The following is a 57,671-nucleotide window of genomic DNA, read 5'->3' as shown; positions in this document are numbered from 1 at the left end:
GCCGCCGCGGCCGGCGGCACGCCGCACGATTTCCCCCAGCCGTTCCTCGGAACCGGCAATCGACTCGTGATCCCGGTTGCCGTAGGTGCTCTCGATGATGAGCGTGTCGATGGCGCCGGACGGGGGCACCGGGTCGCGGATGATGGGGAGATCGTTCCGGCCGATGTCACCCGAAAAGACCAGCCGATGCCCGGGGCCTTCGGTGATCCGGATGTCCACCGACGCCGAGCCGAGGATGTGGCCGGCGTCCATGAACGTGGTGACGAGGTGCTTCCGGATGTGGTGCGGCCGGTTGTAGGGGACGGCCTCGATGAGGTCCTGCACGGCGATCGCATCGGCCATGTTGTAGAGCGGCTCGGCCTCGGGACCGACACGGTTGTGCCGCTTGAGGAAATCGAAGTCGCTCTCCTGGATATGCGCCGAGTCCGGCAGCATGACGGCGGAGAGGTCGCGCGTGGCCGGCGTGGCGATGATCGGGTTGTGGTACCCCTCCTTGACCAGCAGGGGGAGGCGGCCCGTGTGATCAATGTGGGCGTGGCTCACCACCACGGCATCGATGAGGCGTGCGTCGAATGGCAGCCTGGCGTTGAGCTCCCGGGTTTCGGCGCGCCGGCCCTGGAAGAGTCCAGCGTCGAGGAGCACCCGCGCGCCGGCCGCCTCGAGGAGGTGCATCGAGCCGGTGACCTGGCCGCCGGCGGCGCCGTGAAAGGTGATTCTCATTGGGTGCCGAACAGCCGATCACCGGCGTCGCCGAGGCCGGGCAGGATGTAGCCATGCTCGTTCAGCTCGCGGTCGAGCGCGGCGACGAAGACCGGTACGTCGGGGTGATCCTCCATCATTCGTTCCACTCCGGCCGGGGCGGCCACAAGGGAGATGAGCCGGACATATTTCGCGCCCGACTCCTTCAGCTTGGCGATGGCCGCGGAGGCGCTGCCGCCGGTGGCGAGCATCGGATCGAGCACCAGGTACACCTTGTCGGCGCCGAGCGGCGGAATCTTGAAGTAGTAGCTGACCGGCTCGAGCGTCTCCTCGTTGCGGTAGAGGCCGATGTGGCCGACGCCGGCGTTGGGGAAGAGGGCGGCCACGGCGTCCACCATGCCGAGGCCGGCGCGGAGGATCGGGACGAGCACAATCCGGTCACCGGGGAGGCGGCGCCCTTCCATGGTCTCGAGCGGTGTACGCACGGGGATCGGTTCGGTCTCGAGCGTGCGGGTCGCTTCGTAGGCCAGAAGGGTGGCGATTTCGCCGACCAGTTGGCGGAACTCCCGGGTGGGCGTCTCGACGTTCCGGAGCAGCGCCATTTTGTGCTGCACCAGCGGGTGGGAGACGACAGTCAGGTGGGAGGGAGGCATCCGGGGAATGTACGGTCGGGCGGGGGAGGGGGAAAGGACCGGGCTGTGATCGTCGCATTTCACCTCACCCCATGTCCCCCTCTCCATGCTGCCCCCCTTCTCCACATGGTGGAGAGGGGGTTGGGGTGAGGTAAGAGGAACGAGGCGATCAGCCTATCTGTCGACGCGCGATTGTTCGAGTTCCTCAATCAACACATCCAGATCCTTCGGCTCCGTCTCGTAACTGGTGATGCACGCGCGGAGCGCACGGGTGTGACCGCCGAGGATGACCGGACTGATCCAGGCCTGTCGACTGGCGTAGACGCGTTGGACGACGTCGTCGATCGAGAGGCGCCCCGCCTCGATATCGGGGTGGGTAAAGCAGACCACTGGCAGCGGGGTGTCGGCCACGAGGGTCCAGTCGGCGGCTGTCAGCTTGTCGCGCAAGAGTTGTCCCATCGCCGCCTGGTGGTCCACCAGCGTTCCGTAGCCCTCGATCCCGAGCTCGGCGAGTGACATGAACACCTTGAGTCCGGTGGCGCGTCGGCTCCACTGGGGGGTGGTCTGGAAGCCGTCCACCGTGTCTCCCGTCGGCACGGGCATATAGGTGTGGACGGCGGCAAACGCCTGCTTCACCGCGTCGGGGTGGCGGCAGAAGAACATCCCGCCTCCCATCGGCACGCTAAGCCACTTGTGCGCGTCCCAAGTGACGGAGTCGGCCGTTGCGATGCCCTCGAGGTGGGGCCGCAGGGTGTCCGACATCAGCGCGCCACCGCCCCAGGCGGCGTCGACGTGGAACCAGGCGCCGGTGCGCCTTGCCACGTCGGCGAGCTCCGGCAACGGATCGATGATGCCGGCGGCGGTGGTGCCTGCCGTGCCCACAATGAGGAGCGGACTCCACCCGGCGATTCGGTCGGCCTCGATCAGCTGCTCGAGTGCAACGGGATCGAGCTTGAGGTCGGCGCGGACCGGCGCCTCACGCACGCTCGCGGTGCCGAGGCCGGTCATCTTGGCGATCTTGACGAAGGAATGGTGACTCTCGCCCGAAACGTAGATGGCGGGGCGGGTGCCGAGGGCCGCGACGCCTCCGTCAGCCCAGTTCGGAAACTGGAAGGCCAGCGCGCAGAGGGCGGAACAGAGGTTGGCCTCGGCGCCGCCCGACGTGAACTGGGCCAGCATGCCGTCGGGATCGTATCCGATGCGCACGGCCAGGGCACGGAGTGCCAGCCGCTCCATCTCGTTAGCGGCGGGGCTGTGGCTCCAGACGGCGAGCTGCGCGTTGTAGAGCGCGGCAAGGGTGTCGGCCACGATGCCGGCCTCGCGCACCTGCGGATTGAAGAGGCCGAAGTACCGCGGGTGGGTGACGTGAAGTTGCTGGGTCCGGAGGAGCCGCATGACGTCGGCGGTCAGGGTCTCCAGGTCGATCGACCGGTCGAAACGGTAGCGCGGCTCGAGCTCGGCGCGGAGCGAGCCGGGGGTGGCGTCGGGGATGACGGGAAGATCCCGGATCCGGCGACGGAAGTCGGCGATTTCGGTGGCGATATCGGTCCAGAGAGGCATGGGGGATTATAGGTGGGGACGCTGGGGCGATGGGAGGGGGAGTCCGCTTGGCATTGGTACCCCAAGTCCTTATATTCCCGCCGCTTGAGGCTAGGTAGCTCAGTTGGTAGAGCAGCGGACTGAAAATCCGCGTGTCGGGGGTTCAATTCCCTCCCTAGCCACTTAGGGCTCCGCCCGGACGCACCATTGTCCTTCGGATCAATTCCCTCCCTAGCCATGTCCCGCGGCTGAAGCCGCGGCTCGGCTGGTGTCGCTTAAGCGACTCTGCGGCCGTCACCCCGGCGAAAGCCGGGGTCCATGTTCCGCCAGCCTCCCTGCCCGTCGGCCCCGCTGCCCCGCTGCCCCGCCTACTGAATCATCAAGTGCGCCCACGGCTTGCCGGGGTACATCAGCCACGGCTGATCGGTGAGCGGCATGACCGAGATGCCAGTCGATTCCTGGGTGGCGTACGGCACATACAGCGAAATCAGGGTGCGCGCCCCCTTCGGCCGGCCTGCCATCGGATCGAAGTTGAGGCTGTCGGCATAGAGTGAATAGAGTGCCGCGGCCCGGGCCGGCATGGTGATGGTGCCGGCGTTGATCTCCGCCAGGCGCGCCGAGTCCACCGCCGAGCGCTTGGTGATGCCGGCGGCGCGAAGCTCGCGGCCCCGCAGCATGAACGCCGCCAGTGACTTGTGGTAGCAGTTGGCGGCGTACCCCTCGATCTCGGGGTTGTCGGTCAGGCAGATCATCTCGTTGGTGCCGGCGCGGAGCTGCACCAGCGGCCCGCCGGGAGTCGTGTAGCCGAGGACCTCGGCGCCGGCCCGCATGCTGTCGGGGAGGGGCAGGACCGCGGCGGCGATCTGCCAGGCGGCGGTCCGGTTCTGGGCGACGGCCGGTGAAGCAACAGACAGGAGGGCAAGGGAAGAGAGGAGCAGGGAGAGGCGCATCGGTCAGTGTCCTTTGGTGCGTGCTGGTGAGGTCAGGGCGGTGTAAACCATCGTGCGGAACTTATCCGCCAGGTCGAGTCCCCGCGCGGGAAGCAGTTGCTGCATCAACACGACCACGAGGCTGTCGGTCGGGTCCACCCAGTAGTTGGTGGCATACGCACCACCCCAGCCGAAGCGTCCCGCTGAACCGTATTGCCCGGCGAGCCCGGGGTCCTCGAGGATTTCAAACCCAAGTCCGAACCCCACGCCCCGACTGGAATAGAGGGAATCTACCTGGTCGGCGGTCATCAGCGAGACAGTGGCTGGGGAGAGAATGCGCGCGCCATCGAGCTCGCCCCCGTTGAGCAGCATCTGCAGGAAGCGTGCGTAGTCTCCTGCCGTCGAGACGAGGCCGGCGCCGCCGGCAAAATCCTGTCTGGGCCCTTCGAGATAGTCGCCCTGGCCCATCGGCCCGTCAGGAGCGCGGACCAACGCTCCCCCCTCCGTCACCGCGTACACCGCGGTGAGGCGTCCACCGGTGGATGTGGGCGGGAAAAACCAGGTGCTGTTCATCTTGAGCGGCACGAAGATCCGCTCCTGGATGAACTGGTCGAGCGGCATGCGGGACGCCCGCTCCACGACGCACCCCAACACATCCGTGGCGTATCCGTAGATCCACTCCTCCCCGGGCTGCGCTGCCAACGGGAGCATTCCGAGTCGGTCCATCGTGGTGCAGATCGACTCCGCCTTGTCGGCCAGGTACCAGCCGTAGCCTGCGGCAGGGCCGAGGCCGGCGGCACGGTAATCGTCGCGGATGAGCGGGTCGGTGCCGTAGGAGAGGCCGGCAGTCTGGGTCAGGAGCTGGCGGATCGTGATCGAACGATGGGCGGGGATGAGGGCGCGCCCGGTATCAGTCGCCACGGCCACACGGGCATTCGCAAAGCCCGGGATGTACCTGGAGACAGGCTCATTCAACCGGAGGCGACCCTCCTCTACCAGGATCATGGCGGCAACGCTGGTGACCGCCTTGCTCTGGGAGGCGATGCGGAAGAGCGCGTCCGGGGTCATCGCCCGTGCCGCCTCGCGGTCAGCCATGCCGAAGGTACCGCTCCAGGCCACCTGCCCGCGCCGGGCGACGATTGCGACGACGCCGGGTGTCCGGCCGGCGTCCACATACGACTGGATGAGTGTGTCGATCCGGGCGAGGCGCCCGGGGGAGAAACCGAGTTGTGTCGGCTGGCCCGCGGGGAGCCCCTGGGCGGCCAGATCCGGTGCAAAGGACAGGGCCAGCGTGAGCATGAGAAAGCTGCGTCCGGGGAACATGGCGCCTCGGGGTAACTGACGTGCTGAAGGTACGGCCCAGCGCCGGGCGCCGCCACCCGCGAAGAGCGGAACCCGTTTCCCTGCCGGATCTTGCGTCCGTTCCGGTTTGGCGCGAAGTTCCAACGGTTCCCCCACCTGAATATTGCGGCACCCCGTAACCGAGCACCGATGACCACCGCTGCCCGCGCCTGTCCCGCCTGCCAGACACCACTTCCCGAAGAGGCGCAGTTCTGCCTCCGTTGCGGCGTGGCCACACCCACCGATCCAGGGGTGCCGCCGCGGACCGCGACGACCGGCATGGTCGAGGTGGCCCAGGTGAAGAAGGCGCTGGCCGGCCGCTACCAGATCGAGCGGGTCCTGGGCGAGGGCGGGATGGCCACCGTCTACCTGGCGCACGACCAGAAGCACAACCGCAAGGTGGCCGTGAAGGTGATGCGGCCGGAACTCGCGGCCACCCTCGGAGCGGACCGGTTTCTGCGCGAGGTGCAGGTGGCCGCGCAGCTCAGTCACCCGCACATCCTCCCGATGCACGATTCCGGCGAGGCCGATGGCGTCCTCTACTATGTGATGCCGTACGTCGAAGGGGAGACGCTGAAGGAGCACATCGCCAAGCAGGGGCAGCTCTCGGTGAGTGAAACGATGCGGCTGGGGCGCGAGGTGGCCGAAGCGCTGGCCTACGCGCATACCCGCGGCATCATCCACCGCGACATCAAGCCGGGCAACATCCTGCTGCAGTCGGGGCACGCCCTGGTGGCGGACTTTGGCATTGCGCGGGCGCTGGGCGAGGAGGGCGAGGCGCTTACGAAGACGGGGCTGGCCGTCGGCACCCCGCAGTACATGGCGCCGGAGCAGGCCACCGGCGAGCGCGAGGTGGACGGCCGAGCCGACATTTATGCCCTCGGTGCGGTGATGTACGAAATGATGGCGGGCGAGCCGCCCTTCACCGGGCCAAACGCGCGCGCCATCATCACCCGGAGCCTGACCGAGGAACCGCGCTCGCTGACCACCTCGCGGTCGGGGCTTCCGTCGGTGGTCAACAGTGCAGTGATGAAGGCGCTGGCCAAGAGCCCTTCCGATCGGTACGCCAACGCCGGAGAAATGGTGAGCGCGCTGGACCGGGCACAGGAAGGCACGCGGAGCGGCACCGATGAGGTGGCGGTATCGACGGGGCCTGCACCGATGCAGGTCTGGGGGTTCTTCGCCCTGGGGTGCATGGGGATGCTGGCGCTGGTGTCCGCCATCATCCGGCAGTGGAGCCTGCCGCGGTGGACCATCGGGTTTGCCGTGGCGCTGTTGGCCATCGGTGCCGTGGTGCTGGTGCTCACGGGCAAGATGGAAGCGAGGCGGCGTGCGGGGACCGAGACCACCGGGATGGGTCGGCTCTTCACCTGGCGCTTTGCGACCGTCGGTGGTGTCCTGTCGCTGCTCCTCTGGGCCAGCGTGGCGACCGCGCTCGCGCTCTCGGGCCCCGGTGGAAGCACCGCCGCCGCTGCGGCCGGCAACCATCTGGCCATTCTTCCCTTCGAAAATCAGGGTGCTGCTGAGGACACCTACTTCGCCGACGGAATCACCGACGAGGTGCGCGGCAAACTGGCCCGGGTCAGCGGCATCACCGTCATCGCCTCGAGCAGCGCCAATCAGTACCGCAATTCGACCCAATCCCCGCAGACCATCGCGACCGAACTTGGCGCCAACTACCTACTGGTAGGGAAGGTGCGCTGGGCCAGCGGCCCCAATGGGACGCGCCGGGTGCAGGTCGTGCCCGAATTGATCGACGGCCACACTGGTGCCACCACCTGGCAGCAGAGCTTCGATACCGACGTGACCGACATCTTCGAGGTCCAGGCGCAGATCGCCTCCCGCGTGGCGGGGGCGCTGGGTGCGCAGCTGGGGTCGCAGGAGCAACAGCAGCTCGCGGAGCGTCCGACCAAGAACGTCGCTGCGTACGACCTCTACCTCAAGGGCAAGGCAATTACCAGCGCCGACGCGGTCGCGAGCCGCCTTGCCGCGAGCTACTTCGAGCAGGCGGTGGCCCTGGACTCGACCTTTGTCGACGCCTGGGCTGAGCTGGCGCGGGCGAGTGGGCGGGTGTTCTTCAACGGCAGCCGGGATCCGGTGGCTGGCGCGCGGGCCAAGGTGGCGATGGAGCGGGCGATCGCGCTGGGTCCCCAGCTCCCCGCCGGGTATACCGCGGCCGCCGCCTACTATTTGCTCGTGGACGTGAACACGGAGAAGGCCGCCGAGGCCATGGGGCGGGCGCTGCAGCTGGCGCCGAACGACGCAGAAGTCCTGGTCAGCGCCGCGCGGGGCGAGATCAATGAGGGAAATATCGATGCTGCGGTGGCCAAGCTGGAGCGGGCCAAGGAACTCGACCCCCGCTCGGCGTCGACCCTGAGCAACTTGCAGCAGGTATACCTGTATCAGCGCCGCTTCGACGATGCTGCCGAAGCGGGTCAGGCTGCCATCGCACTCACCCCGACCGATCTCAACCTGGCCGAATGGCAGGCGATCGTGTTTCTGGCGCAGGGAGACCTGAAGGGGGCGCGAGAGGTCATTCGAGCGACCATCGATCGCGGCAATCCTGCGCCCGCCGTCGCAGCCATCTTCGGAGGGTACTACGAACTCTCCTGGGCTCTGGCGGACGCCGAACGGAACCTGCTCTTCCGGTTGACGCCAGCAGCCTTCGACAATGACCGGGCGTGGTGGGGGCAGACCATGTCGATCGCCTATGCCGAACAAGGCGATATGGCGATGGCGCGCACCTACGCGGATTCCGCACTCCCCCGGACGAAGGCCCTGCTGGATGCCTCTCCCAACGACGCGCAGAGCATGGCGCTCTACGCCCTGATGCTTGCCCACTCCGGAAAGAACAAGAGCGAGGCGGTTACTCTGGGTGAACGGGCGGTGGGGCTGGAGAAGACCGGCCAGGGAAACCAGAGCTACAACATGCTCCTGCTGATCCGGACCTACTTGGCGGTTGGGGAGAAGGACCAGGCGCTCGACGTTATCGAGCAACTGCTGCCCAGGCAGTATTACGTTACGCCGGGCTGGCTGCGCATTGACCCGACGTTCAATTCGCTGCGAGGGAACCCGCGGTTCGAGAAGATGGTGAAGGGGCAATAGGGGTCAGGGGGGCAGCGGGGCAGCGGGGCAGGTCAACTGCACCGCTATTTCTTTGTGCTACGTCCTTTGGTTGACGCAGGACGCTTCGGCGCGGGGGGCGGCGCCGCCTTGACGGTGTGAGTCGCCTTGACCGCCGGCGACGTGATTGACGCGGTTAGCACCTGGTTGCCCGCCTTCGTTCCCAGCGTCCACTTCGTCCAGACCGCGCCAGACGCGTCACTGACCCCCGATCGCGGGCTGGCGCTCCCTCCCGACACGCTGAAGCGCACCGTCGTATTCGGCACCGGGTTGCCGAACTGATCCCGCACCACCATCCGCACCGACTTCGACAACGGTCTCCCCGCAGTCCCGCCGGCCGGCGCCGCCATGAATACGATCGTCCTGGCCCTGCCGGGTCTGGCCGTGGCAGTGGTCACCACGCTGTCCTTGGTCCCCTCCATCCGCGCCACGGCCCGTACCCCTCCCGCCATCTTCCCCAGCGTCCAGCGCGCACCCGCACGGCCGGTGCTGTCGGTGTGGATGATGGAATCCACCTCGCCACTGTGCGATGCAAACCGGATCGGCACGCCCCCGACACCGTTGCCCAGGCTGTCCAGCGCCCGCACCACGATGGCCTTGGAGAGCGTCAGGCTGACCACGCCGCGCTGCTTGTCGCCGCTCACCAGCCGAAGGGTCGTCGCGTGGCCCGGAGTGACGCGTGCGGAAAGCACAACGGGTGGGATGCTCCGCGGGTTCCCGACCTGCGCCCGGGCCCGCTGCAGCCCCGCCTTCGGCCCCACCCGCCAGTGCGCTGCCGCCATGCCCATGCTGTCGGTGCGCGTGCTCGCCTGGGTGAACGCGCCGCCATCGAGTGCGGTCCAGGTGACCGGCACGTCGGCGAGTACCATGCCCAAGGTGTCGGTCACCTCGATCACGATGGCGCCCGCGATGGCGGTGCCGGCCTCCGCCGTGAGGCTGTCCGGCCGTGCCACAATGATCGTGTTCTCCGCGGTCGGATCGGCTTCGGCGGTCACGATCATGGCGCTGTCGATGCCGCCGACCTCGACGGCCAGCCGCTGCCGTCCTGCCGTCGGCCCCAGCGTCCAGCGCGTGCCGGCCATGCCGAGGGTGTCGGTGGTGACGTACTGCGGTTCGACCTGCCCGGCCGAGGCCGACGGGTCAAACGTCACTTGAACACCGGGGACCGGGCGTCCACTCCGCGATACCACCTGGACCGCCACCGCTGTCGGCAGCTTCTGGTTGACGGCGGCCCGCTGGTCGGCGCCCGCCGTCAGGGTGAGGGACGAAGGGACGGGTGTGACGAGAACTTTTCGCTCGGATGAGAGCCCGGCGGCGACGACGGAAATCTTCGTGATGCCTGGGGAAACACCCTGCAGGGTACCTGCGGTGTCGATAAGCGCCACTTCGGCGTCACCCCCGCTCCAGACCGCATCGACGGGGTCGAGCCAGTTGCCCCGGGCATCGGCTCCCATCGCGCGCAATTCGAGGGTGGTGCCCTCGGCAATCGGAATGACACTGTCGCCGATGATCGCCAGCTCGGTCATGCGAGGTTGCACCACGACGCGCGCACGCCCGGTCCGCCCCCCGATGGCCACCATCACCGTGGTCACGCCAGGGGCCAGCGCCACGACCTGTCCGGCACTGTCGACATGGGCGATGGTGGGATTGTCGACGGTCCAGTGGACAGACGCTGCATGCAAGACTTGTCCGTGGGCATCGGCCGCCACGGTGGCGAAATGCAGGGTGTCGCCGAGGGAGTAGGCGGTGTCGGCCAGGGGAGAAAGCGCGATACGGGTGACTTCCACCACCCCGAGTCCAGCCGCTGCATCGCTGGCATGCGCCGTCCGGCGCCCCGCCACGAACGAGAGGATGGAGACGAGGGCCGCGCCACCGGAGAGAATGGTGGCGAGCAGTTTGATCCTGGTGTCCCACTCCACTTTGCGGACTCGGGCCACACGACACTCCTTGACGTACGGAATAGGCGTCAGAAGCGCCGCAAGGACGGGGCCCTGCAGGTGAAATCGTCAGCTATCTGTACTGTCGACAGTTGCGACAGTCTTTGATCATGGCGATTCCGGGGCCAAGACCATGTAGGAACTCTTCGGTGGGCACTTTCGTAGTGAGATGATCCTCTATTCTCTGGAGTCGTCGATGCTTGGTTCCGCTGTCTCGCTCCTGCGGTCGCGTTTGGCGCGGTCGCTCGCGTTACTTTCGCTGGTGGCCGCCTCGCCCTCCCCTCTCGTCGCCCAGAATTACACCCTGACGCTTCCACAGGTCAGCCCTGCCGCCACCGTGAGCCAGACGGTCGGCCTCACCACATTCTCGGTCGACTACCACCGGCCCGGTGTGAACGGCCGGGTGGTCTGGGGCGGCCTCGAGCCCTACGACTCGGTCTGGCGGGCCGGTGCCAACGACAACACGGTCTTCGCCGCCTCCTCGGCGTTCACCATCGGCGGGAAGACGCTCCCGGCGGGTCGCTACGCGCTGTTCATGATTCCGCGGCGCACGGGGAACTGGACTGTCATCCTGAGCAATCAGCCCAATGCCTGGGGGGCGTTCAGCTATAACCGGGCGGAAGACGCGGCGCGATTCGACGTGGCGCCGAAGGCTGTCGCCCTGACGGAGCGGCTGCGCTATGACTTTGGGGACCCCTCCCCCGATGGCGTGACGCTGTCGATGCGCTGGGACACGGTCGACATCAGTTTCCCGATCACGGTGAACACGAAGGCCGTCGTGATCGACAGCCTCCGGGTGCAGCTCCGGCACTATCCCCGGTTTTACGGGCAGGCGTGGGTGCAGGCCGCCACCTGGGTCCTGGCCAATACGCAGGACGTGCAGCTCGCCGAGGCGTGGGCGGACACCGCCATCGCCCTGGCGCCGACCTTTGCGGCCTACAACGTCAAGGGATGGGCGCTCGACCGCCAGGGGAAGACGGCGGAGGCCGACTCCCTGCGACAGGCACACCTCGGCATCGCGACGGAAGCGGAGATGAACGCCTACGGCTACCAGCTGGTGGGGTTGAAGAAAAACCAGGAGGCGCTCGCCATCTTCATTCGCAACACGAAGGAGCATCCCGGCAGCTGGAACACCTGGGACAGCCTGGGGGAGATGTACGCCACGCTGGGAGACAAGAAGAAGGCGGTGGCGAACTACGAGAAGGCGCTGTCGCTGACGAAGGATCCGGTGCAGCGGACGCGGATCAACGGGATATTGGCGGGGTTGAAGTAGGGAAGGCGGGAAGACTGCAGTCCAAGTCACCGCGCGTTCGGCAGCATCCAGTCGATTTCCCGGAGCAGTGCCTGGACCTCGGGCCGGCGCAGGCCGCCCTGGCCGATTTCACGCTCGACGCGGTACCCGTCCCCGATGTCCGGAAGCTGCGGCGCCCCTGCCATTGCTATTGGCTTGACCGAGTCTTGAGCTCCCGGAACCAATGGTCAACGCGCACGACCGCCGGCGTCCGGGAGGAGGTGGAGACCTCGCGCGGCGAAATGAAGAGGAAATCACGACCATCGGGCGTGACATCGTAGGCCTGGTGGAAGCCGTCAAGGATGAACCCCGAGGCATTGAACAGCGGACGGAGATCGTCGACGGCGAAACCAGGTCCGGCCCGGACATGGGCCGCGATGACCTGGCCGGCGGGATCAACGAAGTAGAGCGTGCGACCGTCGGGGGCCCAGCGGGGCGTCTGTCCCCCCGCGGTGGACACCTGCCACCGCCCGTCGTTGGTGTTGGGGAAGGGGCGCACGTAGACCTCGTTGCGTCCCGACTCATTGGAGGTGTAGGCCAGCCAGCGCACATCGGGGGAGACGGCCGGGTGGAGCTCGGTGTAGGGACTCGTCACCAGCGGCACCAGTGTCGTGTCGCCGTCCAGGCGAATGCCGACGATGTTGCCGGCCCCCTCGTTTGCGTTGTCCGTGCGGGCCACGAGCCAGCGCCCGTCGCGCGACCAGTCCACTTCCTGGAGAATGAACGGTGTTTCCGCGAGGACGGTGTCGGGCCGGCTGCCGTCGGCGAAGCGCGCCGCGACGACGCTCTTCCCGGCCGTGTCGCGGATGAACGCCACCATCCGGCCGTCAGGCGACCAGGTGGGCCGCCGGTCCCCGCCCCCGAAGGAGAGCCGGCTGAACGGACCCCGGTCGAGCTGCTTGATCCAGATGTTGAGTCCGCCAATGCCCGCCCCGGCCCCCACGGCCAGCCGGTGCCCGTCGGGCGCGATGGCCAGCGACGTGAACCGTCCCACCCACGTTGAGTCAATCCGCGTCGCGGCCCCATCGAGGGAGACCCGGACAACGACGTTTTCGTTCCCCTGGACCACCCCCTCGAGGTACATCACGGTGCCCGATGGAGTCCAGGTGAGCTGGGCGAATCCAAAACCCACATAGACATTCCCGAGCGCCGGCACACCCACCCCGGTGAGTTCGAGGCGGTCGAGGTCGAAGGGGGCGACAAGCGCGGTCCCGTCGCGCTGGACATACAGCAGCTGGCCGGTGGGCAGGTACCACCCCTGCGCGACCTCGCCCAGGAGCAGTTTCTGCTCGCCGGAACGCAGGTCCAGCACGCGGAGGCTCATCGTGACACACCCCGAACTGCAGGCCTGGAAAAGCACTCCGCGTGCACCCGGAAGCGCCACCGGGTAGCCCACGCCGACCCCCTGCAGCCCGTTGGTGTTGAACACGCTCGTCGCCTCACCCCCCGCGTCGCTGATTCGCATGAGTTGATTCAGGTCCGTGGACACGTAGATCATCGTCCCGTCGTCGAGCCAGGCAACGCCGCCGAAGCCGCCGGCCACCGAGTCGGCCACCTTGACCACGGCGCCTCCCGAGATACGCGCCTTCTGGAGTTGCCCGTCAGCCACGAAGGCGATCCACTGTCCATCCGGCGAGAAGACCGGGTTGGCGGCGCGCTCGGTGCCGGACAGGGCGATGGGCTTGAGCGTGCCCGCCCGCTTGACCCAGAGCATGCCGTTCTGCGCCTCGTCCCGGAAGACCAGCGTGGCTCCGTCCGGCGACAGGGCAAGCGCCGGTTGAGCGGCATTCGGCTTGAGGCTGTCGCCGAGCGCGATGTACTGGTGCGTGGCGGGCACGTCGGCCGCCGCCCGCGCCCGCACCCACCCCCACGCGGCGAGAATGGTGGCGGCGACCGCCGCGACGGCGGCCACCGTGAATCTCCGCTGCCAGGTCCGACTGCCTGGTCCGGCCGACGCTGACGCCGCGAGCATGGCGGTCGACTGGTACTTGGTGTCGGCCAGCGCGGCGGCAAATTCCGCTGCCGTGGCGAAGCGGTCGGCAGGGAGCTTTTCGAGAGCAGTGAACACCGCCGCCTCGACCTGGGGCGGGATAGTGTGGCGCTGACTGGTGATCGAGCGCGGAGTCTCGGTCACCACCCGCGCGATGATCGCCTGGGCGGTGGGCCCCATGAATGGCGGCTCGCCGGTGAGCATTTCATAGAGCACGCAGCCAAGGGCATAGACATCGGAGCGGGCGGTGATCTCGCGCTCGCCCATGGCCTGTTCGGGGCTCATGTAGTGCGGCGTGCCGAGGCTCATCCCGGTCTCGGTCATCCGGGTGCTGCCCGCCTTGCTTGCGGCGAGCGCGATGCCGAAGTCGGCCACCAGCGCCGAGCCGTCGTGCAGCAGGATGTTCTCAGGCTTGATGTCGCGGTGGATCACCCCGTGCCGGTGGGCGTAGTCGAGCGCCGCCGCTACCTCGGTCGCGATGCGGACGGCATCCGCCACCGGAAGCTGCTTCTCGCGGGTGAGCCGGTCGCGGACCGTCTCGCCCTCCACGTATGGCATGACATAGAACAGGAATCCGTCGGCCTCACCGCTGTCGAAGAGCGGGAGGATATGCGGATGCTGGAGGTTGGCGGTGGTCTTGATTTCGCTCAGGAACCGCTCGGCGCCGATGACCGCGGCCAACTCGGGCCGCAGCACCTTGACCGCCACCTTGCGATCGTGGCGGAGGTCCTCGGCGAGGTAGACGGTGGCCATCCCCCCCTCGCCGAGTTCGTCGAGGAGGCGGTAGCGGTCGGCCAGGGCGGCGGTGAGACGGGTGGCGTCGGTCAGGCGGTGACTCCCGTGGCAAGAATCCACAACGATACGGCAAAGCGGCGAGGGCGGCTAGAGGCTCAGCGTGGGGCTCCGGCGGCGCCCTGCAGTTGCTGCATCAGGGCGGGAAGGTGCTGGATGATCACGATCCGGGTGGCCGGGTTGCGGCGCACCAGCGCGAAGGTCTGGCCATCAGGGCTGAGGGCGTAGTTGGTGTGGGGTGTGGTGCCGACGTAGTCCGCCATCGAGAAGAGCGAACGCCGATCGAGGACGGCGACCTCGGGTGCGGTCCGGATGGTGGCGGCCGTCATCACGTCGACCCCGTTCTCGCGCCCCCGGTAGTAGAGGGTCTGGCCACCCGGGCTCCAGAGCGGCTCCGTGCCGCCCGTCACGGAGATCTGCACCTGGTCGCCGTCGCCGGTGAGGGGGCGAACATAGACCTGGTTGTCGCCGGACTGGTCCGATGCGAAGGCGAGCCACCGGCCATCGGGTGAAACGGACGGAAACTGCTCATTGAAGGGACTGGCCACCACGGCGCGCAGCGGGCCGCGGCCGGCGCTGTCGAGGATCGCGATGTCGGCGCGTGAGTCGCCGCTCAGGTCATTGCCGGCGGTGACCAGGGCGCTGCCGTCCGGCAACCAGCGCCCGGTATAGGTCAGGTTGATCGAGGCAAAGAGCGACTCGGCTGCCTCGGCGCTGCCGGGGCGCTTGCGGTAGACCCCGAGATTCCCCGACCGGACCGAGGAATAGGTGATGAACCGTCCGTCCGGAACCCAGGTGGCATCATGGCCATCCCGGTCGAAGGTGGTGCGGGAGAGCGTGCCGCTCTCGAGTGAGAGGATCCAGACATCCCGGCCATCCGCGGTGTTGAAGTCCACCGAGAGGCGCCGCCCGTCCGGCGAGAACTCGGGGGCATGGTAGTTGTGCAGCTCCGCGGCCGCGGAGTGCGCCGCTCCCGACAGGTCCACGAACTGGAGGGAGCGGGGCTCCTCCGGCACGTACGCCACCGTGCCGTTGGGCGCCACCGCGAACTGGGCAAGCCCGGTGCCGGTCACCGACACGCCAGGCGCGAGGCGGATGCCGGGTCCCACCGGAGCGGGACGGTCCGGATCGAACGGCGCGGCGAGCAGGGTGCCGTCGAGCTGGACCCAGAGGAGGTAGCCAGCGGTGTACCGCGCCTCGACCATCTGCTGCTCGATCAGCGGGCTGGTGCTGCCATCCCGCAGGTCGAGGAGAAGCAGCGGTCCGGCGGCGGAGGCGAGCTTGCGCCCGACGAGCGCGTGCCGCCCGCCCGGGAGAACCTGGAGCATCTGCAGGGAGTTGTCCTGGTCGGCCGCGAATTGAATGACCGAGTCCCCTGGCGTGAGGGCCAGCAGCCCGCGACCGAGCCCGACGCCGGGGCTGAACCAGAGCGTGCCGTCGGGCCCCCACGCGGCCCCGCCGGTGCCCATGACGCGGTCCGGCAACGGGGAGGGCGTACCGCCACCGACCGGCAGCCGGAAGGTCGACCCCGCATTGACGGCGGCGTAGAGCCAGCGGCCGTCAGGCGAGACGAGCGGGCTTCCGTAGTTCGTCGTGCCATCGAGAGGCGTTGGCTCCAGCGCGGAGAGCGGCTGCCGCATCAGCTGGTTGGCGCCATCGGCGTCGAGGCCGACATAGAAGACGGTGCCGCCGTCGGGCGAGAGCGCCAGCCAGCGCTGGATGGACGATCCGCCCGAGCCACCCAGTCCGGGTGCGAGGAGCGCAAGGCGGGACGGGGGCCCGGGAGCCGGCACGGGACGGAGCCAGCCCCACGTGGCGGCGATCACGGCGATCGCCGCGAGGACGGCCAGCGGGGCGGCGGGGCCGGAAAGGCGCCCGCGCCCTGCTCGGCCCCGGTCGGCCGGCGTGGTCCTCGAGACACGGACCGGGTTCACGAGCCCTGCGGCGAATTCCGCCGCGGAGGCGAATCGGTCGGCGGGGAGCTTCTCGAGCGCGGTGAGGACGGTGTCCTCCACCTCGGGCGGGACCCGCTCCCGCCGTGCCGTCAATCCAGCCGGCTTCTCGGTCATCACCTTGGCCACGATGGACTGCGCCGTCGGTCCGGTGAAGGGCGGCTCGCCGAGGAGCATCTCGTAGAGGACGCAGCCGAGGGCGTAGACATCGGAGCGGGCGGTGATGTCGCGCTCGCCCATCGCCTGCTCGGGGCTCATGTAGTGCGGGGTGCCGAGCGACATGCCGGTCTCGGTCATCCGGGTGCCGCCGGCCTTGCTGGCGGCGAGCGCGATGCCGAAGTCGGCCACCAGCGCCGAGCCGTCGTGCAGCAGGATGTTCTCGGGCTTGATGTCGCGGTGGATGACACCGTGGCGGTGGGCGTAGTCGAGCGCGCTGGCCACTTCGGAGGCGATCCGCACCGCATCGGCGATGGGGAGCTGCTTCTCGCGGTCGATGCGGTCGCGCATCGTTTCGCCCTGCACGTACGGCATCACGTAGAAGAGGAAGCTGTCCGCCACCCCGCTATCGAACAGCGGGAGAATGTGGGGATGCTGCAGGTTGGCGGTGGTCTTGATCTCGGAGAGGAACCGGTCCGCGCCGATGACCGCCGCGAGCTCGGGCCGCAGGACCTTGATGGCCACCTGGCGGTCGTGCTTCAGGTCTGCGGCGAGATAGACCGTGGCCATGCCGCCCTGCCCCAGCTCCCGCTCGATGCGGTAGCGGTCGGCCAGGGCTGCGGTGAGGCGGGAGGGCGCAGTCATAGGGAGGGAAGATGGGGCCCCATGCCCCGGAGTGCCACCCATCGGCGCGTTTGACAGTCTCTCTTCGGCCGGTAAATTGGTGGGGACCTTGGCTTCAGTCCGCGCCGCCCCCCCTTCGGCAGGAGTATATGGCAACCGCTCGAGGCGAACTCCGGTCCGCAATGGCCGGCGTCCTTCTTCTTGTCGCCTTTACCGTCCCCGCCCAAGGTCAGCAGGGTACGCCCGCTGGCGTTCCTGTCCTTACCCTGGACGCCGCTCTCGCCCTCGCCATTCAGGGCAACGTGGCCCTCGCCGACGCAACGCTGGGAGTCACCAAAGCGACCGCCTCGGTCGGTGCCGCAAGGACCCGGCACCTTCCCTCGCTCATTCTCGAGGCAGGCGCCAACTACAGCTTTAACCGCCAGGGGTTCACGGTGCCGGCCGGCGAGTTCGGCACCTACCCGATTGTCGGCCCCATTCCCGACTCCAGCACCACGATCCAGTCCATCGATGGGCCGTATGGGGCCGCGTCCGCCAGCGTGACGCAGCCGGTCCTGCAACTCCATCGGATCGGCCTGATGGTCAACCAGTTCGAGCTGGAGGAGTCGCTGGCCGAACAGGAACTCCGGGGCAGGCGGCAGGAGGTCGTCAAGCAGGTGCGCCAGCAGTACTACGAGATGCTCAAGACCCAAAGCGCGCTCGACGCGGCGGTGACGAGCGTCGCGTTCTACCAGGCGCTGGTAGCACTGGTGCAGCAGTACGTGGCGCAAGAGGTGGCGCAGGAATACGAGGCGATGGAGACCCGGGCCCGCCTGGCCCGTTCCGAGTACACGGTGCGCCGGGAGACGAACGCCTTGCTCACCCAGCAGGAGCGCTTCAACAATCTCCTTGGACGTGACCCCGCCACCCGCTTCCGTGTCGAAGAGCAGGTGCCGGCCCCGATCGGCTATCCGCCGCTCGCGCAAGCCGAGTCGCTGGCGATTGCGCAGCGCCCCGATGTGCAGGCGCGCGGCCTGCGGATGCAACAGGCCGAAACCGGGTACCGGCTAACGAAGGCCGAATATCTGCCGGATCTCAACGTGTTCATGAAGTACTCCCAGCTGGTAAATGTGGACTTCGTGCCCGCCACCGACTGGTCGGTGGGACTCCAGTTCCGATGGGATATCTACGACTGGGGCCGGAAGAGCCAGGATCTCCAGAAGAAGCGGGCTGAGGTGGCGCAGGCGGAGAACGAGCTGGCACACACCAAGGCGCAGGTGTCAATCGAGGTGGCGGCGCGGCTGCGGGACGTGACCCAGGCGGAGGAACTGGTCAAGGTGACCGAGTTGACCCGTCAGGCTGCGACAGAAAAGTTGCGGGTGCTGACCAACGAGTACCGGGAGCAGGACGCGCTCCTCAAGGATGTTCTCCAGGCCGAGTCGGAGCTGGCGGACGCCAACAACGAGTACCAGCGGGCGCTGCTGTCGTTCTGGACGGCACAGGCCGAGCTGGATAAGGCCCTGGGAGGCACCTGATGAGCCGGTGGCGACAGATGTCGGCGGCAGTAGTGGCGATTCTCGTGGCCGGGTGCGGCGGGCACGCGAGTGACGCACCGGCTGGTGTGCCGGTCAAGGTGATGGTGGTGGGAGCGAGCGGAGGGGTGGACGGGATCCGCTATTCGGCCACCGTCACGCCTCGGGCGCAGGTGGATCTCGCCTTCAAGGTGAACGGCTTCGTCGTCGAGATTCATCAGGTGCAGGGCGCGGATGCCCGCGCCCGGGATCTGCAGCAGGGCGATGCGGTCCGGAAGGGACAGGTTCTCGCCAAGGTGCGCCCTGACGAGTACCAGGACCAGCTCACGAAGGCGAAGGCGAACCTGGCCAAGGCCCAGGCCTCGCTCGACAAGAGCTCGGCCGACTTCCGACGCGCCACCAATCTCCAGGCCACGAACAGCATCACCGGTTCCGATTTCGATTCCGCGAAGCAGGAATACGAGACCTCGGTCGCGGCGGTGGACGGTGCCAAGGCACAGGTGAACGAGGCCGAATTGAATCTGGGCTACACCTCCCTGAAGGCGCCCATGGATGGGGTTCTGCTCAAGCGTAACATTGAGGTCGGAACACTCGTGGGCCCCGGCACCGTGGCATTCACCCTGGCCGACCTGAGCTCGGTCAAGGTGGTCTTCGGGGTGCCCGACGTCATGCTCTCGAGCGTCGCCCTCGGTCGCCAGATCGGCATCACGACCGCCTCGGCGCCTGATCGGGTGTTCACCGGCACCGTCACCGCGGTCGCCCCCTCCGCCAACAGCCTGACGCGCGTGAGTACCGTGGAAGTCTCGGTGACCAATGCCGACGGTGCATTGCGTGACGGGATGGTTGCGAGCCTTGTCGTCCCGCCCAACGTTGCGAAGAGCGCCGCGACGGCGCCCGTCCTGGTGAGCGTGCCACTCGACGCGGTGGTGCGGGCGACCCCCGGGGACACCGGCTACGCCGTCATGCGGGTCGTGGCGGACAGCGGGCGCGACATCGCACGGCTCACGCCGGTGACACTGGGAGAGGTGACCGGCAACGCCATCCTGGTCCGCACGGGGCTCGCGGCCGGCGATCGCGTGATTGTCAGCGGCGCGACAATCGTGCAGGACGGCGATGTCGTTCGGTCGGTGGACTAAACGGAGCCGCCGATGACACACGACCCCCGAACGGAGCACGAGCGCGCCGCGTCCACCCACAACACGGCGCGTTTCTTTGTCGAAAACCGCCACGTGTCCTGGGTCCTGCTCGCGCTCGTGGTCGCTTGGGGCCTCTACGGCTACACGCACATGCCGAAGCGCAAGGATCCGGTGATCCCGGTGCGGGTGGCCACCGCCATCACCCCCTGGCCGGGAACCAGTGCGGAAGAGGTGGAGCAGCTGGTCACCCGGCAGGTCGAAATGACCGCCGCGCAGAACCCGACGCTGCACCCCACCGGCGCCAGCGACTACGGGATCAAGTCACTCACTGTGGCCGGGCTGTCCATCGTCACGATTCAACTCGCCGAAGATGTCGACGATCCCGAGAAGGAATTCAGCGACATCAATCTGAAGCTCGCCGCCCTCAACAGCAGCCTGCCGCAGGGGGCCGGGCCGATCCAGTTCAACAGCGGGTTCGGCGAGACGGCGGCCCTGCTCCTCACCGTGGCGAGCCCGCACGAGAGCGAAGTGGAGCTCGCGCTCCGCGCCCGCGACATCAACGCCGCGATCGCCCGGGCCCGCGAGCGGGTGGCAGCGGGCTCTACGGCGGCCCTCATCGTGGCCCTTCCTCAGTCCATGAATCCGGTGCTCGTCACCCGGGCGGTCCGGCTCTTCGGCGAATCGCTGCGGCGAAACGGCACCGCGACGCGGACCGCGCCACTCCTTGGCGCCGGGTTTGCCGGTCTGGACCTCAGCACCACTGCGAGCGACTCGGCACTCCTCGCGGCGTTCGACCACTTTACCCGCACTGACCTCGGCCTCAACGGATTCTCCCCAGATGCCTGGCCTCCGATCGTAGTCCGCGATACCGCGGGCACCGAGGCGGCGCTGACTGCTTCGGGTGGCGACAAGTACACCTATCGCGACCTCGACCAGTTCACCGACCTCATTACCCGCCAGCTCCTTGGCGTGCCGCTTGTTGCCAAGGTGCAGCGATCAGGGGTGCTGCCGGAGCAGATCTTCCTGGCCTACGACCAGGAGCAGCTGGCGTCCTACGGCATTCAGCCGGCAAGCATCAAGAGCATCCTGAGCGCACGGAACACGCTGGTACCCGGCGGGGTGCTGCAGGCGGGTGATATCAACGTAGTGGTAAACCCGACAGGGTCGTTCGAGAGTGAGCAGGACCTGAATGACGTGATCATCAGCACGGCGGGCGGCACTCCAGTGTACCTGCGCCAGGTCGCAAACGTCTTTCGCGGGTACCAGAGCCCACCCCGCTATCTAAACTTCAATACCAGCCGCGACAGCACGGGCGAGTGGCGTCGGCATCGGGCCATTTCGCTCGGCATCCAGATGCGGAGTGGCGAACAGATCGATGCGTTCGGGACCGCGGTGAACTCGGCGCTGGAGAGCATGAGCGGTCGGCTGCCGGAGGACCTCGTCCTCTCGCGCACCTCCGACCAGCCGAAGCAGGTGCAGGAGAACATCGACCTCTTCATGGACGCCCTGTACGAGGCCATCCTGCTGGTCGTGGTGGTGGCGCTCATCGGATTCTGGGAGTGGCGCGCGGCGCTGCTCATGATGCTCGCCATCCCCATCACGCTCGCAATGACCTTCGGGACGATCTTTGTGCTCGGAGTCGATCTCCAGCAAGTGTCCGTAGCGACGCTGATCCTGGCCCTCGGCCTCCTGGTGGACGACCCGGTGGTAGCAGGCGATGCCATCAAACGCGATCTCGCGGCTGGAGACCCGCCGCTCCAGGCCGCCTGGTGGGGGCCCACCAAGCTGGCCACCGCCATTCTCTTTGCCACGATCACGAACGTCGTGGCCTATCTCCCCATGCTGATGCTTACGGGCAACCAGGGGGAGTTCCTCCACAGCCTGCCGATCGTGATGGCGACCGCATTGATCGCGTCGCGCATCGTCTCGATGACGTTTATCCCCCTCCTCGGCTACTACATCCTCCGGCCGAGCACGAAGCCGGAGCCGACCATCGAGGAGCGGCGGAGCCGCGGGTTTACAGGGTGGTACTTCCGGGTCGGTCACTACGCCATTGAACACCGGCGCAAGGTCCTGGCGGGTTCCATGGTGTTCCTGGCCCTCGGTGTCGTGCTGAAGCGTTCCCTCAAGGAGACCTTTTTCCCTGACGACGTGCAGTACCTCTCCTACGTCGACGTCTGGCTCCCGAATCCGACGGCCCTCCCCGCCACCAACGCCACGGCTGCCGCGGCCGAAGTCGTCATCCGTGAGGCCGCCGCGGAGTTCGGGGTCAGGCATGGAAAGGACGGGCAGCCGAAGGAGATCCTCGAGTCGATCACCTCGTTCATCGGGGGCGGCGCACCGCGGTTCTGGTTCTCGGTGACCCCGGAACAGCAGCAGCAGAACTATGCCCAGTTGATTGTGAAGGTGAAGGACAAGGATGACACACCCGCACTGGCGGGTGAACTGCAGCGCGCGCTTACGGCGCGGGTCCCCAACGCCATGATTGATGTGCGGCAACTGCAGACCAACCCCGTGCCGTATCCGATCGCGGTGCGCCTAACGGCGCCGCCGGCAATATCGCGCGATGAACTGGCGTATGAAGCGACGCTGCGCCGGTTGTCGGCCGACGTGCAGGCGATTCTCAGGCAATCGCCGCGGGCCGCACGCGTCCGCGACGACTGGGGGGCGCAGAGCTTCGCCGCGACGCTGCGCATCGATCCCGATCGCGCCAACCTGGCGGGCGTCACCAACCAGGACGTGGCAGCGGCATCGGCCGCCGGACTCAACGGAACGATGGTGGCCACGCTGCGCGAGGGAAACAAACAGATTCCCATCATCGCGCGCCTCCAGCCGCGGGAACGGGCCACGCTGGGGGATCTGGACAATCTCTACGTCTATTCGATGGAAAATCGGAACAAGATTCCGATCCGGGAAGTCGCGAGTTTCGAGTATGGAATGGAAACCCAACGGACGCGCCGCCAGGATCAGGTGCGGCAGGTGACCGTCTTCGGCTTTCCCGCACCGGGCTCGCTGGCATCGGAGGTGTACGGTCCGGTCGCGAAGCAGCTGGCGGAGTACAGCAAGACGCTGCCGCCGGGATACAGCCTCATCATTTCAGGGGAGCAGGCCAAGAGCGTAGAAGGATTTGCCCAGCTCAAGATCGTGATGCTGGTGTCCATCCTGATGATCTTCCTCGCCCTGGTGCTCCAGTTCCGGAATGCGGTCAAACCCCTCATCGTCTTCGCCGCGGTGCCGTACGGAATTGTCGGGGCGCTGGCGTCGCTCTATGTCACGGGCACCAGCTTCGGTTTCATGGCGCTGCTCGGCATCGTAAGCCTGATCGGCGTGATCGTGAGCCATGTCATCGTGCTCTTCGACTTCATCGAGGAGATGCACGCCAAGGGCGAGCCGCTCATCGAATCGCTCCTCGACGCAGGCATCGTTCGCCTGCGGCCGGTGCTGATTACCGTGGGGGCCACCGTACTGGCGCTGCTCCCGCTCGCGCTGCACGGCGGACCGCTATGGCAGCCGCTCTGCTATGCTCAGATCGGCGGGCTGCTGATCGCGACCGGGGTGACCCTGATCCTGGTGCCGGTGATCTACGCGATCTGCGTGCTGGACCTGAAGATTGTCAAATGGGAAGACAAGGAGGTGCTGGCGTGAACCAACGTTCCTGGCGCGTGATGGCGACCGCGCTGGCGCTGATCCTGGTGGCGGGCCCCGTGTCGGCTCAGGCTGCCGCCAAGGGAGCCGACGCCATCCTCGGCACCTGGTGGACGGAGGACAGCGCCTCGAAGGTAAAGATCGTCGACAGCGCCGGGACCTATTCCGCCGTGGTGACCTGGGTGCCGAACAACGCCGAGGGCAAGCCGCCGGTGGATGTGAAGAACAGCGACTCCGCACTTCGGACCCGGCCGATCCTCGGAATCACGATCCTGTCAGGATTCGCGTACGGAGGAAACGGGGTCTGGAACAAGGGCAAGATCTACGCGCCAAAGAAGGGCAAGAGCTTCAGCGGTCAACTTACGCTCGGCGCTGACGGGACGTTGCAGGTCAAGGCGAAGTCGGGCCCGGCGTCCAAGACCGTCACGTGGGTGAGAGACTAGCGAGAGCGTCCGCTACCAGAAATAGAGGTACAGCGCCGCCACCGCCCCGATCACCGCCGCGCCGAACCACTTCACGTGGGGCGCCGGCGTCAGGACCAGCCCCGCCTTGACGGGGAGGACCACCGGCTCGGCCAGCGGCTGCCGCACCGTGACCACCGCCATATATAGGACGACCACCGCGAAGGTGATGGCCATGTGGTGCAGGAAGGCGACTCCCGGGAGGAACCAGAGGAGGAGCCCGTAGACCGGGATCCCCAGCAGCATGGCGCCGTGCGCCGCCCGCGGGGGCGTCCGCGGCGAGACCATCCCCACCAGGAAGACCGCCACGATCCCTGGCGAGATGAACCCCCAGAACATCTGGATGTACTGGAAGACGCTGCCGGCCCGCCCCACGATCGGCGCCCAGAGACATCCCACCAGGAAGAGCGCGAATGTGGCCCATCGCCCTACCCGGAGCAGTTGGGCCTGTTCGGCGTCCGGCCGCCAGAGCCGCTGGTAGATGTCGAGGCTGAAGATGGTGGCGGCTGAGTTGAGAAGCGACTCGAACGTGCTGAGCACCGCGCCGAAGAGAGCGGCGAGCATGATGCCGAGGAGGCCGGCGGGGACCAGCTCGCGGATCAGGACAGAGTAGGCTTGATCGGGCGTCTTGATGAGGTCGGGAAAGATGTGTGCCGCCATGATGCCGGGCATGATGATCAGGAAGGGAATGCTGACCTTGATGGCCGCGGCAAACAGCGTCCCCCGCTGCCCCTCCGCCAGGCTCCGTGCCGCCAGCGCCCGCTGGGTGATGAACTGGTTGAGTCCCCAGTAGAAGAGATTGGGAATCCAGAGCCCGCCGATGAATACCGCGAGCCACGGCATCTCGGGGTGATTCCAGGGAAGGACGGTGTGCAACTTCCCGGCGGAGAGGTTGGTGAATTCTCCCCAGCCGCCGATGGCCCTGAGCGACAGCACGAAAACGAGCAGCGCGCCGAGGAGGAGGGCGGTGCCCTGAATGAGCTCGGTCCAGACCACGGCACGGAGGCCACCGTAGGTCACGTAGAGACCGGCGAGGGCGCCGATGATCCAGATGCCGGTGACGACATCGAGCCCGATGATGGCGTTGAGGGCGAGCGACCCGCTGTAGAGCACCGTGGCCAGCGCCACCAGCACGTAGGCCAGCATCATGAAGAAGGCCATGATGCTCCGGGCCAGCCCGTCGTAACGGTACTCGAGGTATTCCGGCATGGTGAAGATGCCGGCACGCAGGAACTTCGGCAGGAAATAGAGCGCCACCACCACCATGGTGACCGCCGCCATCCACTCATAGCTCGCGATGGCGAGCCCAAGCTCGTAGCCGCGACCGGACAGTCCGACAAAGTGTTCGGTAGAGATGTTGGAGGCGACGAGCGAAATACCGATGAGCCACCAGTTGAGCTCTCGGCCGGCCAGGAAGTAGTCCTCGGTGGTGGTGCTCCGGCGCCGGGAGGCGGCAATCGACACCCCGAACACCAATGCCAGGAACCCCACGAAGCCTGCGATATCGAGCGGAGAGAGGCTCATGCTGGTCCATCGTTGAATGGGAAGCACCATCTTGCCATTTCCCGTGGCCATGCGCAAGCTACCCGCACCATGAAGATCATCTCCGTTCTTGCCGCCTGCCTGCTGCCCGCCCTCGCGTCGGCCCAGACCCCGGCCGGGCCACCGAACGCCCCCGCCGCCACCAAGATCATCGCCGGACAGGTGGTGCTGACCTATCAGGGCCGAGTGCTGTTCGAGGGAGCCGTTTCGACCACGGGCGCCCCGGCGGCACTGATCCAGTTTGTCGACACGACCGATGGCCGGGTGACGCAGGTGCTGAAGTGGACCGCGACCGGTCGAGACCGTGTGACGGTCGCCGGTGTGGTGCACGGCTCGCCGGAGACGTTCGCCGCCGAGTCGGAGCCCAGGGAAGACGGGCTCCGGGTGGTGCGCCACGCCGTCGGTCCGGTGAGCAACCGGCTCAACCGGGCGGTCTACGATCGGCGCGGCGACTGGCTGCTGTCGGTGGATGTGCCGGCGGGGGTGGAGCTGGTGCCGGCAGCCGCGGCAGACAGCGCCGTCGCCTATCAGCTCACCGCCACCGGCGGCGAGGTCTCACTCCGGTTCCGGCCCCGCTTCTACCAGCGGCATCGTGGCCTGGCCCAGTACCGGCCATGGGAGTATCAGCCGTGGACGAAGTCTGTGGCGGGATGGACGTCCTGGTACGCCTACTTCGACAAGGTGACCGAGCAGGACATCCGGACCACCGCCGATGTGCTCGGCGAGGTCCTCCACCCCTTCGGCTATGACTATCTGCAGATCGACGACGGGTACCAGAGGCTGCCAATTGGTCTGCCGAGCCACTGGCTCAATGCCAACGAGAAATTCCCGGGCGGATTGGACGCCCTGCGGACGTACATCAGCGGCCGGGGGCTCGAGCCCGGCATCTGGACCAACGTGAGCTTTGCGGACAAGCCGGCCGCCGAGGCGCACCCGAACTGGTTTGTGCGGACGGCGGACGGACAGCCCGCCAGGGGGAACTGGGTCGGGTACGTGATGGACGGCAGCTCGGCGGGCACGATGGACACCCTGGTGACACCGGTCTACCGGGCCCTGAAGGAAACGGGGTGGACCTACTTCAAGCTCGATGCGCTGCGGCATCTGCGCTACGAGGGGTACAACAGCTACGCCGGCTACTTCCGCGAGCGGGGGCTGGACCGCGAAGCGGTGTTTCGGGGGTTCGTGGAGCAGGTGCGCAACGCGATCGGACGGGATGTGTACCTCCTGGCCTGCTGGGGCATCCGTCCCGAGCTGATCGGGCTGGTGGACGGCATGCGGGTGGGCGACGACGGCTTCGGCTACGGATCGTTTGCGCAGTACAACTCCTTCAACAACGTCGTCTGGCGCAACGACCCCGACCATATCGAGATTCACCAGCCCGACGGCTACAAGGCGGCGACGCTCACCTCGCTCACCGGGTCGGTCCTGATGCTGACGGACCTCCCCGAGGTCTATCGCACCGAGCGGGCCGAGGCGGCCAGGCGCACCGCGCCGGTGATCTTCACCCGGCCGGGGCAGGTGTACGACGTGGACCCGTCGCGCTCCTCCCTCCTGGCGATGGCGAACACCGAGCTCAGCGGCTCCGGTCCCCGCCCCTTCGACGCCGACCAGCGCGAAATCGTCTCCCTGTACCAACTCGACATCGCGCGGCCGTTCGAACAGTGGACGGTGCTGGCCCGCACCCGCGACGATGGAGAGGCGATTCCCCTCGGTGAATTCGGCCTCGCGCCTGGGACCGACTACGTCGCGTTCGAGTTCTGGACCCGGCGGTTTCTCGGCGTGGTGCGTGACACGATGCGGCCCGGACCGATTGACACAGGCTTTGGGGTGCAGGTGATCTGCCTGCGCAGGCGGGTGGAGCATCCACAGCTGCTCGGCAGCGGGCGCCACGTGACGTGCGGTGGACCTGACCTTCAGGATGTCGCCTGGCGAACAAACGCGCTGAGCGGTGAGAGCAGCCTGGTGGCAGGCGATTCATATGCGCTCTACCTGACCGAGCCGGACGGCTATCAGTTTGACGGCGTACAGGCGACGGGGGCGCGGGTGGTCGGACAGGGCAGGGAAGGGGCGGTGCGCGTCATCTTTCTGGAGAGTGCACAAGGCGGGGCGGCACGGTGGGAGGTACGCTACCGCCCATCGTGACGCCCAGCGCCTACCAGGTGTCGAGGTGAGGCGCGATCCGTTCCAGTGCAGAAGTGGAGGTGAGCAACAGGAGGCGGTCGCCGGCCTCGAGCCGGACGTCATCCCGCGGCCCGAGCATATGTTCGCCCCGAATGATGGCGAACAGCGTGACTTCGCCGCCTGCGGTGAGATCGTTGGCCTGGGCGGGCTGGCCAACCCAGGGGCTGGTGGGCTTCAGTACCTTGATCATCAGCCGCTGCTCTCCCGGCAATTCCACGGGGATCCCCGACCGAAGCAGCCCGAGGAGATCGAGTCCGCCCACCCGACCTGGGTCGATCACCTTGCGCTGTTGGAGCAGGTCCAGCGCAATCTTGAGGTGCGCCGAGTGATGGGCCGGCGAGTCGGCAGGCCCCACCACCTGCGCCTCGTACAGCCGGCCGTAGCGCCACCCGGCCACCAGCCGGCGTTGAACGACGAATGCCATCATGACGGCCAGCGCGGCGGGGACCAGGAGGGTGTAACCGCCGGTCATTTCCGTGACCATGATCAGGGTGGCAATCGGCACCCGGGCGGAACCCGCGAAGACCGCGGCCATGCCGACGATCACAAACGGCGCCACCGGCAGGTGTGCGACGCTCGCCAGCCCTCCCCCGAGCATGGCGCCGATGTACAGCGACGGGGCGAACACGCCGCCCGAGCCACCGGAGGCCACCGTGAAGCTGAGCGACAGCATCTTGGCCGCGATCAGGCCCAGGAGAATCCAGCCGGTCAACTGCCCGTCGATGGCGGCCTGCACCCAGCCATAGCCGCCACCGATAATCTGGGGTGCCGCAACCGCGATCAGGCCCGTCAGCAGCCCGCCCAGCGCCGGCTTGAATTCGGGCCGGATCTTCAAGGAGCGGAAGGCGTCGCGCACCCGGTAAAACAAGACCGGAAGCACCGCACCCAGCACCCCCGCCGCAATCCCCAGTACCACAAACCAGGCATTCTCGAGCGGATTGACGAGTTCGATGTGCTCCGGCACCCGGAACAGCGGCTCGTAGCCGGAGAACAGGCCGTTGACGGCGTAGGCCACGATGGAGGTCATCATGGTGGCGAAGAGCGCACCGGACTCGAACGCCATGCCCGCGTAGAGCACTTCGATGGCGAAGAGGGCCGTGCCGATCGGCGAGCGAAACACGGCGGCGAGTCCGGCGGCCATGCCGGCCAGCATCAGCATGCGCCGATCTTCGCCGCTGCGATTTGTGATGGAGGCGTACCACGAACCCAGTCCGGCGGTCACCAGGGCAATGGGTCCCTCACGGCCGGCGGAGCCGCCCGATCCGATCGTGATGGCGGAGGCGAGGAGCTTGACTGGAGGGACCTGGGGCCGGATCACACCATCGGATCGGTGAAACGCCCGCACGGCGGTGTCGGTACCGTGGCCCTCGGCCTCGGGGGCCAGCCGCGTGACGATGATACCCACGATCAGGCCACCCAGCGTCGTGGCTACGGGGATCATCCACAGTCCCCACCGCCCGATGATCTCCTGCGGTGACCCCCCCTCGTTGGGCAGGCCGAGTGGTACGTATTGGGCCAGCGTGGTCAGGAAGAGCCAGTTGGCGCCGCGTAACAGGAAGGCAAAAAGCTGAGCCGCCAGGGCTCCTGCAACTCCGATGACAACGAGGTCCAGAATCAGGCGGCGCTGCCTGAGGGGCTGAGGCGCCAAGTACGTCCTCCCTGTGGGTTCCGCGCGCTCGGAGGCGGCGGGTGGGGTCCGGTGGACACCCTAAGATGTCTCCGTTCGGCCTTTCCCGCGAGTCGAGTGGTCTGCTGGCCAGACCCGGGGGAATGCAGTAGGTTGGCTACGGTCCAAACACACACACATCTCTGGGAGCGTTCATGACCGCACCGACAGTGCGCCTCCGCGGCGCCTGCTTGACCCTGCTCTTGCTCCTGCCCTCCGCCCTGACCGCGCAGATGCGGGCCAGCGAACGGGGCGCCGTCTCCCAGACGATCGACGGGACCACGATCACCATCGACTATGCCAGGCCCCAGGTCCGGGGTCGGGATTCCCTTTTCGGCGGTGTCGAACACTGGGGAGCGGTGTGGACACCCGGCGCCAACTTCGCCACTACGCTCGAGACCGACCGTCCCATCAAGATGGATGGCCACCCGGTGGCACCGGGCAAGTACTCGCTCTGGCTGGTCATCCAGCCGGAGGAGTGGACCATGGTGATCGACCCCCGTCACAAGATGTACCACGTCCCCTATCCCGACTCGACCGCCGACCAGATCCGGTACCAGGTCAAGCCGGGCACTGGCCCGTTCAACGAGATGCTGACGTTCACCTTCGAGAATGTCCGCGGCGACGAGGGCACCCTCTTCCTCCGCTGGGGCACCACGCAGGTAGCCTTTCAGGTCGAGGTGGAGCCAAAGTACAAGCTGACCATGGCCGCCGCCGACGCCAAGCCATACCTCGGTGCCTATGCGTTCCGCTGGAATGGGCAGCCGGACAGTATCCCACCGTCGAAGACCACACTGGTGCACGAAAATGGAATGCTGATGGCACACTGGGACCCAGCCCCGTGGCCGGAAGCCGCCACCTTCATCCTTGTTGAGATCAAGGATGACTGGTTTCTCATGGGGACGTGGGAGGATGGAAAGCTGACCGACCTCGACGCGGACTGGGTCTTCGAGTTCGCGAAAAAGGATGGCACCGTGACCGGGTACGAGGTGTGGGGTGACAAGGACGAGCCGGACGCGATCGCGACCCGCGAGTGACCAGGGCGGCAAAGCGGGTGGACAGCGGGTGGGCGTCGCAGATGCCGCTCTTCGTGCTGTTCGTGACGGCGTTCGTCGACATGATCGGGCTCACGATGGTGATCCCGCTCCTGCCGTACTACGCCACCGACTTCGGCGCCGGCGCCACGATGGTCGGCATCCTGATCTCGGCGTTCTCGATCGCACAGCTGATCGTGGCGCCGACCTGGGGGCGCTTCTCTGACCGGTACGGCCGCCGGCCGGCCATCCTCGCGGGCCTGCTCCTGACCGCCGTCGCCTACGCCCTCTTTGCCTACGCCGGGTCGATCGTGGCGCTGCTGGTGTCCCGCCTCATCCAGGGCACCGGCGGCGGGACCATCGGCGTGGTGCAGGCCTATGTGGCCGACGCCTCCAATCCCAAGCAGCGTACCAAGAGCCTGGGGTGGCTCTCGGTGGTGACCAGCATGGGCGCCGTGGCGGGCCCCGCCTTCGGGTCCGCCATGATCAGCCTCGGCGGTCGCCGGGCGCCGGGCCTCGCCGCCGCGGCGCTGTCGGTGCTGGTGGCGATCTTCGCATGGCGGTTCCTGCGCGAGTCCCACGAAATCCGCCAGACGGCGAGCCATGCCCCCGCCTCGACGCTCACGAGCCGCGCCGCCATTCTGCGCGTCTTCACCGAGTGGCGCGAGCCCGCCCCGCGCCTCATCTGGATTTACACCATCGCCATCGGGGCGTTCTACGGGACGATCCAGACGGTGCCGCTGCTGCTGTCCAACCGCTTTGCGGTGACGGAAGCCAATATCGGCTACTTCGTGATGTATCTCGGCGGCATGGGGGTGCTGGTCCGCTCCCTGCTGCTGGGGAAGATGGTCGACCGCCTCGGGGAAGCGCGGCTCTCCCGGCTCGGCATCGTGATCCTGGCGCTCGGGCTCGCCTCCACGGGCCTGGCCACCGGGTACCCGATGCTGGCGGTGGGATTCACGCTGATGCCGCTTGGCACGGCGTTTGTCTTTCCGTGCGTGACGGGACTCCTGAGCACCGTGGTCGCGTCGAACGAGCGGGGACTCTACATGGGGGTCCAGCACACCTTCGGCGGGGTGAGCCGCGTGGCGTTCCCGATCCTGGCCGGCTTCCTGATGGACCATGCCGGGATCGGCGTGCCCTTCTGGCTCTCGGCGATTCTCGTGCTGGTGACGCTGCCGCTGACGGCGACCCTCGCGAAGTACGTCCTGGACAAGAACCGCACGACCGGGGACGGGCTCGCGTCAGGGCTGGACGAGATCACGGGGGAGTATGCGGTGGTGACGGAAGGGAAATAGGCGCCGTGTCATCACGGGGGAAGTCGCGGCACGGAGAAAAGCTCAGTCGCCCTCGTACATTGCCGCGAAGACGATGGCGAACAGCGCGAGGGGGACAAATACCGCCAGCCCAATCGTCTTGATCCCGCTCACCTCCCGTACCTGCACTCGTGTGACATCCCGCACGTCGACCGGCTCCACCACCGCAGAATCGCTTCGCACCATCGAATCCCCGACCATCGCGGGCCACTTGATCTCGACATGAGTTCCATCAGATAGGTCGAGACGCACCTTCGAAGGGTGCTGCTCCGCCACCAATGTGGGCAGCGGCGTCGTGGTGGGCACCCACATCGAGCAGGCGCCGAGGAATTGAACCGAGAGAATGGAAACCGCAATCAGGCGCCGAATTCGGCTAGTCAAGCGGATACCCCAGTTCTGATGTGGTCGTCTCTCGGCTGCGCTTCACGCCGTTTCACCTCACCCCTGTCCCCCTCTCCATAATATGAAGAGGGGGACGCGCGAACGGCCTCACGGCATCGGCGTGTAGTTCGACCCCGCCGGCAGGTTCTGCATGAGGTACCGGGTCAGCAGCGAGTAGATGTGCAGCGTGGTGCCCGGACCCTCGCGGATCGAGTGCGTCCGGTTCGGGTACACCATCACGTCAAACGACTTGTTCAGCTTCACCAGTTCGTTGATCATCCGCTCCGTGCCCTGGTAGTGCACGTTGTCGTCGCCCGAGCCGTGGACGATCAGCAGGTGTCCCTTCAGTCCCTTGGCCTGGTGGATCGCCGAGGCGGAGTCGTACTTCTCGGCGTTCGGGCCGAGGAGCCCCATGTACCGCTCCTGGTAGATGGTGTCGTAGAGCCGCTGGTCGGGGACCGGCGCCACACTCATCCCCATCGAATAGACCTCGGGGTAGCGGAACATCGCCTGCAGCGTCGACGAGCCGCCGCCGCTCCAGCCCCAGATGCCGACGCGCGTGGAGTCGAAGTATGGCCGGGTGCGGGCGAGCGCCTGCACCGCCTCCGCCTGCTGCATGCTCGAGAGGACGCCGATCTGCTCGTAGACCGCCTTGCGCCAGGCGCGCCCCTTCGGGGCCGGGGTGCCCATGTTGTCGACACTGGCGATGAGATACCCCTGGTCGGCCAGCGTCTGGTACCAGAGCCGGCTCCCTCCCATCCAGGAGTCGAGCACAGTCTGCCCCGCCGGCTCCCCGTACACGTACATCAGCACCGGGTAGCGCTTGGTCGGGTCAAAGTCCTTCGGCTTGATCATCCAGCCGTCGAGGGTGGAGCCGTCGGCGATCGTCACCTGGAAGAACTCGCCGGGCCGGGTGATCGTCTCCTTGACCCTTGCCACGAGCTCGGTGTTGGCGGCCAGGGTGCGCTCCACGGTGTGCTTCGGCAGGCTCACCAGCTCCGTGGGCCCTGGCCTGTCGAAGCTGGACCAGCTGTGGAAGGCGTACTTCGCGTCCGGCGAGATGGTGTACCGGTGGCTGCCCGCCTGGTCCATCGGCGTCAGTCGCTCGGCCTTCCCCTTGCCGTCGATCCGGGTGCGCCAGAGGTACCGCTGCGTGGCATTCTCCGGCGAGGCGTCGTAGTAGAGCCACCCCCCCTTGTCGTCCACCAGCGCGATGCTCATCACGTCGAAGTTGCCGGGGGTGAGGAGCCGGGCCGCACCGGTGGCGCGCGAGATGGCATAGGCGTGCCGCCAGCCGTCCCGCTCGCTCAGCCAGATGAACTCCTTGTCACCCTTCAGCCACGGAATGTCGTCAATGACGTCGAGCCAGGCCTCGTCGGTTTCCGTGAGGATGGTGCGGGTGCCACCGGTCGCGGCGCTGGCCAGAATCAGCGCGTCGTTGTTCTGCCACCGGTTCATCCGCTGCACCAGCACCGAGTCCTTCCCGGCCCACTCCATGAAGGGGATGTAATCCTCGCGCGGGTCGCCGGGGAGCTGGAACCAGGTTGTGGCGCCGCCGGTGGCGCTTACCACGCCGGCGGTGACGGCGGAGTTGGTGGTGCCCACCTTCGGGTACTGGATCGGGATGGTGAAGGGGTAGAGGGAGTCGGTGTCGTTGATCATCAGAAAGGTGCCGACGCCGGTCATGTCGAAGTGGTAATAGGCGATCTTCGTTCCGTCGGGAGACCAGCGGAAGCCGTCGCGGACCCCGAACTCCTCCTCGTACACCCAGTCACTCATGCCGTTGACGTGCAGCGAGTCGGCGCCGGTGGTGAGCCGCGTGATGGCGCCGTCGGAGAGCCGCTCGACGTAGATGTCGCCCTTCCGCACGAAGGCCACCCGGTCGCCCTGCGGCGAGAACTTGGCGTACATCATGGTGGACGCCGGGGCGCCCTTGCCTCCCAGCTGGCGGAGCGCGCCCGAGGCGCGGTCGAGCACCCAGTAGTCACCGCGGGTGTTCTGGCGCCAGACCCGCTCGGTGTTGGTGAAGATCATGAGCTGCGACGCGTCGGGCGACCAGATGTAGTTGCTGATCGAAAGCGGGACGGTGTCGCCCGGCGCGATGAACGACGCCGCCGGAATCAGGATGCTCCGCGCACCGGTCTTCGAGTCGTAGCGGACGATGTCATAGCCGCCGGTGCTGTCGGCAGGCTTCTCCAGTGTGGTGTAGGCCTTGCCGTCTTCGATCCACCGGGCCGGCCCGAACCGTTCGGCGGCGTAGTAGCGGGAGGCGAAGATCTGCTTGAGCGCCGCGGCGGTGGCCTCGGGGACTTGTGCCGAGACGGGCAGGGCGGCGAGGGTGCCGACCAGGGCGAGGAGGGTAATGCCGAACCGACGGATCGAGGAGCGATGCATGAACGGATTCCTTGTGTGAAGTCGGTGCTGCAGGTGCACTGTGCTGGCTAGCGGGTCTGCTTGGCCTTGAGTTCGGGAAAGAAATTGTCCACCACCACCAGTTCACGGTTCTGGATGTCCCCGCTCCCGGAGAGCTGGATCATGACGAAGCGCTGGTCGTCGGGGGTGATGTCCCACGAGTGGGGGCCGCCGGCGGTCTGGGTGGCGCTGAAGAGCGGGGTGCGCTTGCCCATGGTGAAGGTGGCGCCCGGGAGGATTTCCACGGAGGTCACCATTCCGGTGTTCGCGAAGAAAAAGAGCTCGCGTCCGCTGCGTGACCAGAGCGGGTCGGTGGCACCATCGGTGGACACCTGCCACTTGGCGCGGTCGGTGTCCGGAAACGGCCGGACGTAGATCTCGAAGCGCCCGCTCTCGTTCGACGCGTACGCCAGCCACTTCCCGTCGGGGCTCAGGGTCGGCTCAACTTCCTGAAAGTTTGGTGTCTGGAGGAGGGGCACCGCCGAGGTATCGCCTGCGGTCCGGCGGGCCAGGATGTCGCGGGTGGTGGTCCGGTAGATGATCCATGTGCCGTCCCGCGACCAGACTCCTTCCTGGACCCCGCTGCGGGCGGTGTCGGTCACCAGGACCGTGGGCTGGGCGCTCCCGTCGGCCCGCACGGCGGCGAAGGTCAGGGCCGCGCTCGTAAACCCGATCGTCTGGCCGTCGGGGTGCCAAGTAGGCCGGATGTTGGACTGGCCGTCGAAGGTGAGCTTGCTCAGCGGTCCGTCGGGCAGCTGCTTGATCCAGACCTGCTGCTCGCCCGTGGCCACGATGCTCACGGCGAGCTGTTTGCCGTCGGGGGAGAGGGCGAGCGTCTGGAAGCTGCTGCTCCAGCCGGAATCCACCGGGGTGAAGCGGCCGTCGCGCGTGACGTACGCGACTGTCGCCGGATCGGTGTTGACCTCTCCCACCTGGTAGATCAGGGTGCCGGAGGACGAGAGGGCCAGGTCCACCGCCCCGAAGGCCCGACCGGCGATCCGGTTGGTCAGGGCCACCGGCTGACCAGTGACCTGCAGCCGCTTGAGGTCGAACGGCACCGCGAGGAGGTCACCTGACGTCGAGACATAGATGAGGTGGCCGGTCGGGGCGTAGCGGGCGGTGAGCCCCTGCACCAGCGTGTGGTACGTCTTCGACTTGGGGTCGAAGACGGCGATGTTGCTTGCCTGCCGGGCGCTCCGGTACTGCACGGTGAAGAGCACGCCACGCCCCCCGGGGATCGCCACCGGCCAGAAATGATCCTGTTCGGCGTTGGCGGTGTCCACCGTGGTCACCTGTTCGAGCGGCCCACCCGAGGCAGCCACTCGGACGAGCCCGGTGGTGCCGCCGCCGGTGAGCCCGTCGAAGTAGATGTAGCCGTCGGCGCTCCAGGTGGCCCCGTCGGAGCCGAGGCCCGAGTCCGCGATGGTGACCGGCGGCGCGCCGCTCAGTGGCATCACCTTGATCGCGGCGTTCCCCAGGAGGGTGAACCCGATCTGCCGTCCGTCGGGAGAAAAGAACGGAACGATTCCGCCATCGGTGCCGGAGAGCGGCGTGGGCTCGATCTGGCTGCGGTCGAGGAGGTAGAGCTGGGTGCCCTCGGGCCCCTGTCCGGCGTACACGATCTTCGAACCGTCAGGAGAAATGGCGAAGCGGGTGCCGCGATCGGTCGAGAGCTCCTTCCCCTCGGGGAGCACCATGGTGTAGCGAAGCGTGGGCCGGGGAGACTCCGGCCGGAACCATCCCCAAATCGCGGCAATGGTAGCGATCGCCGCGAGGACGGCCAGCGGGACAGCGAGGCCCGAAAACCGTCCGCGCCCGGTCGCCGCCGCCATCATGACCGTCGTCTTGCTGGCGTAGCTCGGGTCCGCCAGTGCAGCCGCGAACTCCGCGGCGGTGGCGAATCGGTCGGCGGGAAGCTTCTCGAGCGCGGTCAGGACTGCTGCCTCGACGTGGGTCGGGATGGTGTGCCGCTGGCTGGTCATCGAGCGGGGATGCTCGGTCACCACCCGGGCCACGATGGCCTGCGCGGTGGAGCCGGTGAAGGGCGGGTCGCCGGTGAGCATCTCGTAGAGCACACAGCCCAGCGCGTACACATCGGAACGCGCGGTGATTTCCCGTTCCCCCATGGCCTGCTCTGGACTCATGTAGTGCGGCGTGCCGAGACTCATGCCCGTTTCCGTCATGCGCGTCCCGCCGGCCTTGCTGGCGGCGAGGGCGATGCCGAAATCGGCCACCAGCGCGCTGCCGTCGTGCAGCAGGATGTTCTCGGGCTTGATGTCGCGGTGGATGACGCCGTGCCGGTGCGCGTAATCGAGCGCGGAGGCCACCTCGGAGGCGATTCGGACCGCGTCGGCCACCGGCAGCTGTTTCTCGCGGCTGATCCGGTCGCGGACCGTCTCACCCTGTACGTACGGCATCACGTAGAAGAGGAAGCCGTCGGCCTCGCCGCTGTCGAAGAGCGGCAGGATGTGCGGGTGCTGGAGATTGGCGGTGGTGGTGATCTCGGTCAGAAACCGCTCCGCGCCGATGACGGCCGCCAGTTCCGGCCGCAGCACCTTCACGGCGACGCGCCGGTTGTGCTTGATGTCCTGCGCCAGGTAGACGGTGGCCATGCCCCCTTCGCCGAGCTCACTCTCGAGGCGGTAGCGGTCGGCGAGGGCCTCGGTGAGGCGGGGGAGGGGCGAGCTGCTCATTGCTTGCCCACCTTCGCCTTGACCTCGTTGAACCAGTTCTCGACCAGGAGGAAGGTCGGTGTCTCGGCGGCTCCGGCGGACACCAGGCGGGACATCAGGAATCGCTTGTCGTCAGGCGAGATATCGAACGGGGTGTACCACTCATTCGGGTTCAGGAAGACGTCGTTCCCGAGCGTGAAGAGCTTGACGCGGGCGCCCATCTGCGACGGCCCCGCCGCCGGCACCGGCACCATCATCATGTTGCGGGCGGCGTCCACGTAGAAGAGCTCCCGGCCGCTGTGGGCCCAGAGCGGCGCCTGACCGCCGCTGGTCGAGACCTGCCACTTCCCGTCATCGACGTTGGGGAACGGTCGAATGTACACCTCGCTCCGGCCAGTCTCGTCCGAGGCGTAGGCAAGCCACTTGCCATCGGGGGAGAGCGCGGGCGCCGATTCGTCGGCCTGCGAACTGGCAAGCAGTTCCTGCGGCGCGCTGTCCACCCCGGGCTGGAAAGCGAGAATGTTGCGCTGCTTGGTCGGGCCGTTGCCGCCGACCCGCAGCAGCAGCCACTTGCCGTCCGCCGACCAGGAGCCTTCAAGGAGGATGAGTGGCGAGGTCTCGATGAGGATCTGCTCCTTGCCGGTCCCGTCGGCGGGCCGCTGGCGGAGCAAGTCGAGCCCGTCGACGATGTAGGTGACCGACTTCCCGTCGGGGGTCCACCGGGGCCGTTCTTCGGAGGTGCTGTCGAAGGTGAGCCGAGAGAGAGTGCCGTTTACCAGGTCCCTGATCCAGATATCGTCGCCGGAGTTGGTGTTGAGCCCGATGGCGATCCGCCGGCCGTCGGGAGAGAGCGACCAGCCGACGTTGCCGTTGGACTGGGAGTGACGGAAGGTCCAGCTGGAGTCGAGCTGCGTCACTCGTCCGGTCCGGTCGATCCAGGCCATCTCGTACAGCGGGATCTCCCCGGATCCGTTGCCCACCTGCATCAGCATCGTGCCGCTGGCGCTGAACGTCAGGTTCGGGAAGACGCCGAAGAGCATGGCCACGTCGTCGAGTACCGGGACGGACGCGCCAGTCATCTCGAGCCGTTTCAGGTCGAAGGGGGCGGCCAGGACGCTTCCATCGGCGCGGACGTACACGAGCTGCCCGCTCGGGAGATACCACCCCTTGACGGCATTGGGAACGAGGATGTGGGCGTCGCCCGACTTCAGGTCGAGCACCCAGACCTCCGATTGCACGCAGTTGGCGGTGCACAGCGAAAAGAGCACCCCCCGCGCCCCCGGGAGGGCGGTCGGAAAGACGGGGGCGCGCTGGAACCCCTGCACGGAGTCCGGGCGCCAGACGACGGTCACGGTCCCGCCGGCCTCCGAGACTCTGCCCAGGGTGAAATCCTGACGCGAAAAGACGAGGGTGCCGTCATCGAGCCATGCCGCGAGCGGGAAGAGGGTCGAATCGGCCAGCGTGATCGCCGCCCCCCCAATGATGGGCATCTTCCGTAGCTGTCCGAGCTGGTCGAATGCGACCCACTGCCCATCGGGGGAAAAGGTCGGCGTCACGACGGCTTCCGTCCCCGCGAGCGGTGTGGCGGCGTACTGGGCCCGTTCCTTGATCCAGAGTCGGTCTTGCCCATCCGGCCCGGGGCCCACGTACGCCAATCGAGCCCCGTCGGGGGAGAGCGCCATCTGCAGGGTCGGGGCCTGGCCATCCGGGAACCCGAGTCCATACCGTGCGACGGGCCGGGGCGGCTCCGGCCGGATCCATCCCCAGAGTGCGGCGATTGTGGCGATTGCCGCGACGACGGCCAGCGGGATGGCGAGGCCGGACCAACGTCCGCGCCCCGTCGCCGCCGTCATCATGACCGTCGTCTTCGAGGCGTAGCCAGAGTCGGCGAGCGCCTCGGAGAACTCCGCCGCGGTCTTGAAGCGGTCGGCCGGCAGCTTCTGCAGTGAAGTGAGGACGGCGGCCTCGATATGCAGCGGGATGGTGCTGCGCTGCGGGAGCATCGGCCGCGGCGTCTCGGTGACGACCCGCGCCACGATGGCCTGCGCCGTGCTCCCGGTAAACGGCGGATCGCCAGTGAGCATCTCGTAGAGCACGCAGCCCAGGGCGTAGACGTCGGAACGCGCCGTGATCTCCCGCTCCCCCATTGCCTGCTCGGGACTCATGTAGTGCGGCGTGCCGAGACTCATCCCGGTCTCAGTCATCCGGGTACCGGCGGTGCTCACGGCGAGCGCGATGCCGAAGTCGGCCACGAGGGCGGAGCCGTCGTGCAGCAGGATGTTCTCGGGCTTGATGTCGCGGTGGATGACGCCATGGCGGTGGGCGTAGTCGAGCGCCGAGGCGACCTCGGTGGTGATGCGGACGGCGTCATCCACCGGGAGCTGCTTCTCGCGGCTGATCCGGTCCCGTACCGTCTCACCCTCGACATATGGCATGACATAGAAGAGGAAGCCGTCGGCCTCGCCGCTGTCGAACAGGGGCAGGATGTGCGGATGCTGGAGGTTGGCGGTGGTGGTGATCTCGGAGAGGAACCGCTCAGCACCGATGACGGCGGCCAGTTCGGGCCGCAGCACCTTGACCGCCACGCGCCGGTTGTGCTTGATGTCCTGCGCCAGGTAGACGGTGGCCATGCCGCCCTGGCCGAGCTCCCGCTCGAGGCGGTAGCGGTCGGAGAGGGCTTGAGTAAGGCGAGGGAGAACGTCGGTCACTGGGGCTCCGGGTCGCTGCTCGACCAGTGGCTAAAGCCACTGCTCGGCTGGTGTCGCCAAAGCGACGTGGATTCTGGCATCTCGCTTGGACGAGGAGTGCCGAGGCGATTGCCTTACAGCTGCCCGCCACCTTCACGCGCCGCTTTGGCGGAGAGGGCGGCCCACGCGTCGCTTTAGCGACACCGGCCGAGCGCCGGCTTCAGCCGACGATCGATGGCAGGGTAACCCTTTATGATACCGCGAGATATGGGGGAGGGCTAGGGAGTATTTCCCCGCAGCTTCGCCACCAGCCCGGGCAGGTTCTGGATGACCATGATCCGGGACGCCGGGTTGAGGCGGACCATCACGAAGGTCTTGCCGTCGGGCGAGATGTCGTAGTTGGCGTGCGGTGTGGCGGTTCCGATGTCGGATACCGCGAAGAGTGGCTGCCGGCTGAGCACCTGGACCGTGGGGATGACCTGGAGGGTCGCCATCACCAGGTCGACGCCGCTGCCGTTGGACGCCCGATAGAACAGCTCGCGCCCGTTCGGCCCCCACACCGGTTCCGCCCCGCCCGCGAGGGAGATCTGCACCTGCTCTCCGGTCCCGTCCAGGCGGCGCACGTACACCTCCTCGCGGCCCGACTGTGACGAGGCGAAGGCGAGCCACTTGTCATCGGGAGAGACGGCTGGATACTGCTCTTCAAATCGCGTGGCCACCAGCGGGTCGATCGGCCCGCGGCCGCCGTTCCGGATGATGCCGATGTCGGTGCGCGAGCCGCCTTCCAGGGTCGTCCCGGCGGTGACGATCGCGCTCTCGTCCTTGAGCCAGACCCCGGTGTACCCGAGTTGAGGCGACGCAAAGAGCGATTCTGCCGGCTCGGTGCTGCCCGGACGGATGCGGTAGATGCCGAGGGCGCCGCTCCGGGTCGACAGGAAGGAGAGGAAGCGTCCGTCGGGGCTCCAGGTCGGATCATGCCCGTCCCGGAGGAAGGTGGTGCGGGTCAGGGTGCCGTCGGCGAGACGAAGCAGCCAGACATCCCGACCGTCCGCGGTGGTGAAGTCCACCGCCACCCGCTGTCCATCGGGCGAGAAGCGGGGGGAATGGTAGTTGTGGCCCTCCGCGACGGCTGTGCGCATTGCCCCCGACCGGTCGACGAGCACGAGGGAGCGGGGGTCCTCCGGCACGTAGACCACCGTGCCGTTGGTGGCCACGTCGAACTGGGCGACCCCGGTTCCGGTGAGCGAGACGCCGGTGGCAATCGTGACAGGACTGCCAGTGACCTTCTTCGTGGAGAGATCGAAGGGCACCGCCTCGAGGTTGCCGTTGGTCAGGGCGTAGACCACGAACCCCGCCGCGAACTTGATGTCGACCACGTTCTGGTCGATGAGCGGGGTCGCCTCGCCGGTCTTGAGGTCCAGCAGGAACGCCGGGCCCGATGCCGTGCCGAGATTCTTGCGGGCGGCAATTGCCGTCTTGTCGCCGGGCAGGATGAACATCGGGACCAGATCGGCGTTCTTGGTTCCGAAGGGATGCGTGATCCGGTCGTCCTGTGAAAGCCGCGCGGTCCCTTCGCTCATGTTCTGGAGCGCCCCGAACCAGAGCGCCCCATCGTCCGCCCAGGCGTAGTAGCCATTGACATCCAGGTCGGCGGGGATGGGCTTTGCGGTCCCGCCGCCGATGGGGAACCGGGACGAGGCACGGCTCGTGAAGCTCGTCGCCACGAACTCCCGGCCATCCTTGGAAATGGCGTATCCCGCCACGAACTGGGGAATACTTGGCACGACGGCAGCCTCGGTCTCGTCGAGCGCGCGGGCCATCGTGTAGTTCCCGCCCTCGGCCACTGCGGTGTAGAGAATGGTGCTTCCGTCCGGGGTGATGGCGACCTGCCGCTGCAGGCCGGTGCTCGAGCCGCCGAGCGTGGGCGTCGGGATGGCCAGCCGGGACGGCGGAGATGACGGGGGCGCGCGCTGCGGGCGGAGCCAGCCCCAGAGAGCTAACGCGATCGCTGCGACAAGGAGCATCGGTACGAGGCGGCGGGGCAGCGGGGCAGCTGGGCCGAGAGGCCGGACTCGCCTCATGGGCCCCGTGCCCTGGCCCTGGAGCGCCGCGGCGAACTCCGCGGCGGTGGCGAACCGGTCGGCAGGCAACTTTGCCAGCGACGTGAGGACGGCGTCCTCCACCTCTTCCGGCACCGTGTCGCGCACCGTCGAGAGGGCGGTCGGCCGTTCGGTCATCACCTTGGCGACGATTGCCTGCGCGGTGCTCCCGGTGAAGGGCGGGTCGCCGGCCAGCATTTCGTAGAGCACGCACCCCAGCGCATACACGTCGGTGCGGGCATCGAGCTGCCGCTCTCCCATCGCCTGTTCGGGGCTCATGTAGTGCGGCGTGCCGAGGGACATCCCGGTTTCCGTCATCCGGGATCCGGCGCTGGTGGCGGCGAGCGCGATGCCGAAATCGGCCACGAGAGCGCGCCCGTCGTGCAGCAGGATGTTTTCGGGCTTGATGTCGCGGTGGATGACGCCCTGGCGGTGGGCGTAGTCGAGGGCGCCGGCCACCTCGCCGGCAATCCGCACCGCATCGGCGATCGGCAGCTGCTTTTCCCGGCTCAGCCGGTCCCGGAGCGATTCCCCCTCCACGTACGGCATCACGTAGAAGAGGAAGCCGTTGGCCTCGCCGCTGTCGTGGAGCGCCAGGATGTGGGGATGCTGGAGGTTAGCCGTGGTGGTGATCTCGGTGACGAACCGCTCGGCGCCGATGACGGCCGCCAGCTCGGCGCGGAGCACCTTGATCGCCACCTTGCGCCGGTGTTTGAGGTCCTCGGCCAGGTACACCGTGGCCATGCCGCCCGCGCCGAGCTCGCGCTCGATGCGGTAGCGGTCGGCGAGGGCGGCGGAGAGGCGGGGCAGTGGATCGGTCAACCCATTACTCCCATCAAAAGACATTCGCGGTCTTCGCGGCTTCGCGTGAACAACACTTACCGCAAAGGCGCAAAGAGACGCAAAGAACGCAAAGGGACATCAGTGTATGTGGGTCGTGTCGCTTTAGCGACATCAGCCGAGCCGTCGCTTTAGCGACGAGCCCGGGCGGGGCTCTAGTCTTACCGCGGCCCCAGCAATGCGTTCCGCCGCTGCAGGATCGTTTCCCGCTCGGCCGCATAGATGGGGTCCGCGTCCTTATATAGGTCGAGAAGTCGCGAATAATAGTCGATTGCCTCGGCCTTCCGCCCCCGCGCCTCGGCGATGGCACCCAGCCGCGCATAGACGAGCGGGCGGAAGGGGGTGTCAAAGGGGCTCCAGCTGTCGTCGAGGCCGTGGTAGAAGCCCATGGCGGTGGCGGTATCGCCGGCGGACAGCTCCAGCTCCGCCCGCAGGAACCGGCCCCGGGCACCATCGATCATGGGCAGCACCGTGGCAGCGTGGGGCACCTCATAGTTCACGGTCCGCAGGAGGTTCAGCGCCTGATCGGCGTTGCCATTGCGATACGCCAGCTCCGCCTCGAGTGAACTGATCGCCTCTCGCTTCGTCTGTCCGAGCCCGGGAAAGGAATCAGCGCGATTCATCGTCGCGATGACGCGGCGTGCCTCGTCGGGGCGGTCGAGATGGATGAGGAGCAGGGCGGTGTGATAGTCACGCTCGAAGGCGGCGAGCGCGAGCGTGAGGTCGTAGTATGGGGGAAGCCAGCGGGTGCCCTGAATTTCCATTGGGGCCGCGGTCCGAATCGAGTGCAGCAGCTGGTTCATCCGTACCGTGTCGGCGGGCACGGTACCCGACGTCCAGAGGAACGCCTCGTACATATCCCAGTTAGGCGTTCGCCCCCCTGGAATCGTCGCCATGAACCGGCGAAGGCCGTCGAGTTTTCCCTGGGTGATGAGCAGGTTGGGAGTCTGAATGACGACCCACGGCTCGCTCCCCTCGTACCCGCGCAGAAGCTCCTGGGCGCCAGTGGCATTCTTGGCGAACCGCGCGACACCGTGCACGGCGTAGAAGCGATAGTACGCAGGGAAATCCCCGATCCGCCGAAGGATGTCGGTCTGCAGGGCGGTATCCCCCACGGTCCAGGCCAGGATGGCCTGCACCTCGAAGGTCCGCTCGCTTTCCGCGTTCTCGGCGGTGAAGTGTCGCACCGTCTCGCGGAGGGAGTCGATGTTGCCGTACATGGCGTAGAGCCGCGCCAGGTGAATCCGCGCGTTGGCATTGGAATTCTCGAGGGCCAGGGCATGCTCGAAGACGGGAATCGCCTCGGCCATCGGTCGCCCGAGCCGGGGGTTGTCGTGAAAGAGGATCTCCCCCATCTGCACCTGCCCCTCCACCTCGTCAGGCCAGGTGTGGAGCTGCGCGGCGTATTCCTGCGCGGCCTGGTGGTTCTCGCCGTGGCGGCGGTGGCGCAGCGCCGAGACGAGCTGACGGTCGCGAGGAGAGAAGCGATCGGCGTAGCTCCAGGCGCGGTCCGCCGAACTGCGCACGTCGAGCCCGTCGATCCAGTCCGCCGCGACACTCTTCCGGTACCAGGCCAGGGCAAAGGCGGTGTCCAGCGCCACGGCCCGATCGTACGCCTCGGCGGCCTCGCGATAGGCGCCGACACGCAGCAGCCGCTCTCCCTGCAGGAATTCCTTGGTGGCGGGCAGTGACGCGCTGGTGGCCGTTGCCACCTTCTTGATCCGATCGGAGGCACCTGACATGGTGCTCGATAGGAGTTCCACGGCGAGCCCGTCGATCACGTCGAGGAGCTGATCGGGCTGGCCCTCCGCCGTCGCGCGCTCGGGCGTGGCATCGGGGCGATCGGTGTCGTGGAGGTAGGCAATCAGCTGCACGCGTCCACCGACCTCCAGCACCTCTCCCGTGACATAGCGACCGGCACCAAGCTGTTCGGCCGCCTTCTGCACCGAGGCCGGATCGGCGACATCCACCTGCTTTGTCTTCACCAGCGAAATGACCACCCGCGGATTGACGGCGCTCAGCGGATCGGCGCCGTCGAGCTTGGCGCTCATCAGGTCCACCATCCCCTCGCCGAGGTAATCGAGGCCGGGATTGCCGCGGACGGTAAAGGGAAGGACGGCAATCACGTCAGGCGACAGCGGGCCTTCGGGTGCGGTGCTCCGCAGCAAGAAGTACCCGGCGACGACGGCGATCACGACGGCCGCGGCGGCGAGCGCGCGGCGGAGGTACGACCGTGAGCCGCGAGGTCTGCTCGCGGTGGCCACCGTGCCGGCTGTCGTGGTGGTGTCCTGCAGGGCGGTCAGGAACGCATCGGCCGTCGGGTAGCGGTCGGCCGGCGCCTTGGCCATCACACGGGTCAGTGCGCGTTCGATGTGGGGCGGCACGGTCTCGCGCACCACCGAGACGCGCGGCACCGGCTCCATCAGTCGCTTGGCGATGATGGCCTGCGCGCTGGGGCCGGTGTAGGGCGGTTCCCCCGCCAGCATTTCGTAGAGGACGGAGCCGAGGGCGTAGAGATCGCTCCGGCCGTCGAGGTCGGACTCACCGGCGGACTGCTCGGGGCTCATGTAGTGCGGGGTGCCGATGCTCATCCCGGTCTGGGTGAGCGTCTCGCCGTCGGCTGCGGTGACCGCCTTGGCGATGCCGAAGTCGGCGACCAGGGCATGGCCGCCCTCGAGAAGGATGTTTTCTGGCTTGATGTCGCGGTGAATGATGCCGCGACTGTGCGCATAGCGGAGCGCGTCGGCCACTTCGCGGGTGATCTGGAGTGCGTCGTCGATCGGAAGCTGCTTCTCGCGGTCGAGCCGGTCGCGGAGGGACTCACCCTCCACCAACGGCATCACATAGTAGAGGAGGCCTCCCTCGCCGGTGTCCCGCTTTCCCGCTTCCCCGCTATCGAAGAGCGGCAGGATGTTCGGATGATGCAGCCGCGCCGTGGTCTCGATTTCCCTGAGGAACCGATCAGCGCCCATCGCCGCGGCCAGCTCCGGCTTCAGGACCTTGATGGCCACCTTCCGCTTGTGTTTGAGGTCCTCCGCCAGGTACACCGTAGCCATGCCGCCGGCGCCGAGCTCGCGCTCGATGCGGTAGCGGTCGGCGAGGGCGGCGGCGAGGCGGGGCAGTGGGTCGGTCAACCGATTACTCCGATGAATAGACCTTCGCGGTCTTCGCGACTTCGCGTGAAAAGCATTTAACGCAAAGCCGCAAAGAGACACAACGAGCGCAAAGGGACGAACTCCTGCTTGGTTTGTGTCGCTTCAGCGACATCAGCCGAGCCGTCGCTTTAGCGACGAGCTCGAATCACTTCTTCTGCTCCCGCTCATACACCAGCCGGTCGAACACGTTGTTGAGGGCGATCAGCTTGGATTGGGCGTCGCCGCCCTGGACCATGACGAAGTGCTGGCCATCTGGCGCCGGATCGTACTCGCGCGACCTGGCGCTGGACAGGAATGTGCCAGTAAACAGGACCCGCCGTCCGGTGACCGCGAAGCCGGGAGCGAGGGTGACGGTGGCCGCCATCAGGCTGTCCCCCGCGCGATAGAAGAGCTCGCGGCCGTCCCGTGACCACGCTGGTTCGGTTCCGCCCAGCAACGAGACCGACACGCGACCCCCTGGCCCCGGATAGGGCCGGACGTACACCTCCATCCGGTCGGCCTCGTCGGACTGATAGGCCATCCAGCGTCCGTCCGGCGACAGGGTCACTTCGGACTCATTGAAGGCGGCGGGCAGGAGCAGGCGCGATGCCGGCGCCGAATCGAATGCCATGGACCGGATGCCGTCATTGCCGCTGTCATACTCCTGGTAGACCAGGCTGCGACCATCCGGCGTGACGCTCCCGGCGATCCGGCCTCCATTGGCCACGTAGAGGCTCTCCGGGCGCTCACTGCCGTCGGCCGCAATCCACCACAAGTCAAGGTTGCTTGAATACACGAGGCGTCGGCCGTCCGGCGTCCAGATCGGTCCATCACTGAGGCCATCGGTGGTCAGGCGGGACCACGACAGCTGGGCGACGTCGAAGACCCAGATGTCGCGTCCGGCGCCGTCGGATTCCCTGGCGGTCACCGCGATGCGGCGGCCATCGGGCGAGAATCGCGGATTGTCAAACTGCCGAGGTTCGCTCGCCAGGGGAGCAGCCTGTCCTGTGCGCGAGACGAGCATCAGCCGCCTAAGGGCGCTGGCTCCCGCAAGCGGATAGATGATCGAGCCCGACGCCGAGACGCCGGCCGACGAGACGAAGGCATCCTGCTGACTGATGTCGCGGACGATCGTCACCGGCGGGCCCGTCGGGCGGACCCGCGCGGCGTCAAAGGGAAGCGCGACCAGCGTGCCGTCCTCGTTGCTCAGCACCACGAAGCCGCGATCGACCCACTGGGGAGAGAAGCCGACCTGGTCGAAACGCGTAATCACGCCGGTCTCGAGGTTCAGCGCCGCGAGACGGCTCGTCTTGCCCTTGAACAGCGCGAACAGGACCGTCCGGCGGCCCGGCAGCAGGATGGGTGATCGGAACCTCTCCCCCGAGCTGCTGTCCGGTTTGGCGAAGATGCGAGGCGCTCCCCCACGGGACGACAAGACCAGCAGTGCACGCCCCTGCGTGTCGTTGGGAGGGGCGGCATAGAAGCGGACGGAATCATCGCTGCCCCAGGTGAATGCGTACCCCGGGCAGGAGTCACAGATGACGACCGGCGCCCCGCCGGCCAGGGGCAGCTTCATGAGCCGGGGGCCATCCTTGAAACCGATCCAGCGGCTGTCTGGCGAGAAGAAGGGAGTGCTTCCCCGCCGCCCACCGGGGACCGCGACGAGCTCCTCTCGATCCGCGTAGCGCAACATGAGCCCGGAGCGCGAGGTGAATGCGAACGCCGAGCCGTCTGGGGCGTAGACGACCTGCTCTCCATTCAGCCCGTCGTAGGCGATGCTATCGGGAAGTGGCACCGCGTACCGCGACACGACCGGGGGAAATACCGGGGCGGTCCGGTGCCAGAGCACCCATCCCCCGGCGAGCCCCAGGGCCGCGAGCAGCAGCCCCGATGCGGCCATCAGGGGGACCGGGATGGAGTGTCGGGCATCCGGGGCCGCAGATCCACGGGGCCGTGTCCGTGTCATGGAAACGGTGCTCTGGCCCTGGAGTGCCGAGGCGAACTCGGCGGCCGAGGTGAAGCGATCGGCCGGCAGCTTCTGGAGCGCCTGCTCCACTGCCGCTTCGATATTTTCGGGAATCGTCTTCCGCTGGATGGTGAGGGAGCGCGGCTCCTCCGTCACCACGCGGGCGATGATGGCCTGGGCGGTGGGGCCGGTGAAGGGTGGCTCGCCGACCAGCATTTCGTACAGGACGCAGCCCAGGGCATAGACATCGGAGGTGGCGGTGATCTCCCGCTCCCCCATCGCCTGCTCGGGGCTCATGTAGTGCGGCGTGCCGAGACTCATGCCGGTCTCAGTCATCCGGGTGCCGGCAGTACTGACGGCCAGCGCGATGCCGAAGTCGGCCACGAGGGCGCTGCCATCATGGAGCAGGATGTTTTCGGGCTTGATGTCGCGGTGGATGACGCCCTGGCGGTGGGCGTAGTCGAGCGCGCTTGCCACTTCAATCGTGATCCGCACCGCGTCGGCCACCGGGAGCTGCTTTTCCCGGCTGATCCGGTCACGGACCGTCTCCCCTTCCACGTACGGCATCACGTAGAAGAGGAAGCCGTCGGCCTCGCCGCTGTCGAAGAGCGGCAGTATATGCGGATGCTGGAGGTTGGCGGTGGTGGTGATTTCCGAGAGGAATCGTTCGGCGCCGATGACGGCCGCGAGCTCGGGCCGCAGCACCTTGACCGCCACCCTCCGGTTGTGCCGGATGTCCTGCGCGAGGTACACGGTGGCCATGCCGCCCTGACCGAGCTCGCGCTCGATGCGGTAGCGATCGGAGAGGGCTTCGGTCAGGCGGGGGAGAACGTCGGTCAATGGAAAGACTCCTCGCGGTGGCCCGAGTCGTGACTAAAGCCACGGCTTGGCTGATGTCGCTGAAGCGACACGTAACATCGGAACTCGTTCGTCACTCTAGTGACATCAGCCGAGAGCTGGCTTCAGCCAGCGGCCCGAGAGCCGGCTTCAGCCGGCGGCGCGACGCGGGATGGGTAACCCCTTAGGATACCGCCAGATAGGGGGGACGGCTAGAGGGAATCTGCCTGCGTGGCGCGGGTGGCCAGATCGACCAGCGTCCAGTAGAACGGTGGATAGCCCTGGGCCGCGGCGGTCGAGTCCGCCGCGCCCTGCACCGCCGCGGCCAGCGTCTGCTGCCGGGTCATGAAGGTGTCGTGCCGTAGCGCCGACGAGGAGGACATCCCCTCGGGAATCGGCCCATGCCCGCCCAGGAGCACCCGTACCGCGCTGTACCCCTTGGCCAGCCGCACCATCGGGAGCTTGTACCAGGGGTAGGTGAGTTCCACCCCCTGGTCCGCGCCCTCCAGCATCGCGTCGAGCACCGCGTTGTCGAGGTGGTCCTGCCGGAGCGCGCCGGGGTCGCGCCACTCGGCCACCACCACCAGCTGCGGGTCGTACTCGAGGTCGGAGGGCTCCTGGGTCTCGAAGTGCTTCACCCCAAGCTCCGAGAGCCAGGTGCGGATGCCCAGCCGCGAAATGGTGGAGAGCCCCATCCAGAGGGTGACGCCTTCGTCCTTGTAAACGGTGGACGCCACCTCCGAGCAGAAGAGTCCCGACGGGTCGCCGTAGTCCATCGCGAAATCGTAGGGGATGTGCTCCGCGCGGGCCCGTGCCAGGATCTTGCCCGCCGCGCGGTGCGGCAGCATCGGGTCGGCCACGAGGGCGGGGAGGTCGGCGCGCGGCCGCAACACCATCAGCCGGAGCTTCTTGTCCGCCAGGTACCCCTCGGCGGTGGTGACCGCGACACCGACCTCGATGTGCGCCTCGATGACGGAGATCTCACTTGTGGCCGAGTCGACGTACACCAGCCCGACATGCGAGAAGTTTCCAGGGTAGTCGTTGCCGCGGGCGATGAGCGCCGAGGTGGGGTAGCCGCCGCGGGAGACCAGCATGTCCCCCGAATGAACGCGGACGCCGAGCACCTCGGCGGCGGGTGTGGCCGACGGTTCGTCGCGGCCCATGAGGAACGGGAGCGAGCTGTCGGGATGTTGCAGCATCGCCTCCTCCACGGCGGCACGGGTGCCGTAGAGGAGTCGATAGAGACGCTGACGGCTCGGGAGGTCGCTGGCGTCCCAGTGCTGCGACTGGTCCTTGATGACCTCGCGGAGCCGGCCCGAGAGATCGACGTACGCGCGCAGCCCGCTCGGGCAGGCGGCCATGACGGGGCCGAGGGCGAAGAAGGCGCCCTCGAGCGTGTCGAGTCGCGGGTCGGATGGCGCGACGTCGTTGACGGCGAGGGTGTCGAGCAGACTGCCGACGGCGTTGAAGCCGAGTGCCATCTCCGCGGGCGCATCGACACACCCCGATGTCCGCACTGCAACAAACCGTGCCTCGAGCGCGCGCCAGAGCGAGTCCTGATTCCATTCAAACGGCGCAGCGCCGGGTGGCGCTGGGGGCACCGGGGGCTTTCGGGCGGGAAGTGCGAGGAGGATGACGCCCAGGGCGAGGATGGCTGCGACCGGCTTGGCGAAGTTCAAGCGTCCTCCGGCATACCGGCGAGCCCCACTCGCTCCACCATTGGCCAGTAGCGCGGATCCTGCCGGATCGGATCGAGGCGGGGGTGCACCCGGAGCCACATGAGACCCGACGCTTTCTCCTTGATGGCGGTCTCCAGCCAGGTGAAGGCGTCCTCGATGTCGCCCAGTGAGGCATGCAGGGCACCGATGCCCCACGCCGAGACGACACGACTGCCCCGCGCCGCCGTGAGTTCCGCCAGGATGCGGCGGGCCCCGGCCTCGTCGCCCGCGGCGGCGGCGAGGTGGGCCAGTCCGAACGACGGCCCAGCGATGCCACCCGCCAGGCGCCGGCCCTCCTCGTACGCCGCGCGCGCTTCCTCGAAGTGACCGAGCGCTTCGAGCGCGCGGGCCAGGTCGGTGTGCGCGCCGTCGAAGCGTGGGTCGAGCTCGATCGCCATCCGGTAGTGGAACACCGATTTCTGGTACTGCCGACCGTAGTACAGCGCATCGCCCACCCCCGTCCGGATGATGGACGACAGCGGGTCAAGCTCGACCGCCTGCATGGCCGCGGCGATCCCCTCATCAATGCGATCAAAGGCACACAGGCCGCGTGAGAGCATCTCATGTGTAAATGCGCGGCCCGGGTTGAGCTCGACCGCCTGCTGCAGCAGGCGCAGTCCGCCGCGGACATCGCCGGTGGCGGAGGCGATGAAGCCAAGGGACGCCCAGGCATCGGCCAGCTCGGGATCGAGTTCCCGAGCCCGGGACGCTGCGGCATGGGCTTCCGCGCCGGCTTCCGCCGGCGATGCCATGCCGCGCACCACGCGGATGATCTGGCAGTCAGCCAGGGCCGACCACGCCACGGCATAGTCGGGGGCGATCTCAAGCGCCCGCCTGACATGGCGAAGGGCGACCTCGAGCGCATCCTTTGTGGCGGCAAACATCGAGTGCCGGCTCTTCAGCACTTCGAGGTGGGCCTCGGGGTTGACGACCTGTCGCCGTGCCAGATGGCCTGCCTCCGCCGGTGTGAGCTGCACGGCAATCTCCCGCGCCACCATCGCCGCCACGTCACTCTGCAGCGCCAGGACATCGACGAGGTCGCGATCATAGCGATCGGCCCAGAGGGTCTGGTCGCTGCGCGCCGCGATGAGCTGGACGCTGACGCGCACCCGTGCGCCAACGAGGTGCGCAGAACCTTCCAGCACGGCATCGACATTCAGCTCGCGCGCAATCTCAGGCAACGTCTTGGTGCTCCCCTTGTACTGCATCGCGGAAGTTCGCGAGATGACGCGCAGCGCCTTGATGTGGGCCAGGTCGGAGATGATCGCTTCGGTCATCCCGTCGACAAAATATTCCTGGGTCGGATCGCCGGAGGTGTTGCGGAGCGGGAGCACCACGATCGAGCGGATCACCTCCACTGCAGCCGTTACGGGGCCAGTCGCTGCCGCGGTGTGCCCCTGCAGCGCTGCGCTGACCACGGCGGCGCTCGCTGGACGCGCCGTGGGGTCCTTGCTGAGGCAGGCCATCACCAGCCGCTCGAGATCGTCCGGCACATCGGCGCGGAGCGAACGTACCGTCGGCGGCGCGTTGCCGAAAATCTCGAACATCAGTGCCTCGGCGCGCTCCTTCACGAAGGGCCGGCGGCCGGTGAGCATCTCGAAGAGCAGCACGCCGAGCGCGTAGATGTCGCTGCCCGGAGAATCGGCGTCGCCGGTCAGCTGTTCGGGGGCCATGTACGGCAGGGACCCCAGGATCATCCCGGGGCGGGTGAGCTTTGATCCGGCGTCACCAAGCAGCATCGCGATGCCGAAATCAAGGATCTTCGGTTGGCCGGCCGAGGTCAGCATCACGTTGCCGGGCTTCAGGTCGCGGTGCACGATGTCGTTCTGATGCGCGTTCTGCAGTGCGTCGGCGACCGCGGCCCCGATGCGCCGCACCTCGTCGAGGGGCATCGGGCCGCTGGCGACGCGCGCCTCGAGGGTCCCACCGGCAACAAGTTCCATCACCAGGAAGGAGGTGCCCTCGTGGGCGTCGAAGTCGAAGACGGTGGCGATGCCGCTGTGCGAGAGTCGGGAGAGGGCCAGCGCCTCGCGCCGGAAGCGCGCCTGGGTGTCGGCGTCGGCGAGGGCGCCCGGCACAAGCAGCTTGATGGCCACCTCGCGATCGAGGTTGGCGTCGTGGGCGCGCCAGACCTCGCCCATGCCGCCGGCACCGAGACGGTCGAGGAGGCGGTAACGGCCAAGGGTGGTGCCGGCGAGGGTCATGGGATTGTGGCTGAGGGTGGAATCGGTCAAGTGATGGTCCGGTCTAGATAATGTAGGTCATTCCAACGCAATCCGGAGAGCGGTTTCGGTGGGTCCGGCGTCCTCCCTCTCCAGATTGCGGAGAGGGGAACAGGGGGTGAGGCAATGGTACCAGCCGTGCGCCAGCCTCAGCCGGCGACCCAAGGAGTTCAGTCCCAAGGTGCGCTACGAAGCGGAGTTCCGCCACCCGAGGGCCTGAACCGGGGGGGAGGTGACTCAGGGAGCCGCTCCTTTAGGCATTTCTTCAGAGTCGCCCGGGTAGCCATCCTCGGGGTGGCCGGTATCTTCTCCATATGGGCCAGCACGACATCACCACCCCGGCCGGGGACGAGCAGCTCCGGCGCATCTCCCGCGCCCTCCTCGACGACGTGGAGGCGCTCGACCGGATGTGCGCTAGCGGCGCCATCGAGCCGGGGCTCTGCCGCATCGGCGCCGAGCAGGAGATGTTCCTCGTCCATCCCGACGGGCGCCCCGCGCTCCTCGCCCAGGAAGTCCTGCGCGATCTTGGCGAGGGATTCACGACCGAGCTCGCCCTCTTCAACATCGAGTACAACCTCCAGCCGCTCACCTTCGAGAACCGCTGCCTCTCCGAGATGGAGCGACGGCTGAACGCAGCCCTCGAGCGGGCCAGGGGGGCCGCGCGCGCGCTCGGCGGCGACATCCTCCTCGCCGGCACGCTGCCCAGCCTGGAGAAGCAGGATCTCGACCTCGCCAGCATGACGCCCCTGCCGCGCTACCAGGAACTGAATCGCGTCATGAGCGAGCTCTCGGGCGGCAAGTTCCGGACGCAGATCAAGGGGATCGAGGAGCTCGCCCTCACCCATGACAACGTGCTGCTCGAGGCGTGCAACACCAGCTTCCAGATCCACCTGCAGATCGGCGCCGACCACTTCGCCCGTGCCTACAACCTGGCCCAGGTGGTCACCGCCCCCGTGCTCGCCGCCGCCGCCAATTCCCCGCTCCTGCTGCAGCACAAGCTCTGGCGGGAGACCCGGGTGGCCATGTTCGAGCAATCGCTCGACGTGCGCTCGGACCAGCACAAGGCGCGGGGGGCGCCGCAGCGCGTGTCCTTCGGCGACAACTGGGTCGATCACTCGGTGACCGAGCTCTTCAAGGAGGACATTGCGCGCTTCCGCCTGCTGCTGCGGGCGGAGACCGGGGAGTCGTCGCTGGCGCAGCTGGAGCGGGGCGAGGTGCCGAAGCTCCGCGCGCTCGCGCTCCACAACGGCACGATCTACCGCTGGAACCGCGCCTGCTACGGCGTGCTGGACGGCAAGCCGAACCTGCGCATCGAGAACCGGGTGCTGCCCTCGGGCCCCACCGTGCTCGACGAGGTGGCCAACGCCGCCTTCTTCTTCGGGCTGATGGTGGAGCTCGGACACGAGTACGGCGACGTCCGGACGTCGTTCACCTTCCCGCACGTGAAGGCCAATTTCCAGGCGGCGGCCCGCTACGGCCTCCATGCCAACTTCCGCTGGGCCGACGGCGAGACCTACGCCGCCCGTCCCCTGTTGCGGGAGGTGCTGCTGCCGTACGCCCGCGCCGGCCTGGCCCGGCGGGGGATCCCGGCGGACGAGATCGATCGCTACCTCGGCGTCATCGAGGGACGGGTGGCCACGGGCCAGACCGGCGCGCAATGGACCCTGGACGCCGCGGACCGGCTGAGTGGAATGCGCCCGGCGACGGCGCGTTACCTCACCCTCACGCGCATCATGCTCGAGCGCCAGCGCTCCGGGGAACCGGTGCACACCTGGGCCCCCCCGCAGGAACTCAGTATCGACGAGTGGCGGGACAGCCACCGGGTCGTGGGGCAAGTCATGACCACCGATCTCTTCACGGTGCACCCCGAGGACCTGGTGGACGTGGCGGCGAGCGTGATGCGGTGGCGGCACCTGCGTCACGTCCCCGTGGAGGATGAACAGGGGCATCTGGTCGGCATGCTTTCGCACCGCACCCTGCTCGGCCTGGTGGCCGCCGGCCGGGCCAGCGCGGCGGCGCCGGTGCCGGTGCGGGAGGTAATGAAGGCCAACCCGATCACCGCGACCCCGGATATGCCCTGCCTCGACGCCCTCGCGCTGATGCGCGAGCACAAGGTGGGGTGCCTGCCGGTGGTCAAGGACGGGATGCTGGTGGGCGTGGTGAGCGAGCGGGACTTCCTCGACATCGCCTTCCAGCTCTTCGAGCGCTACCTGAAAGGGGCCTCCGCGACGTGAACGGCGCCTTGGACCACGCGGGGACGGCCGTGCGGGAGCGACTCCTCGGCCGGGTGGACGGCGCGCAACCCGGTCCGGTGGTCGTCGTCGTTGCGGGCATCCACGGCAACGAACCGGCCGGCCCCCTCGCGGCGCGCCGCGTTCTGGAGTCGCTGGCGGGGGGTGCACTCCCCCTCACAGGCACTATCGTAGCCCTCGCCGGAAACCTGGCCGCGCTGCACCTCGGCCGGCGGTTCGTGGACCGGGACCTCGCCCGGCTCTGGACGCCCGCCGAAGTCGAGCGGGCCCGCGGGAACGAGCCGCCGGCCTGCGTCGAGCAGGCAGAGTTGCGGGGACTCGTCCAGGCCATCGACGCCATCCTGGGGGAGTTCCCCGATCGGGACCACCTGCTGGTCGAACTGCATTCTACCTCCGGTCCCGGCGTGCCCTTCCAGGCCATCAACGACACGCTTCACGACCGCGCCATCGCCTTCGCCAGCCCGATTCCCTTGATCCTCGGCATCGAGGAGTCGATCCGTGGTTCCATGCTCGACTACATGGAGCGGCAGGGTCGCTCGGTGTTGGTCGTCGAGGGGGGACAGCACACGGCGCCAGAAACAGCGGACAATCTGGAGTCGGCCCTGTGGACCGTGCTGTCGGGGATCCGCGCCGTCCCAGCGAATTCGGCGGTGGTGGAGGCGAAGGCCGAACGACTCCGGAAGGCGGCGAAGGGAGCGCCGGTCGTCGCCGAGGTGACGTACCGGCACAACATCACGCCGGACGACCACTTCGAGATGCTGCCCGGTTTCCGGCACTTCCAGCCGATACGCCGCGGCGAGCTCCTCGCCGAGGACGTGCGCGGCCCGGTGCGGGCGCCGATGAGCGGATTGCTGCTGATGCCGCGATACCAGGGGCTGGGATCCGACGGGTTCTTCATCACGCGGCCGGTGCGGAAGAGCTGGCTGAGCCTTTCCGCCGTTCTCCGCTGGCTGCGGGTCGATCAGGCACTGACCTGGCTCCCCGGTGTCCGACGAGACCCGATCCGCCCTCGCCAGGTCCTGGTCAATCCCGACATCGCGCGCTTCCTCGTGGTGCCGATCTTCCATCTCTGCGGCTACCGCCGCCTCGCGCCGCGCGACGGGCGGATCGTGTTCGCCCGGCGGATCGAGGCGCCGACGACGCAATCCTGACTGCCTCACCCCCTGTCCCCCTCTCCGGCCAGCGGAGAGGGGGGACGTCCGCCGGGCGGCGGCTTCAGCCGCCGTCCGTGCGGATCGGCGCGCGGGCCGCGATGAGGGTGATGTTGTCGCTGCCGCCGCGTTCCAGGGCCAGGGCGAGGAGCGACCGGCAGAGCTGTTCGGACGAGTCCATGCCCTTGATCTGCTCCGCGATCTCGTCGTTGCTCACGTGCTTGGTCAGGCCGTCGGTGGCCAGGAGGATGACGCAGCCGCGGGGAATTTCCACTCGGCTGACGACCGGCATCGCCTCGTCGCTGCCGATGGCGCTGGACAGCACGTGGCTAAGCGGGGAGCTGTTGATGCGGTCTGCCGGCAGGATGCCCTGATCCACCAGCCCCTGCGCAATGGTCTGGTCTCGTGTGACCTGGGTAAGCGTTCCATTCCAGTAGAGATAGCAGCGGCTGTCACCGACCTGGGTCACGTACATATGGGGGAAAACGGCCACGGCGAGCGTCAGCGTCGTCGCCATCTTCGCGGTGGGGTCCAGCGCCTGCTTCTTCAGGACCGCCGCGTGCGCTTCGAGCGCCGCATCGGTCAGCGCCTGGTGAAACTCGGTGTCCGTGGCGGCGCCGGCGCTGTGGTAGGAGCGCATCGAGGAGGCGACGTACGCCGTGATCGTGGCGAGCGCGAGCCGGCTCGCTTCTCCCCCGCCCGAACCGCTGCCGACGCCGTCGGCGACCAGCATGTAGGTCGCGATCCGTTCGCCCCGCAGCGGCAGCGACTCCGGTTCCGGGAGGCTGGTGCCGTGCACCACCACCTGGGGGTGCACGGTGCACAGCATGAAATGGTCCTGGTTCTCCTTCCGGACACGACCGATGTGCGTGATGCCGAACATGTCCAGTTCGGTGTCGGTCGGTCGCACCCATTCCGCGTCAGCAGGCATGGTTCACGCCTCCTTTCTGGTCGTCCGTCTCGCTGGGCGGACGCCTGGGTCACTCACTGCGCGCCGGCGCCCTCTGCGAGCTTCTTCACCGCCTGCTCAGCCCACCCGGTGATGACGATGATTTCCTGGCGGGCGCTGCCACGCTTGATCATCAGGAACCGGGTGCCATCCTGCGAGACGTCGTATTCCGGCCAGCGCGGCTGCTGGAAATACGCGCCGCTGAAGAGGGTATCGCGTCGAACGGGTGCCAGGAGCCCGTCCTGTTCCACAAGCCGGACCGCCATCATGGCGTCGCCAGTTCGGTAGAACAGCTCGCCCCCCTGCGGGTTCCACCGCGGCTCCTGACCGCCACCCGAGGAGAGTTGGGCGCGGCGCCCGACGTTTGGCCAGGGCGTCACGTACACCTCGTTGGTGCCGGACGCATCCGAGGTGTACGCCATCCACTTGCCGTCCGGCGAAAACACCGGCGAGCCCTCGTTCTCGGGCGTGGCCAGCACCGACCGAAACTCACCATTCGGCTTCAGCTCCATGGCGCCAATATCGAAGCCACTCGCCGCCGTGTTGGTCCGAACCAGGAGGGTGCGCCCATCGGGGCTGATGTCGTGAGGAAACCGCAGGTCCTGTTCACTGCCCGGCTGCAGGCTCTCGGCCTCGCTCCCACCGTCGACCGGCTGCCACCAGAGCCCTGCCAGGCCGGCGCGGCGGGAGGTGAAGACGATCCGCCGGCCGTCCGGGGTCCAGAGCGGATAGAGATTCTCGCTCCCGTTGGTGAGGCGGGTCTGGGTGCCCGCCCTTGTATCACGAATCCAGAGATCCCCCTGCACGCCCTGTGCGATTTCCACCACGATGCGCGTCCCGTCCGGCGACCACCG

At 67.5% G+C, this 57,671-nt stretch carries 33 protein-coding genes and 1 tRNA gene (2 of these 34 cut by a window edge); 12 read left to right on the top strand and 22 right to left on the bottom strand.

Annotation, left to right across the window (positions count from 1 at the left end):
- The 3 genes from R2910_09455 to R2910_09445 form a co-directional block, all read right to left on the bottom strand.
- Positions 1-720 carry the 5' portion of an MBL fold metallo-hydrolase gene (locus tag R2910_09455; GenBank protein ID MEZ4413196.1) on the bottom strand. It extends 666 nt beyond the left edge of the window, so 720 of the gene's 1,386 nt are visible here — the first part of the coding sequence; it begins with the start codon at positions 718-720; its stop codon lies off the left edge, out of view.
- On the bottom strand, positions 717-1,352 hold the full coding sequence (gene upp, locus R2910_09450; protein MEZ4413195.1) for a uracil phosphoribosyltransferase: 636 nt from the start codon (positions 1,350-1,352) through the stop codon (positions 717-719). The genes R2910_09455 and upp overlap by 4 nt, the downstream gene beginning before the upstream one ends.
- A 153-nt stretch (positions 1,353-1,505) precedes the next feature.
- On the bottom strand, positions 1,506-2,891 hold the full coding sequence (locus R2910_09445) for an aminotransferase class V-fold PLP-dependent enzyme (GenBank protein MEZ4413194.1): 1,386 nt from the start codon (positions 2,889-2,891) through the stop codon (positions 1,506-1,508).
- A gap of 88 nt (positions 2,892-2,979) precedes the next feature.
- On the opposite strand from R2910_09445, the gene R2910_09440 reads away from it, so the two are divergent.
- Positions 2,980-3,052, top strand: a tRNA-Phe gene (locus R2910_09440).
- Between the two features lie 186 nt (positions 3,053-3,238).
- Here R2910_09440 and R2910_09435 read toward each other — a convergent pair.
- Both R2910_09435 and R2910_09430 read right to left on the bottom strand, forming a co-directional pair.
- A complete protein-coding gene (locus R2910_09435) occupies positions 3,239-3,820 on the bottom strand; it encodes a hypothetical protein (GenBank protein ID MEZ4413193.1) in 582 nt (193 codons plus the stop codon).
- A gap of 3 nt (positions 3,821-3,823) precedes the next feature.
- Positions 3,824-5,122, bottom strand: coding sequence for a serine hydrolase domain-containing protein (locus tag R2910_09430; GenBank protein MEZ4413192.1), 1,299 nt, complete (start codon positions 5,120-5,122; stop codon positions 3,824-3,826).
- Between the two features lie 168 nt (positions 5,123-5,290).
- Between R2910_09430 and R2910_09425 the strand changes: the two genes are divergently transcribed.
- On the top strand, positions 5,291-8,245 hold the full coding sequence (locus R2910_09425) for a protein kinase (protein MEZ4413191.1): 2,955 nt from the start codon (positions 5,291-5,293) through the stop codon (positions 8,243-8,245).
- A 44-nt stretch (positions 8,246-8,289) separates the two neighbouring features.
- Here R2910_09425 and R2910_09420 read toward each other — a convergent pair whose 3' ends face one another.
- Positions 8,290-10,200: an Ig-like domain-containing protein gene (locus R2910_09420; protein ID MEZ4413190.1), complete on the bottom strand. Its 1,911-nt coding sequence runs from the start codon at positions 10,198-10,200 to the stop codon at positions 8,290-8,292.
- 196 nt (positions 10,201-10,396) lie between these two features.
- Between R2910_09420 and R2910_09415 the strand changes: the two genes are divergently transcribed.
- On the top strand, positions 10,397-11,473 hold the full coding sequence (locus R2910_09415) for a DUF2911 domain-containing protein (GenBank protein ID MEZ4413189.1): 1,077 nt from the start codon (positions 10,397-10,399) through the stop codon (positions 11,471-11,473).
- Between the two features lie 26 nt (positions 11,474-11,499).
- Here the strand turns inward: R2910_09415 and R2910_09410 are convergent, their stop codons facing one another.
- From R2910_09410 to R2910_09400, 3 genes are read right to left on the bottom strand one after another with little or no spacing between them, the layout of a single operon-like run.
- Positions 11,500-11,637 (bottom strand): hypothetical protein, encoded by a 138-nt coding sequence (locus tag R2910_09410; protein ID MEZ4413188.1) that lies wholly within the window; start codon positions 11,635-11,637, stop codon positions 11,500-11,502.
- Between the two features lie 2 nt (positions 11,638-11,639).
- Positions 11,640-14,336 (bottom strand): protein kinase, encoded by a 2,697-nt coding sequence (locus R2910_09405; GenBank protein MEZ4413187.1) that lies wholly within the window; start codon positions 14,334-14,336, stop codon positions 11,640-11,642.
- 35 nt (positions 14,337-14,371) lie between these two features.
- On the bottom strand, positions 14,372-17,026 hold the full coding sequence (locus R2910_09400; protein ID MEZ4413186.1) for a protein kinase: 2,655 nt from the start codon (positions 17,024-17,026) through the stop codon (positions 14,372-14,374).
- Between the two features lie 128 nt (positions 17,027-17,154).
- Between R2910_09400 and R2910_09395 the strand changes: the two genes are divergently transcribed.
- The 4 genes from R2910_09395 to R2910_09380 are packed head-to-tail and all read left to right on the top strand — an operon-like array spanning position 17,155 to position 23,740.
- Positions 17,155-18,519 (top strand): TolC family protein, encoded by a 1,365-nt coding sequence (locus R2910_09395; protein MEZ4413185.1) that lies wholly within the window; start codon positions 17,155-17,157, stop codon positions 18,517-18,519.
- Positions 18,519-19,652 (top strand): efflux RND transporter periplasmic adaptor subunit, encoded by a 1,134-nt coding sequence (locus R2910_09390; GenBank protein MEZ4413184.1) that lies wholly within the window; start codon positions 18,519-18,521, stop codon positions 19,650-19,652. The genes R2910_09395 and R2910_09390 overlap by 1 nt, the downstream gene beginning before the upstream one ends.
- 12 nt (positions 19,653-19,664) lie before the next feature.
- Entirely contained in the window at positions 19,665-23,297 is a 3,633-nt protein-coding gene (locus R2910_09385) for an efflux RND transporter permease subunit (protein MEZ4413183.1), read from the top strand.
- Positions 23,294-23,740, top strand: coding sequence for a DUF2147 domain-containing protein (locus R2910_09380; GenBank protein MEZ4413182.1), 447 nt, complete (start codon positions 23,294-23,296; stop codon positions 23,738-23,740). Before R2910_09385 ends, R2910_09380 begins: the two co-directional genes overlap by 4 nt.
- A 12-nt stretch (positions 23,741-23,752) precedes the next feature.
- Here the strand turns inward: R2910_09380 and R2910_09375 are convergent, their stop codons facing one another.
- Positions 23,753-25,282, bottom strand: coding sequence for a solute:sodium symporter family transporter (locus R2910_09375; GenBank protein ID MEZ4413181.1), 1,530 nt, complete (start codon positions 25,280-25,282; stop codon positions 23,753-23,755).
- Positions 25,283-25,351: 69 nt separating this feature from the next.
- Here R2910_09375 and R2910_09370 point away from each other — a divergent pair, with 69 nt between their 5' ends.
- Positions 25,352-27,442, top strand: coding sequence for an alpha-galactosidase (locus R2910_09370; protein ID MEZ4413180.1), 2,091 nt, complete (start codon positions 25,352-25,354; stop codon positions 27,440-27,442).
- Positions 27,443-27,452: 10 nt separating this feature from the next.
- Here the strand turns inward: R2910_09370 and R2910_09365 are convergent, their stop codons facing one another.
- Positions 27,453-29,129, bottom strand: a complete 1,677-nt coding sequence (locus R2910_09365) for a chloride channel protein (GenBank protein MEZ4413179.1) — start codon at positions 29,127-29,129, stop codon at positions 27,453-27,455.
- 173 nt (positions 29,130-29,302) lie between these two features.
- Between R2910_09365 and R2910_09360 the strand changes: the two genes are divergently transcribed.
- Positions 29,303-30,184: a DUF2911 domain-containing protein gene (locus R2910_09360; protein MEZ4413178.1), complete on the top strand. Its 882-nt coding sequence runs from the start codon at positions 29,303-29,305 to the stop codon at positions 30,182-30,184.
- A complete protein-coding gene (locus R2910_09355) occupies positions 30,181-31,479 on the top strand; it encodes an MFS transporter (protein ID MEZ4413177.1) in 1,299 nt (432 codons plus the stop codon). Before R2910_09360 ends, R2910_09355 begins: the two co-directional genes overlap by 4 nt.
- 42 nt (positions 31,480-31,521) lie before the next feature.
- On the opposite strand, the gene R2910_09350 is transcribed toward R2910_09355, so the two are convergent.
- From R2910_09350 to R2910_09310, 9 genes are all read right to left on the bottom strand, one after another.
- Positions 31,522-31,878 (bottom strand): hypothetical protein, encoded by a 357-nt coding sequence (locus R2910_09350; protein MEZ4413176.1) that lies wholly within the window; start codon positions 31,876-31,878, stop codon positions 31,522-31,524.
- Between the two features lie 108 nt (positions 31,879-31,986).
- Positions 31,987-34,272 carry a S9 family peptidase gene (locus tag R2910_09345; GenBank protein MEZ4413175.1) on the bottom strand — a complete coding sequence of 762 codons (2,286 nt, stop codon included), beginning with the start codon at positions 34,270-34,272 and terminating at the stop codon, positions 31,987-31,989.
- A 47-nt stretch (positions 34,273-34,319) separates the two neighbouring features.
- Positions 34,320-36,983, bottom strand: coding sequence for a protein kinase (locus R2910_09340; GenBank protein MEZ4413174.1), 2,664 nt, complete (start codon positions 36,981-36,983; stop codon positions 34,320-34,322).
- A complete protein-coding gene (locus R2910_09335) occupies positions 36,980-39,670 on the bottom strand; it encodes a protein kinase (GenBank protein ID MEZ4413173.1) in 2,691 nt (896 codons plus the stop codon). Before R2910_09335 ends, R2910_09340 begins: the two co-directional genes overlap by 4 nt.
- Positions 39,671-39,927: 257 nt before the next feature.
- A complete protein-coding gene (locus tag R2910_09330; protein MEZ4413172.1) occupies positions 39,928-42,570 on the bottom strand; it encodes a protein kinase in 2,643 nt (880 codons plus the stop codon).
- Positions 42,571-42,749: 179 nt separating this feature from the next.
- Entirely contained in the window at positions 42,750-45,722 is a 2,973-nt protein-coding gene (locus R2910_09325) for a protein kinase (GenBank protein ID MEZ4413171.1), read from the bottom strand.
- 166 nt (positions 45,723-45,888) lie between these two features.
- Entirely contained in the window at positions 45,889-48,528 is a 2,640-nt protein-coding gene (locus R2910_09320; protein ID MEZ4413170.1) for a protein kinase, read from the bottom strand.
- Between the two features lie 209 nt (positions 48,529-48,737).
- Entirely contained in the window at positions 48,738-50,204 is a 1,467-nt protein-coding gene (locus R2910_09315; protein MEZ4413169.1) for a YiiX/YebB-like N1pC/P60 family cysteine hydrolase, read from the bottom strand.
- Positions 50,201-52,477 (bottom strand): protein kinase, encoded by a 2,277-nt coding sequence (locus R2910_09310; protein MEZ4413168.1) that lies wholly within the window; start codon positions 52,475-52,477, stop codon positions 50,201-50,203. The genes R2910_09315 and R2910_09310 overlap by 4 nt, the downstream gene beginning before the upstream one ends.
- 302 nt (positions 52,478-52,779) lie before the next feature.
- On the opposite strand from R2910_09310, the gene R2910_09305 reads away from it, so the two are divergent.
- Positions 52,780-54,699, top strand: coding sequence for a glutamate-cysteine ligase family protein (locus R2910_09305; protein MEZ4413167.1), 1,920 nt, complete (start codon positions 52,780-52,782; stop codon positions 54,697-54,699).
- Positions 54,696-55,868: a succinylglutamate desuccinylase/aspartoacylase family protein gene (locus tag R2910_09300; protein MEZ4413166.1), complete on the top strand. Its 1,173-nt coding sequence runs from the start codon at positions 54,696-54,698 to the stop codon at positions 55,866-55,868. Before R2910_09305 ends, R2910_09300 begins: the two co-directional genes overlap by 4 nt.
- Positions 55,869-55,932: 64 nt before the next feature.
- Here the strand turns inward: R2910_09300 and R2910_09295 are convergent, their stop codons facing one another.
- Positions 55,933-56,799, bottom strand: a complete 867-nt coding sequence (locus R2910_09295; protein ID MEZ4413165.1) for a protein phosphatase 2C domain-containing protein — start codon at positions 56,797-56,799, stop codon at positions 55,933-55,935.
- A gap of 53 nt (positions 56,800-56,852) precedes the next feature.
- A protein-coding gene (locus R2910_09290) for a protein kinase (protein ID MEZ4413164.1) crosses the window boundary here: on the bottom strand, positions 56,853-57,671 show its end. 1,851 nt of this gene lie beyond the right edge of the window; the window shows 819 of its 2,670 coding nt (coding positions 1,852-2,670); the start codon falls outside the window, past its right edge — the gene reads right to left on this strand; its stop codon occupies positions 56,853-56,855.

The sequence above is a fragment of the Gemmatimonadales bacterium genome, assembly GCA_041390145.1.
Classification (GTDB): domain Bacteria; phylum Gemmatimonadota; class Gemmatimonadetes; order Gemmatimonadales; family GWC2-71-9; genus SPDF01.
Note: the sequence above shows the minus strand (reverse complement) of the source record. Positions and strands in the feature narration are given on the sequence as shown.

Bases quoted from the DNA above. Each gene is read 5' to 3' on its own strand.
- R2910_09425 (MEZ4413191.1), top strand. From the start codon at position 5,291: ATGACCACCGCTGCCCGCGCCTGTCCCGCCTGCCAGACACCACTTCCC.
- R2910_09305 (MEZ4413167.1), top strand. From the start codon at position 52,780: ATGGGCCAGCACGACATCACCACCCCGGCCGGGGACGAGCAGCTCCGG.
- R2910_09445 (MEZ4413194.1), bottom strand. From the start codon at position 2,891: ATGCCTCTCTGGACCGATATCGCCACCGAAATCGCCGACTTCCGTCGC.
- R2910_09390 (MEZ4413184.1), top strand. From the start codon at position 18,519: ATGAGCCGGTGGCGACAGATGTCGGCGGCAGTAGTGGCGATTCTCGTG.
- R2910_09410 (MEZ4413188.1), bottom strand. From the start codon at position 11,637: ATGGCAGGGGCGCCGCAGCTTCCGGACATCGGGGACGGGTACCGCGTC.
- R2910_09385 (MEZ4413183.1), top strand. From the start codon at position 19,665: ATGACACACGACCCCCGAACGGAGCACGAGCGCGCCGCGTCCACCCAC.
- R2910_09370 (MEZ4413180.1), top strand. From the start codon at position 25,352: ATGAAGATCATCTCCGTTCTTGCCGCCTGCCTGCTGCCCGCCCTCGCG.
- R2910_09395 (MEZ4413185.1), top strand. From the start codon at position 17,155: ATGGCAACCGCTCGAGGCGAACTCCGGTCCGCAATGGCCGGCGTCCTT.
- upp (MEZ4413195.1), bottom strand. From the start codon at position 1,352: ATGCCTCCCTCCCACCTGACTGTCGTCTCCCACCCGCTGGTGCAGCAC.
- R2910_09340 (MEZ4413174.1), bottom strand. From the start codon at position 36,983: ATGAGCAGCTCGCCCCTCCCCCGCCTCACCGAGGCCCTCGCCGACCGC.
- R2910_09345 (MEZ4413175.1), bottom strand. From the start codon at position 34,272: ATGCATCGCTCCTCGATCCGTCGGTTCGGCATTACCCTCCTCGCCCTG.
- R2910_09415 (MEZ4413189.1), top strand. From the start codon at position 10,397: ATGCTTGGTTCCGCTGTCTCGCTCCTGCGGTCGCGTTTGGCGCGGTCG.
- R2910_09400 (MEZ4413186.1), bottom strand. From the start codon at position 17,026: ATGACTGCGCCCTCCCGCCTCACCGCAGCCCTGGCCGACCGCTACCGC.
- R2910_09375 (MEZ4413181.1), bottom strand. From the start codon at position 25,282: ATGAGCCTCTCTCCGCTCGATATCGCAGGCTTCGTGGGGTTCCTGGCA.
- R2910_09430 (MEZ4413192.1), bottom strand. From the start codon at position 5,122: ATGTTCCCCGGACGCAGCTTTCTCATGCTCACGCTGGCCCTGTCCTTT.
- R2910_09435 (MEZ4413193.1), bottom strand. From the start codon at position 3,820: ATGCGCCTCTCCCTGCTCCTCTCTTCCCTTGCCCTCCTGTCTGTTGCT.
- R2910_09295 (MEZ4413165.1), bottom strand. From the start codon at position 56,799: ATGCCTGCTGACGCGGAATGGGTGCGACCGACCGACACCGAACTGGAC.
- R2910_09360 (MEZ4413178.1), top strand. From the start codon at position 29,303: ATGACCGCACCGACAGTGCGCCTCCGCGGCGCCTGCTTGACCCTGCTC.